This is a genomic window from Paenibacillus assamensis DSM 18201 (assembly GCF_000422445.1).
Lineage (GTDB): Bacteria > Bacillota > Bacilli > Paenibacillales > Paenibacillaceae > Paenibacillus_B > Paenibacillus_B assamensis.
Genome location: NZ_AULU01000010.1, coordinates 173,014 through 230,684, shown reverse-complemented (window position 1 = coordinate 230,684; position 57,671 = coordinate 173,014). Strand labels below are relative to the sequence as shown.

Sequence of the window (57,671 nt, the reverse complement as noted above, 5' to 3'; positions counted from 1 at the left end):
ACCGTATTTTGCTTCGAAAATTGTGCGAGGCACTTTACCTTTACGGAAGCCAGGAACGCTTGCGCGCTTCTGAACTTTCTTAAATGCTTGATCCAAAGCTTCAGTTACGCGCTCTGCGTTAACTTCAACTTCAAGGACACCAACGTTACTCTCTATTTTTTCCCAAGTTGCTTTCATTTTATGCCTTCCCCTCCAAAAAGATCACATAGCTAGATCATAGCTTACACGTTCTTGAAATAACCATTACATTATAGCCGAAGCTATAGCGTTTTTCAAGGCAACACCTTTGCCATTATGTGTGCCCTAAGCCGCGTTGTCAAGCCTCGCCATAATTCGTCAAGATTCTGGTCGGAACGACTTAGCTAATGATCGCAATGCCTGTTCATAAACGATACGTGAATCACTGTTTATATGATAAATTTGTTTCACTACAGACTCTTCCTCTTGAAGCTGAAGAAGCCCTGCCACTATGCGATGAAGCGCTGCAGACCAGGCATTCACCTCAGCTTCTGAACCGCTGCGCAACTGTTCATATTGCGATGTTCCATAGATAGCCTTGATAAACTGATGCCATATTTCTTGAGCAAAGTAGGCAATGGACGGTTCACGAAGTGCAACAACCTCATGCACCCGCTCTGCTGGCGCTAATAAGGCTGAAGGATATGAGGCATAATCAAGAGGCGTATGTTCAATATCTACTACACACTGCTCATTTCCACGGTAAAAGGTAACAGCACCTGTCATTCCTCGTTTGCACAGTGTCTGTAAAATCCCGAATTGAACAATAGGATGCAGTTTCTTCGTTTCCAGCAAATAGATAAGTTCATCATTCAAATTAGCATCTTCTGCTACGGTCAGCTGCTCCAATATAAACCACTTTTTCTCATCAAAAGGAGTTTCCTGCAACCGTTCAAGCATCTTCGCTATATATTGCTCATCCATCTGCTGTTTCTCCAACACTTGTGAACGCATCACATCTTGCTCGGACACATCTTCTTCCGCTTGTTGAATATTATGTATAAAAGGTTGTTCCGCTTCATCTTGCAGGTATGGAAAAGCTTGCAGCAGCCATTCGAGCAGTGCTTGCCATTCAATTCGGCTCTCTTCATTGTCTCCACTGCATTGCAATAGGAACTTTAACAGCGCCACAGCCTCTGCATAACGCTCAGACTCCAGCATGCGTGTCAGTTCCATTTGATAATATTCGTATGTTTTTGGAAACAATACGACATTTGGTTTCGATTGATTATGTTCCGTAATAAGTAGCACCTACCTTCTTGTCAGCTAGTCAGCTGTTCAGGCCACATGGTCCCTTCACTATGTCGGGTTTATTCATTATACCATACACTGGGATACTGCTGACATTACACTGTTTAGCTTCTGTAACAAATTGAAAGAAAAAAAAGATAACTCAAACTATTGCATCCATTCTCATTTTTTGATATTATCAGTGATGTTGTTATTATTTGTCCCAGTAGCTCAGCAGGATAGAGCAACGGCCTTCTAAGCCGTCGGTCGGGGGTTCGAATCCCTCCTGGGACGCCAGTTATTTCATTTTAACGCAGATTGATTTATACATCAAATCCCCAGAAATCCTTATGAATTAAGGGTTCTGGGGATTTTTATATTTGTATATTACCCCGCAGAACACGATTGAAACTGAAATCATTTTACACATTTTTTACACAACCTATTCCGAAATCCAGACAATACACGAAATATACTACATTAGGTAAGCAGCATTTTGTAAAAAACTATATTAGTCTCAACTTCTCCGCTTCTACTTTTGTTACAACCTCTCCAAAATGGGTAAACTCTAGAAAATAAACATTCCTATTCCGCATATGCTACTCTTAGAAAAAGTAAAGAGGTGATTCCTTTTGTCTTCGAAACATTTACTTGCCGCTTTAAGTTACTTCAGCATCTTTTTCGCAGGGGTGCTGCTGCCGCTTGTCGTACTGTTCATTGCCGATAATAGCTATACTCGTAAGCATGCAGGTTATGCCCTAATTTCTCAACTACTTCCTTTTGCCTTTATTGTATTCGTATTCATTTCCTTGTTCGGTGGAGAATTTGTAGTTAGCTTTGGATTGACTCTTTTAGCGGCTATTCTGACTTTCTTTATCTTCGTCTGGAACATCATTATGGGGGTTAAAGTTCTTCGGGAAGCGAATTAGTGTTGTAATAGGAGTAAAAGAGCAACAGGCGCAGCTCCCTATTCGTAACATAGAGCTAATCGCCTGTTGCCCAAACCATTCGATTCACTTGTTAGTCTACCCTTTTTTACTACTATCCCGTTTGCTGCCATCCCATGGATTTTTTTGTGCAGGATGCTTTACATTTTTCATAATGACATCATGGGCATGATTTTGTTGATGCGCATATTTATTTCCTTTATTGTCCTTAAATGATTCTGTCATAGTTTAAGACGCCTCCTGTTACGTGTTATGGGTACAATCATGACTGCTCGTTAAGAGAATCCAATTGGGAACGCACTTCAGGACAAGCTAATAAATTATCAAGAAAATGTGCTTTTGCTTTCCAATCACAGCCGAACGTATCATCGCTAAACTCTTCTTCTGCCACAGACTCCAGCGCTTGATGAACGTCAGGCGCCACTTGAGCGGCACCTCCATCTACATGAGCCTGAAGCACCCGAACAATTTCGTAGCCACCATTTGGAATAGCAGTTACATAAGCAAGTAAATTCCCTGTTCGGCCAAAAGGAATGATTTCGACCTCTGCACATAATTTCCCGTCAACTGTTGTCGTTTTTTTAAAATGAGCTTGTTGAATATCAATCACAATTATCCCCCTTCCTCATGCCTTATTTGGGACAATGCTTGCTTCGTAGTTGACGTTCCTAGCTTAGCGATGATGTTGTAAATATCATCAACAACCTGTTGACTGCGAGCATTCAGCTCCACCTCAGGCACATCAATGATCGGATTAAACCCACGGTATAATGCCTCTGTCTCAGCCTCCTCCAACTTGGAGAATTGACCTAGAATCGCTGCTGCTTCATCCTCTGTTGCATGAATAATCCACTCATCGCCTTGCGTGGAATAAGGGAGCACGGTTCGAGCATGAACCGAAACATAATACGTATGACGACTCACATCACCCCTCCTTTTTTGTTAGCTTCCCCCGGTGGACATACATCTTATCCGGCTTCCTGCATACCCATGATATTATCTTGATTTATAGACAGCTCGGTCATCGGTCTTCTCGGTAGTATCGGAGCAGAGAGGATGAACAACTTATGTGTGGAATAACAGGATGGATCGATTGGAACCGCGACCTCGCCTTGAGCCATAATACAGCCATCGTTGAGCAAATGACGGAAACGTTGACAGCAAGGGGACCTGATGCCAAAGGAACTTGGATTGCAGGTTCATGTGCACTCGGCCATCGCAGACTAGCTGTCATCGATCCAACAAATGGCGCTCAACCAATGGTCATCCATCACGAAAGCGGCACTTATGCAATTGCGTATAACGGTGAACTTTACAATGCAGGTGAATTAAAGGAGGATCTGCTTCAGAAGGGCCACAAGTTTCGCACCCAATGTGATACAGAAGTACTTTTGATTGCATACATCGAATGGAAGCAAAGCTGTGTAGATCGATTGAACGGCATTTTCGCTTTTGCTGTGTGGGAAGAAGCCGAACAGAGACTGTTCATGGCTCGTGATCGGCTTGGAGTTAAACCACTCTTCTATGCGGAAGGGGAAGGCTGGTTTGCTTTTGGTTCCGAACCTAAATCTTTACTGAAACACCCGAACATATCACCAACAATTGGTTCAGAAGGGGTTGCTGAAATTTTTATCGTTGGTCCTGCCCGAACCCCCGGACATGGCATATACAAACAGCTGCGAGAAGTACGACCTGGCAAAACACTAACCTATGATCGCAACGGAAGCCGTTTATCCACCTATTGGCAGCTTGAAAGCTATGAACACGAGCATAATGAAGAAGAAACCGCCCAACATGTCAGAGAACTATTACTGGATACAGTTGAACGCCAACTTGTATCTGATGTTCCCGTCTGTACGTTGCTGTCTGGCGGGCTTGATTCCAGTGCTTTAACCGCACTGACTGCCTTGCATTACAAGCGGAATGGTTTAGGTCAGGTAAACACCTTTTCCGTCGATTACGTGGACAACGATAAACATTTCAAAGCACATAGCTTCCAACCAAATGCGGATGAACCTTGGATCAAACGAATGGTGGAAGAGCTGCAAACGAAACATCATTTTATTAAATTTGATACTCCTGAATTAGTTGAGTCTTTGACAACAGCTGTTCATGTTCGAGATTTACCTGGCATGACGGACATTGACGGATCGTTGTATTTATTTTGCCGTGAAATTAAAAAACACGCTACGGTCGCTTTATCTGGAGAAGCCGCTGATGAAGTGTTCGGCGGGTATCCTTGGTTCCATAGAGAAGAAGCATTATCCGCCTCCACCTTCCCATGGGCATTATCCGTTCCCCTTAGAGCCAGCCTATTGAAGCCGGAAATTGCTGATGCGATAAAAGGAGAACAGTACGCGTCTGACCGTTATGCGCAAGCTGTTGCTGAAGTCCCCCTACTCAAAGGAGAAGATGAAGCCGCTAGTCGAATGAGAAAAATGTCTTATTTGAATATCACGCGATTTATGCCCACCTTACTTGATCGCAAAGACCGAATGAGCATGGGCGTTGGGCTTGAAGTACGCGTGCCTTATACGGATCATCGCTTAGTGCAATATGCATTCAATGTGCCATGGTCCATTAAAACGCATGGCCACCGGGAAAAGGGACTGCTTCGCAAAGCACTAGAAGGGCTGCTTCCGCACGATGTGTTATATCGCAAAAAAAGTCCTTATCCAAAAACCCACAATCCAAGTTATCTCAATGCTGTACGCTCGCAAGTATTGGAACGATTGGACGATCCCAATTCTCCACTTCATACATTTATTCAAGCTGATCGCATTCGCACAATCGCTGCCTCCGAAGAAGCTAGCTCCCATCTACCTTGGTTCGGTCAGCTCATGTCTGGGCCTCAGTTGTTCGCTTACCTGCTGCAAGTTGATTATTGGATGAGAACATATCAGGTGCAAGTTCGATTCTAGACAACAGCAAGAGCCGCTTTTCTTTTCGCAGGAGCTCTGCGGGAAAAGCGGCTCTTTTACTTTTATATATACAGCAATGTATCAAACACGGGCTAACTGGCTAGCTGCAATCGCTTGACCAAGATCATGAATAATATCTTTTATCGATTCTGTACCAACCGATAAACGAATAAGTCCAGGCGTTACACCTGCTGACAATTGCTCATCTGCTGACAGCTGCAAATGCGTTGTGCTCGCAGGATGAATAATGAGTGATTTCGAATCTCCGACATTGGCTAAGTGAGAGAGCAGCTTGACGTTCTCAATCACTTTGCGGCCTGCTTCCACGCCACCTTTAATTTCGAATGTTACAATGGCCCCTTGGCCATTCGGCAAATATTTTTGTGCTAGCGCATAGGAAGGATGACTCGGCAGCCCGCTGTAGCTTACCGATTGCACGGCTTCATGCTGCTCCAGGTATTGAGCTACCTTTAAGGCATTTTCACTATGACGCTCCACACGCAAATGAAGAGTTTCCAAACCTTGCAGCAGCAGGAAAGCATTGAATGGCGATAAACTTGCGCCAAGATCACGCTGCAATTGAACACGGGCCTTAATAATGTAAGCAAGCGATCCTACAGCTTCTGTATACACGAGGCCATTATAGCTTGGATCAGGCTCTGTCAAACCAGGGAATTTGTCAGTTGCAGCCCAATCAAAGCGACCGCTATCTACAATGATGCCACCAATCGAAGTGCCATGTCCGCCAATGAATTTGGTAGCTGAATGAACGACAATGTCAGCGCCATGTTCGATTGGGCGCAATAAATAAGGACTAGGGAATGTATTATCTACGATGAGAGGAATATGATTGCTGTGAGCGACTTCGGCTACTGCTTCAATATCAAGCACATCGCCTTTAGGGTTGCCTATAGATTCGGCAAAAAGCGCTTTTGTCTTGGGAGTAATGGCATTGCGGAAATTTTCGGGATTACTTGCATCTACGAAATGAACTTTAATGCCCAGCTTCGCTAATGTATTGGCGAATAGATTATACGTGCCGCCATACAAGGTCGAGGAAGAAACAATTTCGTCTCCTGCCCCTGCGATATTCAAGATGGCAAATGTAATCGCCGCCTGACCAGAAGCAGTTGCTAAGCCACCTACACCGCCTTCCAATGCGGCCACACGCTTCTCAAACACATCCGTTGTCGGATTCATAATGCGTGTATAGATGTTGCCAAATTCCTTCAGGCCGAACAAATTGGCCGCATGGTCGGTGTCTTTAAAAGTGTAAGAGGTCGTCTGGTATAGCGGCACTGCTCTTGATTGTGTTGCAGGGTCCACTTCTTGCCCCGCATGAATAGCTAGCGTCTCCAATTCGTACTGATACTCCTCACTCATCTTAAACCATCCTTCCCCGTCCACAATTTGGAATTATATTGATGTGAAGAAAGGCACCTTTACACATATACGCTGCAAAGGTGCCTTTATGTATACTACCTTATCGGAAGACGGATCAGATGTCTATAGGATTAAGGAATATTTTATACTTTTTCACTCGGAATTATCGGCATTAAAGAAAAGATTAATGCCCGACACCCAAAGACAAGCGCTGCATCAATAAGCGCAACGCCTCGCCTCGATGGCTTATACGTTGTTTTTCCTCTGGAGCCAACTCTGCCATCGTTCGCTCATAGGATGGAACGTAGAAGTGCGGATCATAGCCAAACCCATAGTTCCCTCGCGGCTGTTCAACGATGACACCATCACAGGTTCCAACTGCTTCATAGGACTGTTTCGTGTTTGGATCATACAGCACTAGCGCGCACACAAATTGTGCAGCACTTAGTCCTACCGCCTCTTCTCCATCCGCCAGCACATATTGCTCGCTGTCAGCCTTTAATACTTGCAGATTGTTGATTAAGCGGGCATTGTTTGCCTCATCATTGCCGTGTTCTCCTGCGTAGCGGGCGGAATATACACCTGGCTCGCCTTGTAAACGCTCAACAGCAAGGCCTGAATCGTCTGCCAGCACAGGAATGCGAAGCGCCTCCGCAACGGTCATCGCCTTCTTGAACGCATTTTCAAGAAAAGTTTCACCGTCTTCTTCTACATCAGGAATGAGAGGGTAGTCTGCCAAGCTCTTCACTTGGAGGCCAAGCGCGCTAAAAGCAAGCGTAAACTCACGCACTTTACCGGCATTTCGAGTTGCAACAAGGATTGTATCTCCCACGACAGGCATTCGTTTTATGCCTCCTTGTTGGATGCTGCTGCAGCCGTAATCTTGTCTGCAATCGCTCCAAGTGCGTCTTTCTGATGCCCGATCATATCGAGCACCCCTTTCTCACCCAACGCAAGCAGATCATTTAGCTCTGCACGTGAGAACGGGCTCTCTTCACCTGTTCCTTGAACCTCTACGAATTTGCCGCTTCCCGTCATCACAACGTTCATATCGACTTTTGCTGTAGAGTCCTCTTCATAGTTCAAATCCAATACAGCCTTTTCCTCGACAACACCAACGCTAACCGATGCAAGGAAGTCGGTAATAGGGAACTTCTTCAACGAATGCTGCTCAGCTACTTTATTAAGCGCGATAGCCATCGCTACAAAAGCACCTGTTATTGAAGTCGTACGTGTTCCGCCATCCGCTTGAATGACATCACAGTCCAACGTAACAGTACGCTCACCCAATGCATGCAAATCTACTACCGAACGCAATGCGCGACCGATTAAGCGTTGAATTTCCATCGTACGCCCCGTTAATTTACCACGGTTGGCTTCACGCTGATTTCTCGTTTGCGTAGCACGTGGCAGCATTGCATATTCAGCTGTAACCCAGCCTTTTCCTTGTCCTTTAAGAAAGGGAGGAACTCGCTCATCAACCGTTGCCGTACACAATACTTTTGTGTCGCCAACCTCAATGAATACTGATCCTTCCGCATATTTATTCGTATTCGTACGAATTGTAATCGGGCGGAGCTCATCCGCCTTTCGTCCGTTGCTTCTCATTGTTGTGCCTCCTACATTACTTCAACATGACCACCATTTAGTTAGATCATTCCTATTTTAACAAAGTCACGGATGAAAAGCATCTTTGGCCATGCAAAATATAAGTCTCAGCCCGCTACAGGACAGTCGCACATTAGCCTTTCCATACAGGAGCAGCTTCTACACGTGATACAGGCTCTGAATAGTTTTTGTTATCTGTGCCTGTAATATCCTTAACTCCGTTAACAAGCACTTGAACTTTCCCAATGTCCGGTCGTTCCGTCAACGATAATACAACCGCTTTAATCAATTCAGACGGAACTTTATCCCCCTGTTCAAACATCGTATCTTCCAAGTTAACTGTCACAAGATCGCCCTTATGCTCGATCTTTCCAATCTTCGTATTTTCCGTCAAAACTCGTGACAACTGATTCGCATTAAGCGGACCTGCCACCATCTGCTCAAGAGTGGAGGTCAACGGGTCATTAGATGGTGTAATCAATCTTGTAATAGGCACATAATATGCTTTGCCCTTCTCCGTAAGAGCAGTGAAATATAACGTAACTGGCGTGGAGTACATATCACTTACTCCGTCCGCCCTTTCTAAATTAATGCCGAAGCTCCGTGATAAACGGCCATCAATTGGCGTATCCCCTACTGGCATTGCCGATAAGCGTTCCCCATTCATCCATAGTTGAACATGCTTCACATCAGGCAGTGAAGTTAGCGTCCAAACGATGGATTCGAGTACTTTGCGCTCGTCTTCCGTTTTGTATTGATGGAACTCATCGGAGAACTCTACAATGGCAAGCTGCTGCTCAGGCTTAATCGACAGTTGTGTGACTTTTGTTCCTTTCGGAATCGTCGCCTTAAAATCGGACGGCAGCTTCGCCGCATGACTTCCCCCTTCAATAAGAAGCTCCAACGCCGCCTTGGCAAGCTCATCACTGGTTTTCGCGTTCCATTGATACCCGATAGGGGCTAAATATCCATATCGATCACGTGCATACACGGTCATATTCGGCTTCGCTTGTTCATCTCCGATGCGCAAGCTTGTCCCTTGTACACCGCTCGCATTATTTTCGATTTGCTGAAGCATTTGCATTTCCACATCCAATGGAGGAGCGTCAATAGCACTTTCGCCACCGCATGCGGTCAAGCCAACGGTCACCGTTAGTAAACCAGCCAACATTCCAAGACGTGACAGACGGGAGCGTGAAGATACAGAGGTAGATACATGATTCATTGTTATATATTCCTCCTTGAACGGTAGTGATGCGAACGACACACAACCTAGCCTGTCAACGCACCTGTTTGTCCTATATATACGAACAAGCAGGCAGGAACATGACCAGATTTGCAATTTTTGTTGGAAAGATGCATGCTTAACTTGTAGGATAAATCGCTAATACATGAAAGAACATATAATGAGGTGACTAACATGAGCACAGAAAACCATGAAAAAAAGCCATACAGTTTGAATAGCGAATTGGTAGAATCGGTGACAAGAGACTTACTTAAGAAGCGCGGCATCGAGCTTGAACATATTGCTGAGCTCGTCTTGTTCTTACAGCAAAAGTATTACCCGGAACTTACATTGGAGTATTGCACATACAGTGTGGATCAAGTGCTTCGCAAACGCGAAGTGCAAAATGCCATTTTGACAGGTATCCAGCTAGATATGATGGCTGAGGAAGGCAAGCTCATCCCTGCTCTGCAGGAAATGGTTGAAAATGATGAGGGCCTGTACGGCGTGGATGAAATTTTAGCTTTTTCTATCGTTAATGTGTATGGAAGTATTGGATTTACGAACTTTGGTTATGTAGATAAAATGAAAGCCGGTGTCCTTGAGCGCCTAAACGACAAAAATGATGGACATATTCATACCTTCTTGGATGATATTGTCGGGGCAATTGCTGCTGCCGCAAGCAGTCGTATCGCTCACCGCAAGCAAGCGGAGCGCGAGGAAGATATGGAGCATATGCGTCAACTTGCTGAATTGCAAGCCGCTGCAGCGAAGGCGGAATTAGAGGGCTAGTTTTAGCTTATTTAAATACCATGAACAATTTGAAATATGTACAAAATAAACAAGGTTGTCCGTGGCACTTGAAAGAGCGCCAAATTCGGACAACCTTGTTGTTCGTTCAAATGATTCATCTATTAGCTGATTGTACACACTGCTCGCTTCTTAGAGGCACTCCACATATAGGCGTCTCCCACTTGCCCCTGAGAATGCTCACAATGAACTTGCCCACGGCGTTCAAGCTCTATTAAATGCGACAGCGTCTCTCCCATTGCAAATCGGAATTGGTGCACCGTAAGCCGTCCAATATTTCCAAAGATGCGCGTACATAACTGATAAGCCGTCATCGGTTCACGCATAAGTATAGTATGCCATTCAGCCAGACGCTCTTCATGATGCTGAAGTAAGTAATCAATACGAGAATGATATTTATAAAATGGATTGCGGTGACCGGGCAATACAAGTTCCACCTCTAATGCAGACAGCTTTTTCAACCCTTCTAAATACAGCTGCAACGGCTGCGGATCACTGCCAGGCAAATAACTCACATTAGGTGTAATCTGTGGCAGCACATGATCGCCTGCAAGGAGCAATCCATGCTCTTTATGGTAAAAGCTTATATGGCCAGGCGCATGACCGTGCGTTTCTATAGCTGTCCATGTTCGCCCACCGAACACAAGCTCATCTCCATCATTTATAAATGTCACCTCTGGAAGGGGGCTTACACATGTCTCAAAGCTATCCATATGCTCCCCAAGCATCCCCATGACCTCTTCAGGTGCACCATGCATGCGCATTAATTGCTGTATCTGCTGTGCCATTTGATTGCCTTCACCCCATAGCATAATCGCATGCTGCCAGCCGATGCGTGACAATACGACCGGAACGTCATACTTCTGCTGTAGCAAACCCGCCATACCTAAATGATCGGGATGATAGTGAGTTAATATAATTTGGCGCAGAGAACCAGCATATATAGATAACTTGTCCAACACTTCCTGCCATGCCGCTTCTGCTTGTGGTGTCCGCAAACCAGGATCTACAATCGTCCATTCGTTATGATCCGACTCTCGCATCGCATAGGCATTCACCCAACGAAGCGAGAAAGGCAGCGGGATACGAATCTGATAAATGGGCTCCAACTGCTTATGCTCATCCTGCCAAACGGTAATACTCCAATGTTCACCCTCAGCCCATGCCTGACCTTGCCAACGCTTCGCCTCTGCCATCCTTTCAACTTCCTCTCTATTTCCGTTAAAGTCTAGGGATTTCACTTTCAGATGTATGACATGTATGCCTAAATAAATGATTGAACATGTGAGTTGAAAAATTAACGTTTGTGCCCGATCATAATCAATCTTTTCGATGTCTCCGAATCGTAGGATACCCCGTCATAGCCTCCAAATACGGCATCCAGCTGTAATCCAGCTGCGGAGAACATTTGCTCAAACGACTCTCGACTGTACAGTTTAACCCGCTCATCGTAGTGACGAACCTCACCCGTTTCCAAGTGTGTAAGAATGATGTGTTTCTTGACGCATCCATCTTCGATCTTACGCGTTTCTGTGATTCGATTACCTTCGTCTTCCCGCTCCGACTCTGCAACCAAATGACTTTCTATATATGTAGGGTTCAAAAAGTCAATAAGGAACGGTGCACCAGGCTTAAGTACGCGGCTTACTTCTGCAATAACATGGCTATTCTCTTCGTCTTTCTCGAAGTAGCCAAACGATGTAAATACATTGACGACCGCATCAAACGTATTTTCAAATGGCAGCTTTCTCATATCACCGTAAACGAACTCGACTTGCTCTGCTTGGTCATGAAGACGCGCCTCACGAAGCAGCACCTCTGACAGATCCATTCCTGTCACTTGATAACCCGCTTCTGCAAGTGCAAGCGAGTGACGCCCCATCCCGCAGCATAAATCCAATATATGCGCGCCTTCAGGGAGCTCCAACCAACTAACCATTCGTTGAACTTCCTCTACAGCACCCTGCATATCGCGATGCTTGTATACAAGCAAATAATCTTCACCAAAGCTTTGTTCATACCATGCTTTCATTTTCATCCACCTCTATAAAATACAGCCATAGACATACAAGCGACATAGGAGTCATAGGTGCAGCACACGCAGCACACATCGTTTCGGTTTCGTATGACGCTTCATGCTATTCCACTATTGTACCTGTTAGGGAAGCATTTGTTAACCGTGCTTTCCTCGATTCTTTACCAGCAGAAATCTCTTATCATTTCTTCATCACCTGTCATATCACCTATCATAAAAAGAAAAGACTGCCCAGAACTAGTCGCGGTCAACCTTGCAACTCGTTATGTAACAGTCTCCTATTTTTTCTAATCGCATCTCAAACTATAATCTTTCGGCTTATACAAGGTCCATCCTGAATTTGAATGAATCAACTTCTTAACATCTTCACAATCGCCTAGTCCAAGCGAATCTCGCGACCCTCACGAGCTGACTGATACATCGCCTCTAAAATACGAATCATGTCTACACCTTGTTCTGGTGTAAACTCCGGCTCTGCTCGACCAAGTACAACATCAACAAAATGATTCACATTTTCCTGATGCCCCCAGCCTCCAATTGGAACCTGCGGTTCTGAGTTGACCGATTGTCCACCGATGTCGGTAAACAGCTTAAATGTCTCATTGCGCATAGAGAAGCCGCCCTTAGTACCTCGCATTTCTACAAATACGTCGTCTTCTTCAATATGAGATGCCCAACTAACCTCAACTTGAAGCGTCGCTCCATTGTCAAAGCGAATAAAGCCTGTTGCTAGATCCTCAACATCATACGTATTCCCTTCAACATGTCGGGATTCACCTTCAATCGTTGTTTGAGCGAAATGACTGTACGTCGCTCCTGTTACTGCAATCGGCTTCGGATTGCCCATTAGCCACATCGACAAATCAATCATATGAACGCCAAGATCAATAAGCGGCCCGCCACCAGACAGCTCTTTCGTCGTAAACCAGCCACCTTTGCCTGGGATACCCTTCCGGCGTATCCAGCCGCAGCGGCCTGTGTACAAATGACCTGCACCGCCTTCCGCAATCCACTGCTTCAGGAACTTTGGACGTGAGCGATAACGGTTATTGCGCATGACCATTAGTACTTTTCCGCTTTTCTCTGCTGCCTCTTTCATCCGGATTGCTTCATCAGGACGGATCGCATCCGGCTTTTCACAAAATACATGCAACCCTCTCTCCAATGCCGCAATTGCCAACGGTGCATGTAAATAGTTAGGCGAGCAAATATCGATAATATCAAGCTCTTCTTGATCCAACATCTCTTCCCACTCTGTATATACGCGAACTTGTCCGATCTCATCCGCTACGGCACAAGCGGAAGGTTTGTGCGTATCGCACACCGCGACGATCTCCGTATGCGGATTGGCCAGAAAAGCAGGCATATGAGCACCGCGGAAAATGCCTCCCGTTGAAATTACACCTACACGCAGCCTGCGTTCCATATTTGCTGTCATCTTCCACACGTCCAGTCTCTATGAATAAATTGTATCCTCTCTCCTGCCAGATGGCTTAGTAGAGGTAAATGATTTGATAGGGGTATAACCTGCCCTCTACATAGAAGGCAGGTTATTGGCTTACTACTCTATTATCCGTCCAATGACTCTAGCGGCTGTGCGTGACCATACGCTGGATAACTGCGTGTAGATGGCTTCGCCCACTCAACTGCATTGCGGATAACGCGTTGAATGTGTTCGTTATGATACGTAGGATACGTCTCATGACCTGGACGGAAGTAGAAGATCTTCCCTTGGCCGCGCGTGTACGTACAGCCGCTGCGGAACACTTCACCACCGCTGAACCAGCTAACGAATACGAGTTCATCTGGCTGCGGAATATCAAAATGCTCACCGTACATTTCCTCGGCTTCAAGCTCTATATATTCGCCAATGCCTTCTGCAATCGGATGGCCTGGAGCTACTACCCATAGGCGCTCCTTGTCGTTAGCCTCACGCCACTTTAGATCGCAAGATGTGCCCATAAGCTTCTTAAATATTTTCGAAAAGTGTCCAGAGTGAAGAACAATTAGTCCCATCCCGTGCAAAACACGGTTGTACACACGCTCTACGATCGCATCGTCCACGTCTCCGTGTGCCAAATGGCCCCACCAAAGCAAGACATCAGTGTCATTAAGCACTTCTTCTGTCAATCCATGCTCAGGCATATCCAAAGTTGCGTGACGAACCACGAACGAGGAACCAAGTCCATCGCCGATTGCACCATGAATGCCGTTCGGATAAATGTCTGCTACTTTTGGATTGCGTTTCTCATGCTGATATTCATTCCATATCGTAACTTTAATTGGTTGTGTCATGATGGCTCCGCTCCTATTATCTATGTTATGAAATATAATAGATCCACATTTAGCTCACGCTAATTGGGCAGTTATTTAATTTCGAAATGCGCGAATGTATAAAATGAAATTGGCTAGAGGCTTACACCCACCACATTTCACCTAACGGCTCTTTCATCAAAATAGGCTGCAACGCTTGAACAGCTTTTGTGAAGCCCTCATCGATCGACATCAGGCCATCTTCATGTTCAATGCTAATCACATAATCATAGCCTACTAAACGCAGCGCACTAATCATATCCGCCCACGTCTTCGCATCATGCCCGTAGCCGACTGTACGGAACTGCCATGCACGGTCAAGCATGTTGGAGTAAGACTGCATATCCGTAATACCATGACGATGTACATTTACAGGATCGATAGTCGTATCTTTCGCATGGAAATGATGAATCGCATTTTCACGACCAAGAATGCGTATTGCTTGTACGGGATCGATACCTTGCCACCACATGTGGCTAGGGTCCAAGTTAGCTCCGATTACTTCACCTACTGCTTCACGCAATTTGAGCAATGTAGCTGGCGTATGCACAGAGAAGCCACCGTGAAGCTCCAGACCAATTTTCACATTGCGCTGAGCCGCATATTGGCCAATTTCTTTCCAGTAGGGAATGACCTTCTGTGACCACTGCCAGTCCAAAATTTCTTGGAAATCATTCGGCCATGGCGCCACCGGCCAGTTCGGATACTTCGCACCTTCGTGGTCACCAGGGCAGCCAGAGAAGCCATTTACAACAGGAACACCAAGCTCTGCAGCCAAGTCGATCGTGGCCATGAAATCATCATGGAACGCTTTCGCAATCGGCGCTTGCGGATGAAGCGGATTGCCATGACAACTAAACGCGCTAATCGTCATGCCTCTGGATGCAACCGCCTCGCGAAATGCTTCTAGCTTCGCGCGGTCCGCAAGCAGTTCATGCGGATTCGCATGTTTGTTCCCTGGGTAACCTCCTGTTCCGATTTCGACTGCCTCCACACCTTTAGCAGCAATCGTATCTAATGCCTCTTCCAATGCAAGCTGTCCATACAGCACTGTAAATACACCCAGTTTCATTGCCATTCCTCCTTTGAAATCCCCATTTGATACTTGTTGACCTTTTTCCGTTTACTGTAAGGCTGTGTGCTGCGTGATATGCTACTTTGTCGTTTTGATACGTATCACCCAATGGCTACAATGCTACTCTCATTTTGATTCACATCTAATCTATTCGAAGTATACGGCTTTCCCTGTGCTTGCTGATTCGTATACTGCCTCAAGTATTTCAGAAACAACACAAGCTTGTTTCGGCGTAACGATTGGTTCTTTGTCATTCTCGATTGCATCGATCCATAGACGCATTTCAAGATCAGGAGCGCTCTCTGTCTCGCCATCATAGAACGCAACGCCGCCACTATTCATTTCGATCTTTTGCTCGTACAAGCGGCTGTGCTTCTCACCATTGATCGTCAGACCGTTCCACATATCTGCGCCGCCTTCTGTCCCGCTCAATGTACACATCGCTTCACCAACTTGCGTAACATTAAGCGCCCAGCTCGATTCCAACATGATCGTCGCACCATTTTTCATAACAATCATACCGAAAGCAGAATCTTCTACTTTGAACTTCTCTGGGTCCCATGGTCCCCAGGCATTTGCTGCATCTTTACGGCTGCCAAGCTTATGGAATGACGATCCGAGTACAACCTTTGGCTCATAGTTATCCATCATCCACAACGTTAAGTCCAACGCATGTGTGCCGATATCGATCAACGGTCCCCCACCTTGCTTCTCCTCGTCAAGGAATACGCCCCATGTCGGCACTGCACGACGACGAATGGCATGTGCTTTGGAGAAGTAGATGTCGCCAAGATCCCCAGCTTCACATACTTTCTTCAAATACTGACTGTCTGAACGGAACCGATTGTTATAGCCAACTGTTAACTTCATACCTGTACGCTCAGCTGCCTCAACCATACGACGCGCATCTGCTGCTGTCTTCGCCATTGGCTTCTCACACATAACGTGCTTGCCATTTTCCAAGAAATCGATCGTAATTTCCGCATGAGAATCATTCGGTGTACATACATGAACGATATCGATCGTTTTGTCTGCAAGCAGTTCGTTATAGTCCGTTGTTACAACTGCTTCCGCTGTACCGTACTTTTCTTTCGCCTCCTGTGCGCGCTCTTCCTCAATGTCGCAGAATGCTACCATTTCTACGTTTTTAAGCTTAGCCAAGGACGGCATATGTTTGCCGTTCGCAATACCACCACAACCAATAATCGCAATTCGATACACGTTAGACATAACGATTCCTCCTCCTATTTGGACAGCCAACGCTGTTTGCATGTTTGAAATGATGTCAATTTACAGATGATTCTTTATCCAAGCCAAGTTAGCTGCTGAACTTTCCATGGCGCATCGCTGTGTGTTGTCCTGCTCAACGATAAGCCATTCCACACCAATTTCTTCAGCAGTACGAGCAACCGCGACAAGATCAATTTCGCCTTGTCCGAGTTCTACGGTAAGCGGGCCTTCTGGCGTACGTTTCAAATCTTTATAATGAATAAGCGGTAGTCGTTTCGCATGCTGTACAATTACATCGAGTGGTTCAAAGTCTGCATATTGAATCCAGCATACGTCTAATTCCGCAAGCAATTTTGTAGATGGTACAAGCTCAAAAATCCAATCATGCACCGTCCTGCCTGCCACTGCTGTTGTAAATTCAAATTCATGATTGTGATATACAATCTGGATGCCGTACTTGCCAGCTTGGTCCGCTGCTTGCTCCAATATAGATGCTGTATGTTTCAGTGCATCCATCGTTTCGTACTGCGCCTTATCCAACCATGGGCAGATCAAATACCGATTGCCAATAGCCAAGCTCATTTCAATATGCTCATCTAAATGTTTGTCCAACTGCTCTATACCTACATGACTGCCTGCTACCTGCAAGCCATTGCTGTTAAGTGTTGATGCCAGCTCCTCCGGTTTCAGGTTGCCGTAACCAGCTAATTCAACGCCCTCATACCCCATCTCTGCTACTCGAGCGAGCGTACCTGTGAAGTCGCGTGCTGCTTCATCCCGAACGGTATACAGCTGCAAGCCAATTTGCATGCCAATCCACCTCATCGTCATTGGAACATATTTTTTAAAACCATCATGCAACGATTCAAATTAAAAACTACAATTTAAAACAAGAAATATCGTAAATCAGAAATGATTTCGGTAAAAAGCCATGAACAAGTCAAAAAGTAAAGCGCTTTCTTATTGATGGTTTCATTGTGCCATATCCTCCTCTGACTGAGAATGAAGGATATAGTCTATACATGAACAATTCTGCTGCATATACTAGTAGTAAAGGTGAATGCTGTACACGACTACGAATGAAATGAGGCAGTGAAATGGAACAATCACCGACAATGACAACACGACCCATCGATGTTTTATTTTCTGGACATGCCCGTCATTCCAAAGCACATAATTTGATTATTCCAGAAATGAAACACTACTTAATTCGATTGCAGCTAGAGGGAAGCGGCCACACAACCATAGATGGAACAGACCGACCGATTAAGCCCGGAAGCCTTTTGCTGCTTAAACCAGGAGATTATTACAACTTAAAAATTGGTTATACCGACCCCGAGCGACTTATCCCGCTAACTAAGGTGCACAGTCTTGATTACTATTTAATTATAAATGGACCTATGGTGGAGCAATGGTGGGATGAGCACGTCAACGAACCACTCGTTGAGATTGATTTGGAAGATCGTATATTAGCCATTTGGCGGGAGATTATGATGGAGCATCGACTAGACCCTACGAACATGAACGATATCGTTGAGCATCTAACGTATGTATTGTTTCGCTACATGGAACGGACGTTAGCAGGACCTGAACTTAGCGAAGCGCATGGTTTGCCTCGGACGGTACTCAAAATGAAGCAGTTTATTGAGCAATCTTCAGCCGATCCGTTCACGATTAGAGATGTTGCTGAGCATGTTCAACTTAGCGAATCTCGTGCCTCTCATTTATTTAAGGGCGCAACAGGAAAGTCGATTATGGATTACGCTATAGATTGCCGTTTGAATATGGCATGTGAACGAATACTGCATGGCTATATGTCATTGGAACAAATCGCGGAGATGTGCGGGTTTCAGAGCTATACATATTTTCATCGCACATTTAAAAAACGACTGGGCTTGTCCCCTAGCCAGTATCGTGAACAACGTACACTGGGTAGATGATCGTTAAAGATGAGCAAGAAGTATGAACGTTACAGCTGAACATGAAGCTCAAGCGTTTAAAGATAATAAGTTTAAGAAGAGCGACGACAAGGTTACTTGATTGATATGGACAAAAGTGCAGTTATTTTATTTAAAATTGTGCTGTTAGAAACAAAACAGGACAAATATGCAGTTATTTTCAGCGTAAATCGCTTAAAGGAGCTAAAGCTGAAAAAATAACTGCATTATTGCGGATAATCCCCCTTACAAGCTCATCTATGGAAAAAATAACTGCACTTTTGTCCAAAGCTAGCCTAACCTATTCCACCACATCGATAAGGACTGCCTCAAATGTAACAAACAGCGATTGTTTCCCATTTCCCGGTTACCCTTTACAGTTAATCAGTATACGTTGATGAATTTAGTTTAGCTTACTATAAATTGGCAGCACATATGGCGAAACGACTTGGGCTCCCAATTTGAAATATATAGTGAAATCCGTAGGTTCGTTATGGGTGCAATTACAAGTGCAGCTTTCGATTCGAATTTTATTTTGGTTTCCCCATAAAAGGGACAATCTAACAAGGATGTCCACTAGAAAATACACCCCTGTCTCCGCTTAGTTAACAGAAAAATGGTATTTCCATGAACTTTGTTTGAAGCTATTGCAACCAAGGGGAATGTCTTATATGCTAGGGATATCTCATTAAAATAATTTTCATAACTATGATCTTGTTTACGAAAATGATTTTTACATCAATATTGTAAAGGTTGATAGCTTTGTCTAGTATTCTACATGCTATAGAGCAGCGACATGATCAGTTCCATCAACAAGAAAGCAAGCTGGCTGCGTATATTTTGCAGTTCCCGAGTAATGTAGTCACTATGGGAATAACAGAATTGGCAGAACAGTCTGGCACCTCAGCAGCTACCGTGACGCGCTTTTGCAAGTCGTTCCATTTTCGTGGATTTCCCGACTTTAAGACGAAGCTTGCTGCCGATCTTGCGCAACAGACATCGCCGCTAACTTATCAAGATATTATTGCAGGCAATCCGCTAGCGGACATCGTCAAGGCAATCGAGGCAAACCATATCCGTTCTATCGCAGATACTACTCGCCTACTGGATATACCTTCTTTGACACGGGCAGTAGCTGCTTTGAATGGAGCACGCCAAATTGATTTGTATGGGGTTGCTACTTCCGGTATCGTAGCCCTTGATTTCTATCAGAAGCTGATTCGGATCGGCAAGCGGGCGACCGCATTCCAAGATCCACATATGCAAATTACATCAGCAGCCAATTTGACAGAGGAAGATGTTGTCGTCGCGATTTCCTATTCAGGGGAAACACCTGAGACGATTGAAGCGCTGCAATGCGCAAAGGAGCGCGGAGCAACGACGATATCACTTTCCAAGGTTGGTTCCAGCCGATTAGCAGAGCTGGCTGACATTAACTTATTCGCATCTTCATTAGAAGAAGGAATGCGCAGAGGAGATATGGCTTCGCGAATCGCTCAGCTGCACGTGATTGACACGTTGTTCGCAGCCATGGTCAGCGAAGCATTCGACGATCATATTCCGATGCTAGAACAATCGTATCGCATGGTACGCAAGTACCGTAAAGATAAAGGGAGGTAATTGACATAATGAACATTATGACTTTTAACACAAACGAAGAATTGAACCAAATCGCAGCAGGTATTTTCGCAAGCCTTATCCAAACGAAGCCTACCGCTGTTCTTGGCTTGGCAACAGGCAGCACACCAATCGGTATTTACCAAGAGCTAATTCGCTTGAATGAGAAAGGCTATGTTGACTTTAAAGATGTAACATCTTACAACTTGGATGAATATTGCGGACTTCCGGCTGATCACCCAGAAACATACCGTTCCTTCATGAACGCGCAATTGTTCAACCATGTTAATATCGATAAAGCAAAAACACATGTACCTAACGGCAATGCAGCTGACTTGGATGCAGAAAGCAAATCCTACGATGAGCAGCTTGCTAAAGCTTCCATCGATCTTCAATTGCTCGGTCTTGGCCACAATGGTCATATCGGCTTCAATGAGCCAGACGCTGAGCTTCATGCAGGTACGCATGTCGTTAACTTGAAAGAAGAAACTCGCCAAGCGAATGCTCGTTTCTTCAGCTCCATCGACGAAGTTCCTACACAAGCAATTACTATGGGTGTAGGTTCCATTCTTAAAGCGAAAATGGTCATGCTTGTCGTTCGCGGCGCAGAAAAAGCAGACATCGTTCACCGCGCTTTGACGGGTCCAATTACGACGGAAGTGCCAGCATCCTTGCTGCAAACACATCCTAACGTTGTGGTACTTCTCGACAAAGAGGCGGCGAAACATTTCCATGCATAAGACAACCTTTACGATTAAAAATGCACAAGTTGTGACGTTGAATGGTACGATTTCGAACGGAATTGTACGAGTCGTGAATGGACGTATTGCCTATATCGGCACGCAAGCGCAACTGACAGAAGCAGAACAAGGTTGGCTAACCGATGCGATTGACGCTGACAACGGCTACCTGCTGCCCGGCTTTATTGATGTTCATGTCCACGGTGGTTTTGGCGCCGACTTCATGGATGCAACAGCAGAAGCTTACGATACGATTACAAAGTTCCATATGGAACATGGCACGACTGCGATGCTCGCAACATCGATGACACAGTCTCGTGAAGCGCTTAGCAGTGTAGTAGCTGCCGTTGAGTCTTACATTCATAACGGCTCGTCCTATGCGCAGCTGGCAGGTCTACATTTGGAAGGACCATTCGTCAATCCAAAATATAAAGGTGCTCAAAACGACGCCTATATGATGGACCCTCAGTTGGAGTGGCTGCAAGAGTGGCATGAGAAGCATCCTGGTATTATGAAGCAGCTAACACTTGCGCCTGAGCGCAATGAATCGCTCGAAGCGATTCGCTGGTGCCGTACTCACGGCATTAACGTGGCGGCTGGTCATACAGGTGCAACGTACGATGAGATGACTGTCGCAGCAAATGCAGGCTTGAATCAAGCTGTGCATACGTTCAATGCGATGACGGGCGTTCACCATCGTGATCCTGGCGTTGCAGGTGCAGTGTTAACAGATGACCGCATCACGGCTGAAATTATTGCCGACGGCATTCACGTTCACCCTGCTTGCATCAAGCTGCTTGCTCGCGCCAAAGCACCTGGCAAGCTTGTGCTCATTACTGATGCGATGGCTGCTGCAGGCATGCCTGACGGTCAATATGAGCTTGGCGGCCTTGCTGTAACGATGAAGGACGGCGAATGCCGCCTTACAGAGGGCGGAGCACTTGCTGGCAGCACGCTGACGATGATCGAAGCCGTTCGCTTCGTCATCAACCAAGTAGGCTTGTCGCTTGAAGAAGCTTCCCGCCTAGCGAGCATCAATCCTGCCCAACTGATCGGCATTGATGAAGTAACAGGCAGCATCGAAGTCGGCAAGCAAGCTGACCTTGTGCTGACAGACCGTGACCTGAACGTCAAAGACGTATGGGTGAAAGGAACAGCTAAAGGCTAAATTACATTAAAACCTTCAATACCGCTGGAAACAGACTTAGGGCCTGCCCTGTCTCTCTTAGTGGCATTGAAGGTTTTTTCTATTTGCAAATGAAACATGGTGCTCAATGATTCGCAACAAAAAGTGTTCTACCCCGTATAACATAAGCGTATATTCGTGATGATCATTTGCATATGGTTAGATTCACAACTTGCAAATGCAGCAAGAAGCTTAATCTGTATTATTTTGCCCATTTTTATTTGAAACAGGTGACCTACTATCATTCAATCTTTATATCCACTCGCTCTCACGCTCTGCCTGTAGAGGAATAGCTAATTCCCTTGGTGTCCTCTATGGGCGGAGCCTTTATCCAAGGGAGCGTGATGGCATGAAGCCTCATAACAAAAATCGCAGCAAAGCATATGCTAGACATCAAAGAAAACGCATTATCCGACGCAAGAAGCTAATAGCAGCTCGGCGGGAATGGCAGGTCAAATACGAAGGGCGCTTCGCCAAAGGCAAAGTACATTGCTCTTGCTCGATGTGCAGTGAGAAGACGAAGCAGCACGGCTACCCGAAATCACAGTTGGTGAAAATGATGAGCTGCCGTGAACAACTCATGGAATGTGATTCCTAAATTTTAAATACGTTTTAAGTATAGAGTGATTACCTGGATGACATAGGTAGTCACTTTTCTTATTGTATCCTTAGTTCTGCGCAAAAAATAAAGCGTCCCCGCCAGTACCCGCAAAAGCACTGTGGCGGACGCTCAATTATATCTGATGCAAGCTGCTTGAACTTGCTCATCCCATAACCTTTTATTCCTGCTTACCGTAGGAGACAGTAAAGGCAAGATTACAAAGGTTAAACGATAAGGGCGTGAACTGCTATCAGATTTTTAACTCCCCAAGCTTAATAAGCTGGACAACCGCTTGTGAACGACCTTTTACATTTAGTTTCTGCATCACATTCGAGATGTGGTTTCGAACCGTCTTCTCGCTGATGAATAACTGTTGCGCGATATCGCGGGTCGTTTTGTCTTGTACGAGCAATTCAAAGACTTCACGTTCACGGTTGGTTAAAAGGAATTTGCTCTTGTGATCGCTGCCCTTCAAGTGTCACCCCTCCTTGCCCGAGTTTTGTGTAGATTTAACAAGGTTAAGGGATACAGTCAAAGTTATAGTATGAAGGGCACTTACACTTGGTGCTGAGCACAGTAAAAATGGGCTGTGTCTTGAGCGCCGTTATCAAAGTAGCTTGTACCCTTGATAACGACGCATCGACAACAGCCCAGTCTCACGATAACGCTACTATTTTACGGCATGCCCTGCATTCGTTGGGAAAATCCGTCTCGTCATCTCATTAAACTCCACCGCAAAACCTTGGAACGGATGACCTGCTTTTACATGCTGCGAATATTGAGACATACGATCTACAAAGTTCGGATCTTCTGACACATATACATTTTTGACGTTGGGAGACGCTTTCTTCACTTCATGCACAATCTTCGATTTCAAATCTTTAGACAACGCTTTATTGCCTGTATTCGCTTTATTTACGCCACCATTTCTATGCGCTGAAGCGGTTGTCACCGCGACATAAGCACTGTCGTTGCTTTGTACAACGTAAGCACGGTGAACACCCGGAATCGCAGCTACCTTATCAGCCGCTTTTTGGCTCAAAGTCATGCTTTGACCCGTATATGGCATGTTACGATTCGTATTATATCCGCGGTATCCTTGGTTATAGCCATTGTAGCTATAGCCGCTCATACCATCCGTTCGATTATTGTAATTACGATAATAATTGCCATCCGTATTAAATGGAGTGCCATAGCCATTAGGGTAGCCGTATCCATTCGTGCCATTTGTACCATTTGTGCCGTATGGTGCCATTCCATTCTGGTAATTAGATGTTGTATTCGGGTGTGCACCTTTTGTAGTAGTACCGTTATTGTAACATCCCGTCAAACCTGTCATCATGACCATTGCTGCTGTCATTGTCAGAAGCGCTGCTTTCATACGCATGAACGTGATCCTCCTTATGATGAGTATTGATAAGATGCCGCCATCTATTATCATGCTCATCAGGCACGCTGCAAATGCTTATAAAAAGTTGGCATTGAACAACAACATCGCTTACGACTACATGTCGCTAAAGCATGTCCAAAAATACTATCATGCACCGGCTTCTAAATGACTAAATGACTGTGGAACAAGGACAACTTGCCCACACGGGGAATGACTCACATTCATACAATGCTAACAAGCATTTGAAGGTATTTACGCTACATCGCTGGAGGCGAATAAGATTGAAAATTCTGTTCACGTTCTATGTGCCAAGCGGGGGAATCGATACGCTCAATCGCCAGCGCTGCCAAGTACTTAAACAAGTAGGTATCGAAGGTCATCTTCTATATACAACCCCAGGGAGCGTTATCCATAACCCGACTTCGATTCCTATGTACACGACATCGTTTGACGAGGATATCTCACAACTTATTCGCACTCATCGTTATCACCTTATTATCGTTTCTTCCGATTATTTACTGCTGGAGCGACTTCGTAGGCTTGGATACAGAGGTCCTATTCTTTACGAAGCACAGGGACTCGGCCATATTAGCCTCGCGGAACGAACCGTACAGGAAGCAGTCCCCTACTTAAGACAATATGCTGCTGGTGTTCATCTCCCTAAAACAGCTCACCTTATCCAATTGTTTCGCAAGTACTGTCCATGGCTCCCACAATACTCCTTCCCTAACGTAGTGAACACGGATACGATTCATTATAAATACAACCCACCTGTACCTAATCCTATTATTGCTTGGGTAGGAAGATTAGAAGCGAATAAGAACTGGAAGCACTTTTTAGAAATTGGCTATTGGATGCATTATTATATGCCCAACGTTCGTTTATGGATGTTTTACGATTCGACCATATATACGGAAGAGGATCGGCAAGAATTCGAGCCCTTTATCCAAAAGCTGAACTTGCAAAATATTTTGACGATTCGTGACCGTGTGCCTCACGCTCATATGTCAGATTACTATTCGATGATCGGTGATTCAGGAGGATTCCTACTTTCTACATCCCAAGCCGAGGGATTCGGCTATGCAGTTGCTGAGGCAATGAGCTGCCGCTGCCCTGTTCTCAGTACAGATTCAGATGGTGTACGCGCATTTATTACGCATAATATTACCGGGAAGTTTTATCCTTTCGGGTACATTGAACAGGCTGTCCAAGAAGGGCGCTCGCTCATTTCGGATCAAGCTTTACGAGCCTTTATACGAGAACAAGGAGTTTACCATATTAAAAATCAATTTTCACCAAGCAAATATCAAGCAGATTTTCTAACTATGTTGAATCAGGTGCTTGTCCTCACGCACAACAAACGTAAATAAGCAAACATCCAATCCTACGTTATTTCATCCATAGGATTGGATGTTTTTTTGTTGATACGATACAGCTAGACAGATTGAAATGCTGCAGCATACTGCCATGTTAATTCCAGCCCTTGATGTAAGGAATAGCTGGGCCGCCAAGTAGAAAGCTGTTGGAGCTTATTCGCACTTAAACAGCTATGTCGTATGTCACCGATTCGCTTTTCTCCCCATTGCCGCTCAATGTTTTTACCTGACAATTGTTCATAAATAAGGCTCAGCTCGTTAATCGAAACCGATTTGCCTGTACTAACATTGAACGTATCATACAAGTGATGCTCAGCAACAGATTGGATAGCACCTGACACATCTTTTACATAGATAAAATCCCTTGTTTGCTCCCCGTCTCCATGAATAAGGAGCGGCTTATTGTGCAAAATACGATCAGTGAATAGAGCAATGACTCCACCTTCACCTTTCGGCGTTTGTCGAGGGCCATATACATTGGCAAATCGAAGGATGGAAGTATGAAGTTCGTATTGCTGCGAAAATAAGCGAATGTATTGTTCAGCTGTCCATTTGGATAACCCATAGCAAGAGCTTGGTTGTAGAGAATCGTTTTCGGTAATCGTAGTATGGGATTGATCGCCATATATGGCAGAAGTGGATGCAAAGATGAAGTGAGTGTTTTTCAAAGAAGTGCAAGCCTGCAACAATCGAATCGTACCGCTTGCATTAACAGCTAAATCGTCATAAGGATTTTCCTGAGACTGCTTCACATCGGCTTGAGCCGCTAAATGGACAATTACGTCTGGCTCTATAGAACGTATAAGCGACACAACAGCACGCCGGCGAATGTCACCATCATGTATAAGAGCTGAAGGGTGAAGCCAGTCGCGACTGCCCGTACTAAAGTTGTCTAGCACATGTACTTCGTGGCCATTGGATATCAAATCCTCCACAACGTGAGACCCGATAAAACCAGCCCCTCCGGTAACAATAACACGCATCATGCCACTTTCCTTCCTATGAGGGATACATGAATGGATTTTCTGTTTCCTTTGCTGATATTAACTTGTTATCTCTGTAAATGACAACATCCCCCATTCATGAATGATGTGTCCCCTACGGTTGTACACGCGAAGAATAATATCTAATGGATGACGACCCGAAATCGTCGTGTACAGTTGAACGACAATTTTTCCACCTAGAAGCCGAATATCAGATAACTGCACTTCAGCGTTAGGGAGGCCCGCAGGCATTAATCGGTGAAGATGCTGTGCAAACACGGTATCGTTAGCTGTAAGCCTGACTAGTAAGTTTGACTGCTGGGGACATTGATTGCGGACAAATAACGTAATTTTGTCATAAGGAGCTTTTCCGTTCCGTTCAACATTATCAATTTGTTGCGAGTAATATACGCTCATAGTATCTTCTCCTCGCCATTTCCAGCTTTCATTAGCGATATCGTGATTACGATATGCTAGCACTACCTGATTGGCAACGTACTCCTATTTCATTCTCCGTCCATTTCACAGCTTATCTAGGTGGACTGCCTATACAACTTTGCCGCGCTCCCCATATATTAGAGCATCTAACGATGACAGCAGGGGGGTTGCGAATGAAAATACTACTTGCAACATATTGGGAAATTCCCCATCTCGGCGGTGTATGGCCCCTAATGGAGCGACTAGCACATGATCTTCGGGCTAGAGGCCACGAGGTAGACATTTTCGGCAACAATGTTCATTACTATCATCTCGTTAATCAGCAGCGCCGCTTCATCAAATCCCATTATTCACCGTTGATCGAAACGCATCTGAATCATACGCCCCTCAGTGCCAACGCTGTCGTCTATCACACGGAAGTAGACCGCTTAATTATGGAGCTCACTGCATCAACACTAAACCTAGGTCAGTACGACCTCATTCATACGCACGACGCTATTTCTGCTCGCTCCATTGCTCGGGTGAAGCCCCCTCATGTCCCGCTATTAGTTAATCCACACGGATCATTGCTTGGTGAAATTAAGCTGCTTATTGATTCACATGCTTTGCCGAGCAGCAACTTCGATCTACTCTATACTTACTATTCCTCGTTAGAAAAAAGAGGAATCCTATCCGCCAATCATGCGTTGGCCGCCTCCAGCTGGCTGAAGCGAATATTGGGTCAAGATTACCGAGTTCCAGAAACCCATGTAACTGTATTTCCATATGGAATTGATACAGAGCGATTCTACGCCCAGATGCATGTGCCTAATGAAGCTGTTGTACCTCCTTATAAAAAAGTCATTTCCTACGCAGGCCGCTTCGTCCACCTCAAAGGGATTCAAGTATTGCTTAACGCCTTGTCTGCCTTAAAACAAATTAGGCAGGACTGGGTCTGTTGGCTTATTGGTGAGGGCGATAACAAAAGTGAGTATATACAGCAAGCCGAATCACTCGGATTAGGCTCTGATGTCGTGTTTTGGGGAGCTCGTTCCGACGTCCCCCGCTTCATGGCACTGACTGATATTTATGTACAGCCTAGTTTGCAAGATAATCAACCACTCTCTGTTATTGAGGCGCAGGTTGCTGGGTGTGCCGTTATCGTCTCTTCGGCGAGCGGATTGCCAGAAATGGTTCAGCATGGGGCAACAGGGGTCGTCGTTCCTGCAAACGACAGTGATTCTTTATTTCGTCATTTGCACCATTTACTGCAGTATGATACGCAAAGAATTCAGCTCGGGCAGCATGCTCAGCATGTCGGTGTGCATCAGTGGTCTTTGGCCCGCTACAATCACGATATGTTTCACTTATATCAGCGAATTACTGGGAAGCCAGTATAGCGATACTGCATCTTTCAACTCGGCACTGATACTGATATTGACCGTTTACTTATAAAGCTGTGATTTCTTCTGAAGGGGGTCCCATTATGCGTGTGCCTGGTCAATTGTACAGCAATTTATTTTTGACCGCGTCATCTGTGCCAGAGCTGCTTGTCGAAGATTCTATATGGAACGAAGTGTATCACTGGGTGCCAAAGCATTATTCCATCCCGGATCTGGATGTCATTGCTCCCGTATTGGAACAATACAAAAAACAAACAGGAGAAGGATAAGCAACGCTGCCTTCCTCTTTTAATAACACAAAAAAGAAGTACCGTCCAGAGCAAATTAAGGGGGACGGTACTTCTTTTATATATGGATAAGATTGTCTATCTATTATCTGATAACGACAGCCGTTCCACTAGCCGCCACCATAAGCATGCCATCACGTATCACTTCATAATCAATATCAATGCCGACAATTGCATTTGCACCGCGCGTGCCAGCTTGATGCTTCATTTCAGTAAGCGCGATATCTCGTGCTTCTTTAAGTTTGCTCTCATAGGCACCTGAACGACCACCTACAATATCTCTTACTGAAGCAAAAATATCCCTCACCACATTAGCACCCATAATCGCTTCCCCATTTACAATGCCAACGTACTGGGCAATCTCCTTGCCTTGAATCGACGAAGTCGTTGAAAGAATCATCGGTTACTGCCTCCTAAGATATAATTCGAATTCGCCTTAGTATACATAGTTGAAGCTGCTTTTATCAGTTGGCGAGTGTGAAACCCATCATGGAGGCAGTATCGTTATTACAACTTCACCCGCTGCAAGCGGAGTGCATTTAATACAACAGACACAGAGCTTAGAGCCATTGCTGCACCCGCCAACCACGGCGCCAGCAAGCCAATTGCTGCAATTGGAATGCCCAAGGAATTGTAAGCCAACGCCCAGAACAAGTTCTGACGAATGTTGCGCATCGTCTTGCGGCTCATCGTAATCGCATCTGGAATGCTTCTTAAGTCACCGCGCATAAGCGTTACGTCCGCCGCTTCCATCGCCACATCTGTACCTGTACCGATTGCCATACCGATGTCGGCTGTAGCTAATGCTGGCGCATCATTGATACCGTCACCGACCATAGCCACTTTTTTGCCCTGTGCTTGCAGCTTTTTAATCTCCGCCGCTTTTCCTTCAGGAAGCACCTCGGCTAGCACATGATCGATGCCTGCTTGCTTCGCAATTGCTCTCGCTGTACGCTCATTGTCACCCGTCATCATAATCACTTCTAGACCAAGCTGCTTCAGACGCGCAATCGCTTCTTGCGATGTTTCTTTAATCGTATCTGCTACTGCTACTAGACCGGCAAATTGTCCATCGATAGCAGCCAGCATCGCTGTCTTCCCAGTATCTTCAAGCTGCTGCATCTGTTCAAATGCTTGCTCGCAAGCGATATTGTACTTCGCCATCAGCTTGCGTGTACCCACCAATACTTCACGACCTTCTACTACCGCACGAATACCATAACCCGGGATCGCTTCAAACTGCTCGGAAGCTGGCATTTCAATTCCTTTCGCTGCAATACCTGCTACGATTGCTTCTGCCAAAGGATGCTCCGAGTTCTTTTCAGCAGAACCTACCCAACGTAAGAACGATGCTTCATCTACATTGGCTGTAACAACGTCAGTCAACTCAGGTTGGCCTTTTGTAACGGTACCTGTCTTATCCAGCACAACGGTCTCAATACGGTGCGTAGACTCTAAGTGCTCGCCACCTTTGAACAAAATACCTAATTCAGCAGCGCGTCCCGAACCAGCCATAATAGAGGTTGGTGTTGCCAAACCTAATGCACATGGACAAGCAATAACGAGTATAGCAATTGAAATTTCTAGAGCTGTGCTGAATTCACCCGGCGCAACCCAGAAGAACCATACTAGAAATGCAATCACACTTATTGCGACAACAATCGGAACAAAAATACCTGAAATTTGATCCGCTACACGTTGAATCGGAGCTTTTGAACCTTGCGCTTCTTCTACTACTTTTATAATTTGGGCAAGCGCCGTTTCTTTACCCACCTTTGTTGCACGAATCCGAAGGACACCATTTTTATTAATGGTAGCTCCGATAACTTCGTCGCCGACTTTTTTCTCAACCGGAATACTTTCTCCTGTCAGCATAGACTCATCTATGGATGAAGTACCAGCTACCACAACACCATCAACCGCTACTTTTTCGCCTGGCTTAACGACGACAATATCATCAATAACAACTTCATCCGTTGAAATCGTTATTTCTTGACCATCTCTTATAACAAGAGCTGTCTTCGACTGCAATCCCATTAATTTTTTAATCGCTTGAGAAGAACGACCTTTAGCAACCATTTCAAACAATTTCCCTAAAATAATCAACGTAATCAATACCGCACTTGTTTCATAATAAAGGGCAGGTGCGTGTCCCTGATGAGCGGACGTAGACCATTCGAACGATAAGTACAAACTGTAGAAATAAGCAGCCGACGTACCTAATGCGACGAGCACATCCATATTGGCACTCTTATTGCGCAAAGCCTTATAAGCGCCAACGTAGAACTGCCAACCGATAATAAATTGAACCGGCGTTGCCAACGCAAATTGGAACCAAGGGTTCATAAATATTTCTGGGAGCCAAATAAATGAAGTAAAGGAGAAATGGCTCACCATCGCCCATAGGAGCGGAAAAGAAACGATAGCCGACACAATAAATTTAATCTTTTGCGTCTTAATTTCCTTCTCACGATACCCCTCTTGGGTATCCTCATCGGACTTGCGATGTGCTTTGTATCCGAGCTGCGCGACCTTGCCCTGAATGTTATCAATCGTTACTTCCGCACCGTTAAACTCTACATGAGCTGTCTCCAGCGCAAAATTAACAGACGCATTCGTTACACCGGGAAGCTTATTTAATCCTTTTTCAATTCTCGTGGCACAAGCCGCGCATGTCATACCTGTAATCGTAAGATCAACATTTTCTTTTACCGTCTTGTAGCCAAGTTTCTCAACTGCCTTCTCCAGCTGTTCCATTTGCACTTGATCAGCTTGATAGGTTACAGAGGCACGTTCCAACGCAAAGTTAACATTCGCATTGGTGACGCCTTCCACCTTCTTCAACCCTTTTTCAATGCGGTTCGCACATGCTGCACAGGTCATACCTGATATTTGCAGCGAGGTTTGCTTCAAACCAGCCGATTGCTCCGACATTGTTATCCCTCCAGTTTAAATAATAGGATTATGTTCATTAAAATTGCTATCCACAGCAGCCTTCCATTCTGCTCGAACAACAACTTACGCTTGCTTCGATAATCAAATAATATACCCCCCACCCCTATATTGTCAACCCTGTTATTTCCTCTATTTTTTCCTTCATGCTAATTTTCTTATTCGAGCTGCTGCTTTATGTACAAAACAAGCATAGCCCTTTGACAGACGAAGGAATGGATTTTCCTTGTATGACAAAGGGCCTGCTTCCTTCTTATATCGTTCACAATGCTCACCATTCAACCTCTAGACAGTTGGTTAATCAAATGTCTTAAATGAGGATGATAACATTGATTCGTCCTTTTCACTTCTTGTTGTATCGCACCTTGATGGCGAATGGTTCCCATTGCTTCATGACGACGATAGGCTGTTAACGAAACATTTAGAAAATGAAATTTATACCCTGCCAGCATCGTCCGATACCATAAATCCAGATCATGCGTATAGGGTAAATGTTCATTAAACACACCAACGCGTTCAAACAAACTGCGATGCATCATAACGGTACAACCGTTAATCGGATTGGAATGCAGGAAGCTTTGATAGAAATCGAGCTCATGTTGGAATAAAAGCGCGGCATTCGTAGACGTCACGTTATCAAAAGGATCGATATAGTCAAAATTCGTATAGCTGATAATAGACTGTCGTTCCTGCATAAAGTGTACTTGCTGGCGGATTTTATCTGGATAGAAGCGATCATCTGAACTTAACCAAGCAATATACTGCCCTGAAGCATACTTAATGGCATGGTTTAAGGCTGATGCCGTACCACCGTTTGCTTTGCCCAAATAATGAACGCGCGGTACAAATTGACGTACTCGATCTGCATATTGAGTCGAGCCATCATCAACGACGATAATTTCGATATTTGGATAGGTTTGATTCAACGCACTTACGACGGCTCTATCCACATAAGGATCATTATAAAAAGGCATAATAATCGTTACTAAAGGCTGCATCGCTGTACAGTCACCTCCTCAGTTGGCGAAAATACTTCAAAATGTCCGCTACTGATTCTGTAAACGAGTATTCAGGTTTCCAGCCCCAACTTTCGGGCAAGGGCAATCCTTCCTGCTGATCGTTATTTATTTTTCCGCTGCTATTTGTAGACTTTGACTTAGATGAGAATTCAGCTAGCGGTGTCGTATCTTTCCATTGATACGGAATACGCGCTACAGCCATATTTTGAAATACTTCCGATACTTCCTCTAACGATCTCACTCGTCCACTCTCTACCCGATAGATGCGGCTGCTCGCACCATTTTGCAAAATATGTGCGTATGCTGCCACCGCATCTCTTACGTCTAAATAATCTCTCCAATCCGCTCTCGAACTAAAGGTGAAAGGCTGTTCATGTTCCCCTCGCTCACAGCGTGCAACATAATTACCTAGCAGCGCACATATACCTGTCGAAGGTCCAGGTCCAATCAAATTGGACGGTTCAGCCATCATAATGTGCATCGGATACAGTTGCGACCATGCTAATGCAGCCTGCTCTTGGAACCATTTGCTAATCGCGTATGGATGCAAGTTAGGACTGGAAGCAGCGGGCGCAGATTTCAGCTTGGAAGTAATGACGAGCACCCGTGTATGTGGAAGCTCTCGCACTGACTCCAAAATATGCACGGTCCCAAGCATATTAATGTGCATCGCTTCAGCAGGTGCACTCCAAGATTGCTGCACCGCATTCATACCTGCCAAATGAAGCACATATTGCGGTGCTGCTTGCTGCATAAAGTGACGCAGTGCCTTCGGTTTCAACATATCCACTTCCATTTGATTTATCGCTAACTTAGGATCGAATGACACCCTGCGTCTCACGAAAGCAGTTACTTTCATCCCCAAAGCAGCAAGTGTCTGACACGCATGCAAACCAGTAAACCCAGACGCTCCAGTCACAACAATCGAAGCGTCCTTCATTGGCGCTTCATCCAGTCTGCTAACTCTTCCAACATCGCTGGATACGGTTTGACTCTATAATCAGCATCTTCACGTGTATTAACGAGGGATTTATCACCTTCATATTTCTCATCTGGCACAATATTCACATCCAACTTGCCAAATGCCTGTTGAAATAAAGTAAGCAGCTCGTACTTGCTAATTGGGATCGGATAAGAGAGATGAATAAGTCCATAAATAGGACGCGGCAAATAATAGTCAATCGCTTTCGCTAGCTCTAGCGTCGTTACTCCGTTCCAATACACTCTTTTATAGCCTTTCACTTCCCCTTCTTGCTTCAAAAACCATTGCAGCAGACCAATACCATGGGGGCGGATTTCAGGTCCTACGATGGATGTGCGAATCGTTAAATGAGGGTTATATTGTTTTAATTCGCCCAGTGCTTTCGTTACGGAATACGTGGATGTCCCATCTGGCTTATCATTTTCAACATACTTGCCGCTCTTGCCTGAGAACACGCAATCTGTACTTATGTGTATCACTTTAGCGCCAATATAATCGGCTTTCCGTCGCAGTTGGTGCGGCAGCCATCCGTTTACTTGATAGGCTTCAAGCGGGGCACGCTCTGCCTCTTCATTTAGGATGCCTGCTGCATTAATAATGACCTGGGGACGCACCGTCTCCAGTAGCGTATCAAGATTCGTTCCGTCTGTGACATCGAGCACTAAAGACGCTTCATCCTCGATGTCTCGTGACGTGTAGAATACATGATACCCAGGCTTTTGACGGAAATAACGGACCAATATATGGCCCGCCATCCCATTACCGCCTATAATTAGCAGCTTCATTAAAGGAAGCCCCCTCGTTGCAGCATCAGATGAATTTCTTCCTTGCTTATGACATTTTGCTCGGAGCTGAAGCTATTGAATTCAACGGATGGATATAAGGCATATTTTTCTTTTAACCCTGGAATATCGAGTGTCGGTAAAATAACAAGATATTGTTCATCGTAGACGACCGTTGTTAAGCTTTCATAGTCACTCATCAATATTTCATGAATTTTCTCGCCCGGTCGTATCCCTTTTTCAATAACGGAGACCCCTTCTACATTCGATGCTTCAATAAGCACCTCTGCAAGATCAACAATGCGGCAGGTTGGCATAGTCATGACAAATATTTCACCGCCATGGCTTTCTTCCGAAGCTTTAAATAACAGCGTTATCGCATCTTGAAGCGTTAAGAAAAATCGAGTCATTTTCATATCGGTAATGCCAACTTGACGCTTGCTATGAATCTGATCCTTGAATAGATGCACAACGGAGCCATTCGTACCAAGCACGTTCCCTCCACGCACACACACGAATTGTGTGCTTGAAGGAAGCAAGTTGGCATAAACGATCAGCTTCTCTCCAATCGCTTTCGTCATTCCGTAAAAATTCGAAGGATTGGCCGCCTTATCCGTTGAAATGTAGATTACTTTTTTGACTCGATTCTCGATAGCTGCCTCGATTACATTTTGGGTTCCAACCACATTCGTTTTCAATGCCTCATAAGGCTGTTCTTCACATACGGGAACATGCTTAAGCGCTGCAAGATGATACACATAGTCCACATCTTTACACGCTGTTCGAAGCGCTTGTAGGTCTCGGATATCTCCGATACAGAAGCTAAGGCTGCTATTTTCGAATTCTCGGCTCATCGCAACCTGACTTGATTCGTTACGTGAGAATACGATAATTTCCTTCGGTTGCTGAGGCAGCAATTGACGTATCAGTTCATATCCCCACGATCCCGTACCACCGGTCACAAGGATGCGCTTATTCTTAAACATCCATTTTCCCTCCAAGCAAAAATTTCACCACAGTATGTGAAACATGGGGCTCTAAGTACCCCTTTGGACATTCCCAACTCGTCGGAAGTGAAGTCATAACGCCGATGGCTTCTACAATGTGCTGCGGCTTTAGTCCGCTAACGACGTTACTCCCACAATCGACTGTCTCAGGACGTTCTGTCGTGTTGCGTATCGTCACAGTAGGAACGTGAAAAATACAGCACTCCTCTTGGACCGTACCACTATCTGTAATCGCACAAGCTGCATGCTGCTCCAGCTTCACGAAATCAAAAAATCCAAAGGGCTCATAGCACTCTACCAAAGGGTTCAGCGACAAATGTGGAGTGCTCTCCATCCTAGCTCTCGTACGAGGATGAACACTGCAAATGATTCGCTTGCCGTAGCGTTCAGCCGTCTCATTTAAACTTTGCATAATTTGCTGCAAATGCTCTGTGCAATCCACATTTTCGGCCCGATGGGTGGTCACAATAAAATAATCTCCACGCCGCAAATTCAGCCTCGTCAATATCGTACTTGCTTCAATTTTCGACTTATAATGTACCAACACCTCATAGATCGGGTTGCCAGTCAGTATGATTCGCTGGCTTGGGATGCCTTCCTTAATGAGATGCTTCTTGCTCTGCTCGGTGTACGGCATATTAATGCTCGATACCGTATCAATGATGCGCCTATTTTTCTCTTCAGGAACTCGCAAATCGAAGCAGCGATTGCCTGCCTCCATATGCACAACAGGAATCCCTAATCGTTCTACAACGATCGCACTCAATGCACTGTTCGTATCACCGAGCAAAAGCACGCGATCCGGCTGCTCCTTCAGGCATATTTTTTCAATTTCACGAAACATAATTGAAAGCTGCTCTCCTACACTCTGCTGCTGATCGAACAATTTATAGTCTGGTGAGCGCAGTCCCATTTCCTCAAAAAAGATATCACTTAATGTGTGAGTGAAATTTTGACCAGTGTGAACAATGATATGTTTTTCCGCCAATTGATCGAGCTGCTTCATAATAAGACTAAGTCTAATGATTTCTGGTCTTGTACCCAAAATAGTCATGACACGCATCGCTTCCTCATTCACCTCCTACTCGCAGTTCGCAGCACCTTGCGCACTCTTCTAACGTTCTTCTTTCTTTTTCTTCTCCTTTGCCGCACCGATGATAGTGGTGTTTTGTGCTGTCTGGCTGCTCTAGATACACTAGACGCTTTACGACGATTTCGAATAGATTGGGATTTGCGTGATTCTTTTGGAGAAGACCGAACTCTTCGTGGTTTACGGGATTGTTTGCGCTTGTGAGTATGCTTCCTGAGACGTGAAGACCTTACCACTTCATTAGCATCTTTCGGAAGCTCATGTTGACTGTCAGCTGTACTTGTCTGCACAGGAATGATTCGTCGCTTATGTGCACGAAAGAGATTCCAAAATGCAGTCAACAGACTTCGATAATGCTCGATACCATACACTTGTCTAACTGTTGTGTAGTTATGAATACCAACTGCTGTCCGTTGTTCTGAGCTGCTAATCAATCCATTGACAATGCCGGACAATTCTCGCCAGTTACCTACATCCGCAATAAAGCGCTCATTACCTATAGATTGCTGTATTTCTTCTAACCCTCCTGAGCGATAGACGACAACAGGCTTGCCGAAGATGAGCCCCTCAAGTGCTGTCATGCCAAACCCTTCGGGAAAGAGACTCGGGGTCACGACAACATCAATAGCTGGGTATACATGCTGAATCTTGTTCTCGAAACTTACAAAATAGAATTTGTCCTTTAACGAAGAGCGCTGCACAAGCTGCTGACATCGCTCAAAATAATCTTGATGAGCAGGGCATCCGATAACGATGAACCGAGTTAATGTATTTCTTTCTGCGACTTGCATCGCCATCCACACGAAATGTTCCAGTCCTTTTTGGGCAGTTATCGTTGCTGCAACATACCCAACTAAGCACATTTCTGGAGCGATGCCTAATTCGGAGCGCTTCTTCGCTCTTGACTGAGGCCATAAGTCAGGCTCCAATGCTTTGTCGTCCCATGAAGGAGGAAGTGTAAACAGAACGGGGAGCGAAGAGGCGGGGAAAGCTTGAGGATAACATGTCATAAAGGCTACTGCCGATTGAGATATACCGATAACTGCCTCTGCATACTGATGTACAATTGCTGCTGCATGAATGGTATAAGCATTGTCTGGGATCTTCTCGGTAATTTGCCAAATGACAGGAATGTTCAGCGATTGAGCTGCTACTGCTGGGATGGCATGCACACACGTATTTGTCAGCACATAATCAGGAGCTAGACGCTGAAGCAAGCCGACAACCGCATCCCATTCCGAGTGTGCACGTAACTGCTCCAATTCAATGTGCAGATCAGCATGAGGCTCCATCATGGAGTAGAATAATCGGCAAGGCTGAACGTAGTAGGGGATCCCTGCCTTCATCGCCTCTTGTGACAATATCCCTTCCTGAGGCACGATCAGAATGCATTCGAAGTTGAAGTTGGTACGAAGTTCACGCATAAGAAAGAGAATTAATTTCTCTGCACCTGTAATATACGTTTGATTACATAAATGAGAGAAGCACACGATACGTGATCCCATAGCAGTTACCTGTCAACCGATAGGTCACAGGGTCAGTCCCCCCTCTCTTCACCAATGTACTTCAATATATTAGTACAGGTCACATATCGGCACGACATTTGAACCTTATCCAAGTGTACAATTTACTTGCGTCAGCCTATGAAAACAAAAAAACGGCCCATAAAATCAGCCGTTCCTTACATCCTTTCATTATCAGTTACCACTAATACATCCATATGACGAGCAATTCGCATTAACATTCGCATACGCCCCATATATGATTTGCGCATACGCCGTGCAGGGACACCTACTATCATTTGAGAGGCTTTATGTTCATCAGCTAGTCGAACCGCTTCCTTCGCCCAATGTCGACGCGGCACACTCAGTTGAGCAAGAAATATCCCCCCAAGTCGAACAGTTAACGCTTCGGTTTGCTCACACCATTTCAGAAATGGTTGGCTCGCAGCATGTTTACCATTTAATGATGAGAGCATATTCGATACAGGAAGACAAATAACATGCAGCTCCGCCTTTAATCGATGCGCAATTCGAAACCCATGACGGACAAGTCGTTCCGCACGCTCGTCAGGTTCAACACACACAAAGATAACTTCTTTACGCCTCCACGGCCCCCGCAGCAAGGCACGCCGTTCCCACGATTCCAATCGCTCATCGACATCGTCAGCTACTTCACGCAAGGCAAGCTCGCGTAGCCCAATCAAGTTAGGTATGCGAAAAAAGTTGTTCAGCGCCTGATCAACCTTGTCTTTTGCATAAATCAGCCCGTCCTGCATTCGTTTTTGAATCGTAGATGGGGTAACATCGATCAATTCCATCTCATCTGCAAGACGCAGCACCCCGTCAGGAACCGTTTCCCTGACACGCACCCCTGTTAAGTGCTCTACCGCGTCATTCAAGCTCTCAATATGCTGAACATTTACCGTCGACATGACTGAAATACCCGCTTCCAGTAGTTGAATGACATCCTCATAGCGCTTAGCATGCACACTGCCAGGCACATTCGTATGTGCCAATTCATCAACAAGCACTAGCTCAGGCTTTCTCACTATAATTTCTGATACATTCATTTCTTCTAATACATGAGCTTGATAGTTAATTTTCTGACGCTCGACCATAGGCAGAGCTCCAATTTGAGCAGCCGTTTCCCGTCTACCATGCGTTTCTAGAAGGCCAATTACGACGTCTATCCCCTGCTCCAGCAGTCGATTTCCCTCTTGCAGCATTTTGTACGTCTTACCAACACCAGGGGCTGCACCGATAATAATTTTAAAATGTCCACGCCTTAGACCATCCGTACGTTCCTCAAGCTCACCTGCTGTCCAACGTTTAAACGCTTGTGTCGGCATCCTTTGCTCTGTCTTCACGGGAAATACACGCTCACCTTCGCGTTCTGAACGATCTGCCACAAAGAACAAGTCCGTATGTTCCACCGCCCGCAGCAAACCATTTACAAGTGAACCATGCAGCCATTCCTGCCACCTCGACTGGCGAGAATGGCCTAGTACGATGCGCGTCATGCTGTGTGTCCATGCATATTGAGACAGCAATCCTGCCATACGCCTGCGTGAGGACAAGGGCACTTCCTCCCACGAAGCGCCTATTTTTTGCACCAGTTTCTTCAATGATCGTTGAAACGTTAATTGGAGCTGTGTTAAAGGTACAACTGGATCAACAAACGATAAAATAAACAATTCTCCGTTCAATCGTTTCGCCACCTGCTCACCACGGCGAACATGAATAGAACCGTTCCATCCATACTGGGCAAGGACGAGAATGCGCTCCGTCACACCAGAGGGTCCCTCCAAACCAAGCTCATGCCGATGCTGCTCCAATGAGCCATTCACATCATTCGCTATCGTGCGCAAAGCCAGCTCACGCAAAATGCTGAGCCGGCTTCGTTCAGAAACTCGTTTATTTTGTCTTTTCTTATTTACCGTTGCGAACGATATACGTTCTTGCTGCGAATAAGCATGCCTGCGCTCCATTAACGTTTCTGCGGATACATCCAGCAAGCGAACCTCATCTGCTGCCTGCAGCACCTCTGCTGGCAAAGTCCATTTCGGCTCGACACCAGCGATACGACGAGCTTGTTCACTAACACGCTCGTCTTCATAGGCATTCATCGTCGCAATGACACTAATCCCTTGCTGCAACAAAAATCGCACATCGTCCAACCGGCGTGTTCGTACTGCTTCAGGGCGATTCGGCTGGGCTAGACCATCTACTAGCACGATATCTGGCGCTCGTTCACACAAACGCTCCACGTCCAAATCTTCCAACTGTAACTGACCACGAATCCAGCTTATTGGTGCAACCGCTTCTATTGATGAGACGGCAGCGTCTTGCTCTGGTACAGAAGTTCCCCAGACAACATCCAAGCCTTCTTTCGCTCTTAATATACCTTCATGAATCAATTGAGTCGTCTTCCCAGCGCCACTGGCCACTGCCACAAGAATGCATAGTCGGCCGCGCCGCATCTCCTCAATGAGCTTAAGCAGCACTTCAGGCGAACGCCTGCGATAAGCATCCCCTTCTTTCATGACCAACCTCCCGCCTCGTTAATAACGTGTATCCTTCTATTTCAACAATTGGCCCAATTCGATATTCAACAACAACACATTGACTCTACTTTCACCAAACAATCCGAGATCAGGCCCTTCCGTATGCTTTTCCACTAACTGCGTCAATTGCGACTCAGACAGTCCTGTTGCTTTAACAATACGAGGGATTTGCACAGCTGCTGCTTGAGGCGTGATATGTGGATCAAGACCCGAAGCCGAATTTGTCAATAAGTCTGCTGGAACTTCAGATACCGCCACTTGTGGATTATTTTCTTTCCAATCGCTAAACGATTGTGCTGCACGCTCTGTGAGCGCTTCGTTCGACGGCGCTAAGTTGCCTGATCCGGAACCCGCTCCGTTATATTCAATACTAGATACTCGTCCGTGGAAATATTTCGAATCCGTAAAAGACTGGCCAATTAATGCTGAACCAACAATTTGACCACTATCATCCTTTACTAGACTTCCATTCGCTTGATGCGGAAATAAGGTCTGTGCTGCTGCCGTCATAACGATTGGATACACAAGCCCGCATAAGACCATAAGGCCGATGCTCATTCGGATAATGGTGCCCAGACCACCACCTTGATTATTTCCTTGTGAGTGAGAGGTTGATGATTCACGACTGTTTGATGATGAAGTGTAAGTGTTCATGCATGGTCATCCTTTCGCGTATTTACGCATGATATCCTTTAAAACCTTTTTCATATCTTATTTATCTCTAAAGAGCAGATCCTGTTGCGATCGCTGTTGTAGTCTAGTTATTTGGAATTTAGATATCACAGTTAGAACTAGACTACAGAGGCGGACACTTCGTTTATTCAACAGGATTCTGCTCTCTTTTCTTAGGCAATAATAATGAAACCATTCCCATCCTACGTCTCCTAAGTCTTCTACAAGAAGACACCGACAACTAAATCTATTAGCTTAATGCCGATAAATGGTGCCACGAGACCACCTAGTCCGTAAATCAACATATTACGGCGCAGCAGTTGTTCCGAGCTAAGCGGCTTGTAAGCTACCCCTTTCATCGCTAACGGAATGAGCAGCGGAATAATAACCGCATTGAACACAAGTGCTGACAAAACGGCTGACATTGGTGAATGAAGACCCATTATATTCAGAGCAGACAATTCAGGAATCGCTATCATAAACAAGGCAGGAATGATGGCAAAATATTTAGCCACATCGTTCGCAATACTGAACGTAGTGAGCGCACCTCGTGTCATAAGCAGCTGCTTGCCGATTGCTACGACTTCAATTACTTTTGTCGGGTCTGAATCCAAATCGACCATGTTGGCAGCTTCTTTTGCTGCTGTAGTACCACTGTTCATCGCAATACCAACATCCGCTTGCGCCAATGCTGGCGCATCATTCGTACCGTCTCCTGTCATCGCAACAAGCTTGCCTTCTCCTTGCTCTTTACGAATCAAAGCCAGTTTATCTTCCGGCTTACTCTCTGCAATAAAGTCATCCACCCCAGCTTCGCGAGCAATTGTGGCAGCAGTAAGCGGATTGTCACCCGTACACATAACCGTGCGAATACCCATTTGACGCAGCTGTTCGAACCGTTCGCGCATACCTGGCTTTACCGTATCTTTCAAATAAATAACGCCATAAATATGATTATCTACTGCCACAGCAAGCGGAGTACCGCCTGCCTTCGCAATTTTTTCAGTAACGCCATCAAGATCAGATGGAATGGAACCACCTTTACTTGCAACCCATTGCTTAATCGCATCTACCGCACCTTTACGAACGAGTCGTCCATCAGGTAAATCGATGCCGCTCATACGTGTTTCCGCTTTAAATGGTATAAATTCACCTTGCTCAGATAGCTCACGATCATAGCTAAGACTGTGCTTCGTAAGCCATTCCAATACAGAACGTCCTTCAGGTGTTTCATCAGAATGAGAGCTTACAGCTGCCCAACGCGCTAATGTCTGTACACTATTGCCATTGACCGGAATTAGATCATTCGCAAGACGGTTTCCGTAAGTAATCGTACCTGTTTTATCCAAAATGATCGTATGAATATCTCCACATGCCTCTACTGCTTTACCAGAAGTTGCTATGACGTTGAAGCGCGTAACGCGGTCCATACCAGCGATCCCGATCGCAGATAGCAAACCACCAATCGTCGTCGGAATGAGACAAACGAGAAGCGCGATTAATTCTGCCGTATGGAGCGTAATGTTCAAATATTTGCCGAAGAACGGCAGCGTAACGACTACGATAAGAAAAATAAGCGTTAGACTCACAAGTACCGTATGCAAGGCTAATTCATTTGGCGTCTTTTGACGCTCTGCTCCTTCAACCAAGGCAATCATGCGATCCAAGAAGGACTCACCCGGATCACTTGTAATACGTACTTTCACCCAGTCACTTACCACACGTGTTCCAGCTGTAACGGAGCAAAAGTCACCGCCTGATTCCTTTAGTACAGGAGCGGATTCCCCCGTAATCGCAGACTCATCAATCGATGCCAAGCCTTCAATAACTTCCCCGTCACCAGCAATGGTTTCACCTTCACGAACGATAATAATATCGCCTTTTCGTAAACTTACAGAAGAAACACGAATCGTACCTGTCGAAGTCACTTTTTGCGCCCACAAGTCTTTCTTCGTCTGCTTCAAGGAATCTGCTTGGGCTTTCCCTCTACCTTCCGCCAACGCTTCCGCAAAATTCGCGAACCATACAGTCACAAACAAAATCAAACTAACAACTCCGTTGTACCAGCGAGGAGCTGCGCTCCCAAATGCATCAGGGACAATCGTCAGCAACAAGGTGATGACAAATCCAAGTTCCACAAGGAACATCATTGGATTTTTGACCATAAACTTCGGATGGAACTTGCGCAAAGCATCAATTGAAGCTTGACGAACGATGTCTCCACCGAACATCGACTTCGATTTTTTGATTTCACTTCGAGACCCGCTATCATACGATGACGGAGTTTTCATCGATTGTACCGTACTCATTGTTTATTTCTCCTCTCGTTCGCAAACGATTATTTCCACAACGTCAAATGTTCTGCAATTGGTCCAAGCACAAGAATCGGGAAGAACGTCAGGGCACCAACAATGAGAATCGTACCGACGAAAATCGTACCGAACGTTGCGTTGCTCGTCTTAAATGTACCTGATGTGACCGGCACTGGACGTTTCGCCATAAGCGATCCAGCAACAGCCAGCAACGTAATCATGCTAATATAGCGTCCGAAAAACATAACCAATCCCGTTGATATATTCCAGTATGGTGTCGCATCGCCAAGTCCCTCGAACCCTGATCCGTTGTTTGCAGCCGAAGACGTATATTCATACAGCACCTGTGAAATGCCATGGAAGCCAGCATTCGATATCGTCTCAGGGTAAAATACAAGCGCAATCGCAGTTGGCACCAAAATTAATATCGGTTGAATAATAAGCGTTACTGCAATAAGCTTCATTTCCCGAATTTCCAGCTTACGTCCCAAAAATTCAGGCGTGCGTCCAACCATTAAGCCTGACAAAAATACCGCAATCATCGCATACATCAATACGTTAACAAAGCCTACGCCAACACCGCCGAATACCGTATTAAGCATCATATTTCCTAACGGAACTAATCCACCAAGCGGCGTTAAGGTATCATGCATTGTGTTAACAGCTCCTGTCTCAGAAGCTGTCGTAACGACTGCGTACAAAGCGGACTGTGCTACACCAAAGCGTACTTCCTTACCTTCCATACTAGGGCCAGACATACCAAGCTGATGCAATGCTGGATTGCCTGATTGTTCTGCTGTCACTGCAATACCAAGCATCATCATAAACATGATCGACATCGCAACGAAGAGTACTCTTCCTTCTTTTGCACTTCCAACGATTCGACCGTATGCAAACGGAAGAGAAGTCGTCAACAGCAGCATGAGCACAATTTGAAGCATATTGTTAATGCCATTTGTATTTTCAAACGGGTGCGCTGAGTTCACCCCCATAAACCCACCGCCGTTATTGCCTAATTCCTTAATGGATAAGAAGGAAGCGATTGGACCGCGGGCAATTTGCTGCTCAGCGCCTTGCAGCGTGGTTACCGTTTCTGTCGGTGCAAAAGTTTGTGGTGTCCCCAAAGCAATAAATAGAATCGCAGCAATGATAGCAATAGGCATTAGCACACGTACGATGCTGCGAACCAAATCAACAAAGAAGTTGCCGAGCGGCTTACCCGCAATTCCTCTCATAAAGGCAAATGCGATCGCAAGCGAAGTCGCTGGTGCCGTAAACATCATGAACGTAATGCCCAGCGTTTGAGACAAATAGCTCAAGCCGCTTTCACCGCTGTAATGCTGTAAGTTCGTATTCGTCATAAAGCTGATTGTCGTATTGAACGCCAATGTCGGCTCCATACCCGCTATGCCGCTCGGATTTAACGGCAGACTGCCCTGCAATCGTAATACCGTGTAAACAAGCAGCATCATAAACACATTCGTCAAAATTAGTGCTGTCGCATAACTTTTCCACGTCTGATTCGTTTCTTTAATGCCAAATAGCTTAAACAACAGTTTCTCTATCGGTCCAAATATACCGTTAAGCGGCATCCGTGCCCCTTCACTATGAAATACTCGTGCTAGATAAATACCTGTTGGTCGTGCCAACACTAGCACTAGCAGTAGAGTAAGGCCAATCGATACCCAGCCTAATAACGTCATCTCTCGTTCCACCTCTCTAGATTTAACCCCGCTTCGATCATTCCACTTCGCATCAGGTTCATGTACATTTCAAACTAGAACTTCTCAGGTTTAACTAGTGCGTATGCTAAATATAGAAATAGTGCTGCAATCACAATACCTAGCCCGATCATCATTTCCATCACCTCATCTATCGATTTCTTGCGAGCACCAATGTATGACGACATAGGCTGCAATTCCTAACATCAACAGTAAAATACACATCACCGCATCGAACATGTACCATTCCTCCCTTTGTCTAGTCAGATGCTGTTGCGCTCTCTTGATTTTCGCTCTTGCCGGCAAGCATACTGACTTGTCGGGACGCAAAAAGGCCACGCGGAAGGAGGTCCCTTTCCGCGTGGCCAAATAAACACAGCTATAGAAACCGTGTATCGATCCACGACGAAATAAGGCTGCCTCTACGGACGCTTACGAGGTTAGCTGACGGATTCGGACGCAAGAGTCGCCCTACCAGATGCGAATTCGACACTCCATCTATACAATGGATGCCGAGCAGTCATCCGGACTCACCCCAGACATGCAGATGCATGTCGATTGGTTCCCCCGTTCCCTTATAAAGGGACTCAGCGATGAGCAAAGCCCAAAGCTATCTGATTGTATTTCTATCATCACCTATACCCGAACAATATGAAGCTATGATCATCATAAACTCATTCAAGCAGGCTGATGGCTGTCTTGACTCAATAAATCACTCAACAGAAACGACACTTGGTCTGACTGCGTATAAATGACCATGTCTGCGCCCAACATCCGATAAATCGACTTCGGATAATTCTGTCTCGTAATTACCGTAATCATCTCGTCCGTCCAAGGACGGCACTGCTGCAGCAAGCGGCATGTCAGTGCGAAGCTTTGCTCAAATACATACATACGCCCTACAGGTACAGCTGGCAGCGCCATTGTCTTCCGGTGCGATGTCGTTTGCACGTTGCAAACATGCTTTACACCTAACTTTTCCATACTTGCTGTTAGCCGGGTATTGTTCGATATCGCGGCTACAGGTACATTCGCACCTCGCAGCTGTTTCAAAAAATCAACCCCCATCGCATTGGGAGCAAATACGGTTACCATGCGCCCCTCACTATGCATCTTGTTCATTCCTCCTGAAATCCGTACAGCGGTCATTTTCGGGTGTGAGGCCATTCGAAATGCGCCATTATACATAACGGTATTCAGGCACGCCTCTCCTCGGACGCTTACGAGGTTAGCTGTCGGATTCGGGCTCGAAGAGTTGCCCTACCAGTTCTCGGCACCAATTGCACCAATTCCTGCGATAAGCTGGAATTGCGTACCGATCTCTAGATTCACCCCAACAAACGATTACCTGCGGCCTTTCAAGCTTAGTTAGGCAGCCGTTTGCATTTGGTTCCCCCGCTTCCGCACCTTATGCGGAACTCAGCGATTTCAGACGCTACGGAATGTAGTTGCTGTTGCTGAACTGAATCTTACTCCTCTGCTCAAAGACTGTAAACAAATCACAGCGCTCATTTTAGACAATCCCTAATTATGGCAGTCATATAAACCATTTCAATCTTTTATTTTCATATCATTTCCTCGCTCAAGCTCATTCTTTCTCCATTCTTAATGAAATCGAAAGATAAAAGGAGATAATCCGTAAATAACCCCCATAATAACGCTTTCTTGAACGTTAATCCTCTTAAAACCGAAAATATTTGCCGATAATCAGCTATTCATCAAATTAGACCGCTTATCGAAAATAGACAGGCTTGCTCATTCTTCACCTACAATGCAACTTCATACATAGACAGCAAAAATACCCCCACCTAATCGTTCTAGGACGAGGGCAAAAAACACGCTCCATAAAGTAAAATCTCCTCACTCTGTTTGACGATCAAATATAATACCCAACAACTGCTGGAGACGTTTCACATAACTATGATCTTTCAACGTACGCGCTAAACCGCGCAATGCAATCTCTCTACGTTCCTCATCGTGGGTCAAATAATAGACCGCTTTTTCCAGCAAGTCGGTAGGGGTTTCGTACGTTACAAGTTCAACTCCAGGCACATAAAAACTAGCTAGATCACTTCGAGCATCTGTCAGTTGCAAAGCCCCGCATCCGTTAATTTCAAATGTGCGGGGATTAGGTGAGGTTGCTCTAATTTGCTGAGAGTTTTGGTTTACCGTTGGATCATCAAAATCTCTATGCATATTTATTACAATTTTACTACTATTATAAAATTCTGCTGTTTCTTTCGGCCCCATCCAAAGATCAAGCTTAATCGATGACTTATACTTCTTGTATTGAGGAAGCCGATCCCACCATAACCCTGAAAAATGAGTATTGTATTTCATTAATCGATCCATAATTGGCTCAAAGAAGCGAACTCGATTCCAATAGGCAGAGCCAATAAAGCTAAAGTCATATTGAAATGGGGCCGGAGACGCCCGTGGAGTAAAATGTTCAGGAAAAGCAGCAAAAGGCAAATGATGCACTTGCCTGCATCCTAAAGACTGATAGTACTCGATGGCCGTAGATTCTAATGTAAAAATATAATCATAATGAGGAGCAACCGCTGACATCCGATCCGTATAATAGGGATCATCCGTAATCCATAAAGCGGTACGGATAGCGAGAGCCTTCAGCTCAATAAGCTGCTCGGCTGGAAAATCCATGCCATCTAGAACGAGGACTAGGTCTGCACGATATTCCACAGCACTTACAGCTATTGAATCTTTAGGTCCCGATACTCGAACATCTATAGCCATTGCCTGCATCGTTGATACCACAGCTTCATCAAGCGGTGAATAAGGGAATCCTTTGCCTGATGATACGTAAATAATACGTAATTGGCGTTGGGGAGCGTGTTCAGTAAGTGTATGCACAAGCGCTTGTGCTCTACCACGAAAGTACCCTTCTCCGTATCCTCGTTCGTGTCCTTCTCGCGCTCCTTTATGGCTAGCTGACCGTACCTGATGCAGCAATGATGGTCGGGATTGCTTGACTATGCCTTTTTTCGCTGTTGCACCAGCCATCCTATTCCTCCTTCCCTGTATGCTTTGTCAGTTTAACAATGCTACCGATGGCACCGACACCGAGTAGCCCTTCTCAATGATGTCAAGCATATGATGCACCCGATGCTCAAACGTATGACGCATAAATGTGGTTTGAAGAGAGCGCATCGCGATACGCATCCTCTCTTCTTCATGATGTAAGTAGTATTCAATCTTTTGCATAAGTTCTTCGCCTGTCTGGAACGTTTCAATATCCCAGCCTGGCGTATACATTTGGGCCAAGTCACTCCGAACATCGGTAAGTTGAAATGCACCACAGGCAGCAATTTCATAGGTGCGAGGATTAATCGACTGTGCAGGAAGGTCAAATGTATTTCGATTGTCAGCCCCTTGTTCATGGGGACGATGAATATTTAATATAATTTTGGAAGAATTGTAATAATAAACACTTTCCTCTAGAGGAACCCACCCTGAACGAAGCCGCTTCCCCCAACGAGCATGCGAGACCATTCGATCCCAATAGCCACCTGCAATACAAATATCGTACTTCATAAGCTGATCCGCATAACTATCAAAAAACGCTACCCGATTCCAAAAACCGTTGCCAATAAAGCAAATATCATGGCAATAACGATAGTCTGACCGAATAGGACGGAAGCGTTCTGTTGCTGCCGCGAGAGGAAGGTGATAAACATGTCTACAGCCCAACTGCTTGTAGAAAGGAACACATTGCTGTTCATGGGTGAATACGAAGTCATAATACGGGGCTAATACTGCTGTGTCTTGAGTGAAGTAAGGATCATCGACAAACCATATCGCGGTCTTTATACCTTGTTGCTTCGCCCATATGATATGTTCAGGATGTTCCTGAGGAAATACATGAAGGGCATTTAGAACGACAATGAGATCTGGCTTGAAACGCTGCGCTTCATCTACAAGTCGGGAGGGATGTGCTTCCGCATATGCACTGCTCATTTTACTCAAAGCAATGCTGCATCCGTGGTCAATTGCTTCAAATCCTTGTGGAATATAAAGAATTCGCAACGGTGACAACTTCGGCGGCATCATAGGAATTTGTGACACGACAGCTTCGGCCGTACCAAGGCGATAACCATGCTTATATCCTATGGAGAAGCCGTCCCGTCGTCCTTTTGCACGTTCTATCTGTCTAACTTGCTGCATGGCATCACCTGAAATTCAGACATATAATCATTTTCATGTCTTGCTGCATAAAAGTTGCATTAAGCTTGCTGGCTGTATATGATATGGTGCCCATCCTCGAAGCCCTTTGCAAATCCTTCGTTAAAACCTTGATTAAATGCTTCGTTATAACTTTTATCGTACGCATGATTTACTCGCTTTTTAGATTTGGCTGATAACTTGGAACTCGTGGAGTTCGTTGTCCGTACTCTCTTCTTGGACAGACGTCTTCCTTTTGTTACTTTCTCGGTGGCAGGTTTGGTCTTTTTAGCGCTTTCTTTTGTCGACTGACGCCGAATACGCGCTTTCCGCTGCGTAGACTCCTTCCGCTTCTTCTTCACTCTTTTTTTCTTCATCTATTCCATCCCTCCCTTTGTACAGGACGATACGTTCTCCTTTTTGCACATGTCTAATTGCTCAATATGTGGGGAGAACCGATCTAACAGCGAACTTATTGCAGCTTGACTGCGTTCAATCGCCTCCAACAAATGCAGTTGGGCCGAAACTGCTCGTTCTGATCGATAGTTGCGCCGAAGATCATCGATGACAAAGCGTTGTTCTTTCAACTTCGCTCCATGCTCAGTGTCTTGCCTGGGCGCTTGCGCTTGAAGCTGCTTCATGCCATTTCATCCAAATCAAGCTGACCTTTAAAGCCATCATTATTCGCATGACCTGCACCTTGTTCATCCTGTCCTTCAGGATCAAGAATCGTCTGCATATTACGGTTCAAACTTTGTTGTAATCTTGTTAATCCAGCAATAACCTCTATCACTTGAGCATGGACATCTAGCGCATCCTTCGTCTGTTCATGAGCGTCGTTCGCGTTGTCGCTCGCTATCATGTGATTAAGCAGCCAATTACGTACTTTCTCTGCTTCCAATGTTTTGGCTTCCAGCATAATCGCAATATTCCATTGCATGTCCGCCATAGATTCCAAAATTCGAATGTTGGCATGTTCACGATCCAAATGGGTCCCTCCTGACTGCTAATGAATAACGTAACTGCTTTTTTATTCTTCTTCGGGCTCATGCAGGTCTTTCAACACCAACTTCAATTGATCAGCCATGGCATCTTCTAATTCAGCAATACTCATCATATAATCGATGAGGCAACGAGTAACTTGTCCTGATTGTACCTTTACCTCAGATATATGCTCGACTTGAGGAAGCTCATCCGGAACAGCATGAACGAGTTGTGACATTCTAACGGCCACCTGACGCTTTGCCTGCAATATTTTTGCCATCTGATTATGCGTGTGAGCCATATGGACAATAATTTCATTCACTTTATCTTCAGGCTTCATAGGTCATTCCTCCGTTCAATTCAATGGTCCACTTTGCCCATAATAGAACTGCTGCCTCTATTTCGTTCTAGATTGATATACGATATGCCACTTCCGTGCTAAAGCTCACCGTCATCTGCCTATCAATTGCCCTTGGATATAAAATCATTATCTATCGACCAGCATGCAGACCTGAAAACTCCGCTGCAGCCTGCATGCTCAAGTCGACTTTATTCCCATCACAAATTTCCGTTTACGAGGACTGGTGCAGCCATGATCGGCAGCCCCTCTACCAACTGCGATTTCTCAACCCCTGATCGTGACATCACCCTATCATTCAGCTTCCAACGCTTAAGCACATATTCGCTTATCAACATGCGACATGTATTTCCATCTCGTTGAAACCAATGACCGCTCTCTGTAACAAACACCCCTCCATCAGGTATCGTGTCGTCAAGAGTCATCGTTCCCCGCCACTTCTCAGCCGCTATATCAGCTTCTATATCCGAACCTGTCGGCCAGGACAATAGCTCAATTTGAGACAGCTTAACCGTAGGAAATGGGTATGCCCCTCGAATCGGATACTTAATCCCCTGCTCCACCCAATAAACAGTCCCATTCAATCCTGTAACCGCCACATGGGTCGGGTAAAAGGAAATAGCTCTCCGGGAGGCAACTGTATCCAACTCGCCTTCCTTAAACACGGCTTGAGACTCGGACCATTCCGTTACTCGCTGAACCCACTCGTAAGGATTGCTCCATTTCTGCTCATAGAAGGCTTCATTTTTTTTATAAATTTCTTGCAGCTGCTCGCCAAGCTCCCTCATACTTTGACTGCCTAAATGATGAATGAAACAATCACCAGCAATCGCCAACTTTCGACCTGCCAATCGTGTACGAATGACGAAGTCTTCATCCTCAAAGTTTCCGATCTTATACCCTTCATCTAAGTAGCCGGTCTGTTCAAAAAATGATTTATGAAAAAGCATACAAAAACCGACTATCCGCTCAACGAATTTCCATTTGCTCGCGTCCTGCTCATTGTGCTGCCTTGCGAATTGCTGCATTTCTTGATTCGTACTATAGGAAACCTCAATCTGTTGTTCCCCGCTAATATAGTTGGTTACGGGACCAACCATACCAATCGCAGGATCACTTTCTAAGCAGTGCAGCAAATTACCTAGCCAATTCGTTGTTACGATAATATCATTGTTTAACAAACATATCGTGTTTCCTTTTGCCATTTTCAAACCGGTATTCATAGAGCCTGCAAACCCGTAATTTTTGTCGTGTATATGATAGCGAATCTGCCCTGACAACTTGCGCAAATAGGCAGCTGTTCCGTCCGTTGACGCATCGTCCACTACAATAATTTCATGTGCCTCTGATGTATACTGCTGAATACTAGCGATACATTGTTTGAGCAAGTTCAACTTGTTGTAAGTCGGAATAATAATGCTAGTTCCCTCTATATGATGGTCGAATTGCTCCTTGCCTGAAGCAATGCCCATTTGATAGCCTGCCGCATATCCTTTTTTGTAATGTTCTTTAGCCAGTCTACGTCTCGAATTAGAGCGTTTTAATGGCGTACTACGCAGCTTGCGGTTACGCTGGCCCTGGCCGCTACGCCTATGCTGCTGAGATAGTCGTGACAATACGTCCACCTCCGTTTCATGAACATTCGCTAAAAACTCATCTGTCCTTCTGCTAGCCTATTTGCTAAATGACCGAAGTCCAAAGCAACCTTACCTAGCTCAGAAGCGATACGTTCCGCGATAATAACAGCGGGAATGCCTGCCGACACTAATGCAATATCAAAGGTGATGGAGGCTGCTTCCCTCATAACACGAGGAATATCCTTCATTCCTGATACTGAAGCAATCATGCCGCTAATGATAACTCCCCGCTTCGAAAGTAACTTCCCTAATGGTTGAGCTGCATTGCCGATAAGTAGTACATTTCTGCCTTGCAATAGCTGTTGCAAATATCCAAGCTGAGCGATTAAATAATTCACCGTCGAATAGGTAATTCGCATATGCTGCAAAGATAGACTGTACTCGCGACAAACTGGATACAAAAGACCTTGAAAGTAAGGAAGTCTCGAAATAGGAATGCCTACATAAGTAGCTCTTCTTACCGACTCCGCCAGCGCTTCACGCCCTTTGTAATCAGGCACGGTCATACCAGATGTGGCAACGAACGGGGAGTGATCACGAATTTCTTGAGAGGATATAAGACGATCATGGGCTAATGCCAATAATTCTCCATCTCCAAGTCTAACGACCGATAGCGGTCTCCCCTCCAACAGCGCTTGCTTCATATCAACAAAGATGGCAAAAGGATCAGTAAGAGGCAGAAGAAGATGTTTAACTTGTTCGAATCCCAAAGAAATAATATGGTCTAATGAAATATCCGGTAAAATAAGATGCTCTGGAATAAGCTGTTGCAGCAAAGCTTCTCCTCCATCGTACTTTCCTTTCATATAGGCTTTTCTATATGTTTTTTCTGTCTCTATTTTTGGTTCGACCTGTACGTTAGCAGGTTCAGTTGAGAGATTCTCCTTGTCGGTTAAAGAAGAAGGCGAGGGCTCGTGAACAGTGGATGGAGTATAATCGGGGAGCAATTCGATAGCAGCACCTTCAGGCAAGGGAGACGTATACTGTCGCTTCAAATTAGAGGAACGGCGAGCATGTGGGCTGTGTTTACGGGAGCGCCATCTATTTCGCGCATTCTTGTCACCTTTGCTCCGTTTACTTACACGCTTCATCACACGACGTCTTTTGCGGAATCCTTTCTCTTTGACAGCAGCACGCCGCTGACGCTGTGAAGAAGCTGCAGCAGCGCTCATCGCTTACCTCTCCTTCCAAGTTTAATACGTGCAGCATACAACGATTCATACGTTCCAGCGTCCGTCCACCACCCATTCAAAATATTAAATTGCAGCAAGCCTTTAGACGCATAGGCATTATTCACATCTGTTATTTCTAACTCACCACGAGCAGAAGGTGATATATGGCGAATGTGCTCAAAAACAGCTGTATCGTACATATAAATGCCTGTGACACAATAGCTAGATTTGGGCTTGCGCGGCTTTTCTTCTATTTTAATAATACGCTCAGGTTCTAGTTCATCCAGCACAGGAACCCCATAACGATGCGCATCCTTTACTTTTTTAAGCAGCACCCGTGCCTCACCGTCACCTTGGCTTTCGAATTGCTGTAGATAGGGCTTTAAGCTATCGTGAAATAAATTGTCACCTAACAGCACAACAAAACGTTCATTCGGAGCTAGAAAAGGTTCAACTAAAGATAATGCTTGAGCAATTCCTCCCGCTTCCTCTTGGATTAAAAATGATACATGTACACCTAGAGACTGACCGCTTCCGATGAAGTCCGCGTATAAAGGTACGGATTTGCTGCCAATTACAATAAACAGATCCGTGATCCCCGCTTCCTTCATTCGTTCAATCCCATAGTAAATCATCGGAAACTTGCCTATCGGAATTAGGTGCTTATTCATCATCTTTGTTAAAGGCAGCAAGCGCGAACCTGTACCACCGGCTAGAATGATCCCTTTCACCTTTCTCCCTCCTTAAATGAACTGGTGCGGGTCTATGTTCCACTTTTCTTTGAAGCGATCATAATTCCGTGCAATCAATTGATTCAACTGTTCTTGGCCATGCTCTTTGAAGCTATGACTGCCGTAATGATGAACAAGCGCATCTTCACACACAACCAGTTGAAAGCCGTTCATTTTGGCTCGTAGACAATAATCATCGTCTTCATAGTGACCAGGGCTGAAGCGTTCATCCAAATAACCGACTCGCTCCATAACAGCGCGCTTCATAACGAAACATAACCCCACAACACGCTGTACATGAAGCCATTTGGACGGATCGGGCTTTTGATTCACGCTATAGGCGATATGTTGGAATTGTTCCATTGTATCGTAAGGGTGCTGCACTTGCTGCTTGCCGCTCGCATAATTCGTTACCGGGCCGACAATACCAATCTGCGGTTCTGACATCAGAGCTGCCAACAGCTGATCCAACCAACGGTGAGCGACAATCACGTCATTGTTCAACAAAGCAACAACGTCCCCAGAGCTTAAGCGCATCCCAGCATTACACGCATATGGAAAGCCTGTATTGGACGGCAGAGATATGCAAGTAATCCCTTCCTCTAGACAATACGCTAACGTACGGTCTGTGGAACCGTTATCTACGACAATAATTTCATAGGGTATATGGGTGTATGTCTGGATCGCTTCAATACAGGAACGAAGCAGCTCACAGCGGTTGTAGGTTGGTATAACGATACTTGTTAAAAGAGCTTTTTCTTGCAGGAGAGCCATCATGTATTCCTCCTCCAAGCAATATCTGCGCGGACCGATTGTACGGCATTCAATTCTTCCCGCTTCCAGTTCCACACCGCTTCCAACGCTTCCATATGATCACCGATAATAAGCTGGGCTACTGGATTTCCTACACCGATGTTCGTTGTACGCAAACGATTCTGGGTAATTACGTCGACCGCGCAAGCCGTTTGTACGTGTAAGCCATGCAGCACAGCCAGAGCATGTGCTCTAGGTGGCACATATAATGCTTCATAGCCGATCTTGTCAATTGCTTTTCTGCTTAAGGCGTGAGGAATGGCTGTCAATGAATTCATCGCCAAGTCAGAGCGTCCAAGCTCCTGATTAAGCCACTGCTTGCAGTAACTGATGCCATCCTGCTGTTCAAACTTATCCATGAAAGGTCGTATATCATTTAGTGCCACGTCTACCCCAGAAGCGACACTCCACAAGTAAGCCCCTAGCTGTTCCGCTTCTATTGTAAAGTCACAATCTGTAAATAATACTGCGTCCACTTGCAGCAGCTTAGCCCCAATTGCACGACCTACATCATGGCCAAGCGGTTTATCAAAATGAACTACGATTGCTTCTGGCAATGACTTTCTCGCCAGCTCAAAAGTGCGATCCACAGAACCGTTCACGACGATGACGATCTCATCCAACGGCAACCTAGCAAGCTGCTTCAATGTTGTCTCAATGCTATCCTGTTCGTTATAGGCGCATAGAACCGCACCAAGTCGCATGGTTGTCGGCAGCAGAACAACGTCTCCACCAACACCATTACGAATATCCGCATAGCCCTCAGCATAACTGCGGCCTAGGGCGATTATATCTGCATAACTTGTATGAGCATCTGGGGGAAACGAAACTCCTTCTAATTGCAAAGCCTGACTAAAACGTTGATTCATTTGGCGTGTTAGTTGCAAGGATGACAGCTCTCTATCTTCTTGCCCCCATTGTGTCGCATCTCTATGTCCCGCTTCTCGGAGGAAACGTTTGCTATAAAGCAGTTGGCTTGCTGCAGACCGTGATTGCGAAGAGCCCCCACGATATACTTGCAATTCATCCACTTTGCGTACTGGTTTCATCGTCTTCAGCTTTGATCTAGATTGTCTACTTACAACCGTTCGCTGCACACGCCTTGACGCAAGATGCTCTTTACGGTTCGGACGAGAAGTGTGCCGGGTATGACGTGGTTCAAAGGCTCGCTTATGAGACTTCGACAGAGTTGACTGTGACTTACGCCGCTGCACAGCTCCTCTTCTTCCTCGTTTCCGACTAAATCCGACTCGCCGCCTATAGCGCCGCTCATTTGCTGCTACCTGCATGCTAATCACCTCACTTGCTGCCGCTGCCGATTCAAGTCCGTTAATCCACCCCGATGGTCAGTATTCTCAAGCAACCAACGAACTGCTTGCATATGATCATTGTTCACAACGAGCTTCAATGGATCAGCAGCAGTCGAACGAGCACGGCGCGTATTCAGTTTACCTACAGGAATATACGTACAAGCTTTCACTTTTAATCCCTTTTGCAGAGCGATCGCATGGGCTACAGGTGGTGTAGCAAGATGCTCCACTCCGATTGTGTGCAGAGCACTACGGCTCAGGGCATGTGGTACTGCTGTCATCGACATACCACGCAATTCGGAATGCTGAAGCAGTGCATTCAGTGCATATTTAGCCAATACAACAGGATGTACATCCCTTTTCTGCTGTGGACCAGAATATTGGTTCAGCGCTACATCTGTACCATTCTGTATGGCCTGCACAAATGGTCGTAATTGCTTCGCAGCAAGTACCATATCCCCATCAATAAATAGCAACACCGAACCTCTTGCCACTTCTGCTCCTACCTTACGGCCTACATCGTGTCCAAGCGCTTGCTTGTATCGCAGCACGTTGGCACCCGCACGCTCTGCCAGACGATCCGAGCCATCTGTCGTGCCATTAGAAACAACGATGACCTCCGTGTACGGATGGATCCGTCGGGCTTCTTGAACGACACGATGAATCGTCTTCCTTTCATTTAAAACAGGAATAATAACCGACACAACGGGGGTGCGCTGATGATCTTTGCGTTTATGTGAGGAATTATAAGTGCCCGCTGTTGATAGCAGTGATCGCTTGCTGCTTTTTTTTGCAGCATAACGTACCGAACTCGTACTACTGCGTGAACGACCTGCACGTTTCATTCGACGCTGCTGTGACGCACGTTGTTTTTGTTTGCGTCGCAGCTTCGTTTGGCCATTCCTGCTGCTCCGTTTTCCACGCTTCAATCTAGACATCCTCATCCTCCCTCCTTGCCTTCTCGTGTATCGCTATCCATATTGTATGGTTATATGCGCACGCGGTAACGGCAAGCGTACAGACGGCCTGATTTCCCCAATGTACGCACACAAATAGGCTGGATGTATACATACACCCAGCCTTCGTTCGTTCATTTAACCGATCGCAATCCAAGAGAGCTGTCCTTGAGGCGTCGGGCTTATTCTCGTACGA

58 protein-coding genes, 1 tRNA gene and 2 riboswitches (2 of these 61 only partly in view) are annotated in these 57,671 nt (G+C 45.4%); of the genes, 12 read left to right on the top strand and 47 right to left on the bottom strand.

Going from position 1 to position 57,671, the window contains the following annotated elements; all coding sequences use genetic code 11:
* On the bottom strand, positions 1 to 177 hold the 5' portion of the coding sequence (gene tig / locus H580_RS0107120; protein ID WP_028594159.1) for a trigger factor. It extends 1,104 nt beyond the left edge of the window; the window shows 177 of its 1,281 coding nt (coding positions 1-177); the start codon lies at positions 175 to 177; its stop codon lies beyond the left edge, outside the window.
* Between the two features lie 159 nt (positions 178 to 336).
* Positions 337 to 1,269: a hypothetical protein gene (locus tag H580_RS23640; RefSeq protein WP_245583512.1), complete on the bottom strand. Its 933-nt coding sequence runs from the start codon at positions 1,267 to 1,269 to the stop codon at positions 337 to 339.
* Between the two features lie 199 nt (positions 1,270 to 1,468).
* On the opposite strand from H580_RS23640, the gene H580_RS0107110 reads away from it, so the two are divergent.
* Positions 1,469 to 1,545, top strand: a tRNA-Arg gene (locus H580_RS0107110).
* Positions 1,546 to 1,880: 335 nt separating this feature from the next.
* Positions 1,881 to 2,177 carry a magnetosome magnetite crystal formation protein family gene (locus tag H580_RS0107105; protein ID WP_028594158.1) on the top strand — a complete coding sequence of 99 codons (297 nt, stop codon included), beginning with the start codon at positions 1,881 to 1,883 and terminating at the stop codon, positions 2,175 to 2,177.
* A 96-nt stretch (positions 2,178 to 2,273) separates the two neighbouring features.
* On the opposite strand, the gene H580_RS26375 is transcribed toward H580_RS0107105, so the two are convergent.
* The 3 genes from H580_RS26375 to H580_RS23635 are packed head-to-tail and all read right to left on the bottom strand — an operon-like array spanning position 2,274 to position 3,119.
* Complete coding sequence (locus tag H580_RS26375; protein ID WP_169449354.1) at positions 2,274 to 2,420, bottom strand: hypothetical protein; 147 nt, start codon at positions 2,418 to 2,420, stop codon at positions 2,274 to 2,276.
* A 37-nt stretch (positions 2,421 to 2,457) separates the two neighbouring features.
* Positions 2,458 to 2,805, bottom strand: coding sequence for a hypothetical protein (locus tag H580_RS0107095; RefSeq protein ID WP_028594157.1), 348 nt, complete (start codon positions 2,803 to 2,805; stop codon positions 2,458 to 2,460).
* Positions 2,806 to 2,807: 2 nt separating this feature from the next.
* Positions 2,808 to 3,119 (bottom strand): hypothetical protein, encoded by a 312-nt coding sequence (locus H580_RS23635; protein WP_051217308.1) that lies wholly within the window; start codon positions 3,117 to 3,119, stop codon positions 2,808 to 2,810.
* 143 nt (positions 3,120 to 3,262) lie between these two features.
* Between H580_RS23635 and asnB the strand changes: the two genes are divergently transcribed.
* A complete protein-coding gene (asnB, locus tag H580_RS0107085) occupies positions 3,263 to 5,116 on the top strand; it encodes an asparagine synthase (glutamine-hydrolyzing) (RefSeq protein ID WP_028594156.1) in 1,854 nt (617 codons plus the stop codon).
* Between the two features lie 81 nt (positions 5,117 to 5,197).
* Here the strand turns inward: asnB and H580_RS0107080 are convergent, their stop codons facing one another.
* The 4 genes from H580_RS0107080 to H580_RS0107065 form a co-directional block, all read right to left on the bottom strand.
* Positions 5,198 to 6,499: a homocysteine synthase gene (locus H580_RS0107080; RefSeq protein ID WP_028594155.1), complete on the bottom strand. Its 1,302-nt coding sequence runs from the start codon at positions 6,497 to 6,499 to the stop codon at positions 5,198 to 5,200.
* 184 nt (positions 6,500 to 6,683) lie between these two features.
* On the bottom strand, positions 6,684 to 7,340 hold the full coding sequence (rdgB, locus tag H580_RS0107075) for an RdgB/HAM1 family non-canonical purine NTP pyrophosphatase (RefSeq protein ID WP_028594154.1): 657 nt from the start codon (positions 7,338 to 7,340) through the stop codon (positions 6,684 to 6,686).
* Between the two features lie 5 nt (positions 7,341 to 7,345).
* Positions 7,346 to 8,107, bottom strand: a complete 762-nt coding sequence (rph, locus tag H580_RS0107070) for a ribonuclease PH (protein ID WP_028594153.1) — start codon at positions 8,105 to 8,107, stop codon at positions 7,346 to 7,348.
* Positions 8,108 to 8,240: 133 nt separating this feature from the next.
* The gene (locus tag H580_RS0107065) at positions 8,241 to 9,332 is read right to left on the bottom strand and encodes a GerMN domain-containing protein (RefSeq protein ID WP_084509033.1); all 1,092 of its coding nucleotides are present in this window, start codon (positions 9,330 to 9,332) and stop codon (positions 8,241 to 8,243) included.
* Between the two features lie 195 nt (positions 9,333 to 9,527).
* On the opposite strand from H580_RS0107065, the gene H580_RS23630 reads away from it, so the two are divergent.
* On the top strand, positions 9,528 to 10,124 hold the full coding sequence (locus H580_RS23630) for a phosphatidylglycerophosphatase A family protein (RefSeq protein ID WP_051217307.1): 597 nt from the start codon (positions 9,528 to 9,530) through the stop codon (positions 10,122 to 10,124).
* A gap of 122 nt (positions 10,125 to 10,246) precedes the next feature.
* Here the strand turns inward: H580_RS23630 and H580_RS23625 are convergent, their stop codons facing one another.
* The 7 genes from H580_RS23625 to H580_RS0107025 all read right to left on the bottom strand — a co-directional run bounded on the left by H580_RS23625 (position 10,247) and on the right by H580_RS0107025 (position 17,605).
* On the bottom strand, positions 10,247 to 11,338 hold the full coding sequence (locus H580_RS23625) for an MBL fold metallo-hydrolase (RefSeq protein WP_084509032.1): 1,092 nt from the start codon (positions 11,336 to 11,338) through the stop codon (positions 10,247 to 10,249).
* A 101-nt stretch (positions 11,339 to 11,439) separates the two neighbouring features.
* A complete protein-coding gene (locus H580_RS0107050; RefSeq protein ID WP_028594151.1) occupies positions 11,440 to 12,174 on the bottom strand; it encodes a class I SAM-dependent methyltransferase in 735 nt (244 codons plus the stop codon).
* A 379-nt stretch (positions 12,175 to 12,553) separates the two neighbouring features.
* The gene (locus tag H580_RS0107045; RefSeq protein ID WP_028594150.1) at positions 12,554 to 13,615 is read right to left on the bottom strand and encodes a Gfo/Idh/MocA family protein; all 1,062 of its coding nucleotides are present in this window, start codon (positions 13,613 to 13,615) and stop codon (positions 12,554 to 12,556) included.
* A gap of 131 nt (positions 13,616 to 13,746) precedes the next feature.
* Positions 13,747 to 14,472 carry a ThuA domain-containing protein gene (locus tag H580_RS0107040; RefSeq protein ID WP_028594149.1) on the bottom strand — a complete coding sequence of 242 codons (726 nt, stop codon included), beginning with the start codon at positions 14,470 to 14,472 and terminating at the stop codon, positions 13,747 to 13,749.
* A 121-nt stretch (positions 14,473 to 14,593) separates the two neighbouring features.
* The gene (locus H580_RS0107035) at positions 14,594 to 15,562 is read right to left on the bottom strand and encodes a sugar phosphate isomerase/epimerase family protein (protein ID WP_028594148.1); all 969 of its coding nucleotides are present in this window, start codon (positions 15,560 to 15,562) and stop codon (positions 14,594 to 14,596) included.
* 150 nt (positions 15,563 to 15,712) lie between these two features.
* Positions 15,713 to 16,795 (bottom strand): Gfo/Idh/MocA family protein, encoded by a 1,083-nt coding sequence (locus H580_RS0107030; protein ID WP_028594147.1) that lies wholly within the window; start codon positions 16,793 to 16,795, stop codon positions 15,713 to 15,715.
* 60 nt (positions 16,796 to 16,855) lie between these two features.
* Positions 16,856 to 17,605 carry a sugar phosphate isomerase/epimerase family protein gene (locus tag H580_RS0107025; RefSeq protein WP_084509030.1) on the bottom strand — a complete coding sequence of 250 codons (750 nt, stop codon included), beginning with the start codon at positions 17,603 to 17,605 and terminating at the stop codon, positions 16,856 to 16,858.
* 287 nt (positions 17,606 to 17,892) lie between these two features.
* Between H580_RS0107025 and H580_RS0107020 the strand changes: the two genes are divergently transcribed.
* From H580_RS0107020 to H580_RS0106995, 5 genes are all read left to right on the top strand, one after another.
* Positions 17,893 to 18,735 (top strand): helix-turn-helix transcriptional regulator, encoded by an 843-nt coding sequence (locus tag H580_RS0107020; protein WP_028594145.1) that lies wholly within the window; start codon positions 17,893 to 17,895, stop codon positions 18,733 to 18,735.
* A gap of 759 nt (positions 18,736 to 19,494) precedes the next feature.
* Positions 19,495 to 20,352, top strand: a complete 858-nt coding sequence (locus tag H580_RS0107010) for a MurR/RpiR family transcriptional regulator (RefSeq protein ID WP_028594144.1) — start codon at positions 19,495 to 19,497, stop codon at positions 20,350 to 20,352.
* An 8-nt stretch (positions 20,353 to 20,360) separates the two neighbouring features.
* Positions 20,361 to 21,089, top strand: coding sequence for a glucosamine-6-phosphate deaminase (gene nagB / locus H580_RS0107005; RefSeq protein WP_028594143.1), 729 nt, complete (start codon positions 20,361 to 20,363; stop codon positions 21,087 to 21,089).
* The gene (gene nagA, locus H580_RS0107000) at positions 21,082 to 22,257 is read left to right on the top strand and encodes an N-acetylglucosamine-6-phosphate deacetylase (protein ID WP_028594142.1); all 1,176 of its coding nucleotides are present in this window, start codon (positions 21,082 to 21,084) and stop codon (positions 22,255 to 22,257) included. The genes nagB and nagA overlap by 8 nt, the downstream gene beginning before the upstream one ends.
* A gap of 367 nt (positions 22,258 to 22,624) precedes the next feature.
* On the top strand, positions 22,625 to 22,873 hold the full coding sequence (locus H580_RS0106995; protein ID WP_028594141.1) for a hypothetical protein: 249 nt from the start codon (positions 22,625 to 22,627) through the stop codon (positions 22,871 to 22,873).
* Between the two features lie 253 nt (positions 22,874 to 23,126).
* Here H580_RS0106995 and H580_RS0106990 read toward each other — a convergent pair whose 3' ends face one another.
* Both H580_RS0106990 and H580_RS25405 read right to left on the bottom strand, forming a co-directional pair.
* Positions 23,127 to 23,351, bottom strand: a complete 225-nt coding sequence (locus H580_RS0106990) for a helix-turn-helix domain-containing protein (RefSeq protein WP_028594140.1) — start codon at positions 23,349 to 23,351, stop codon at positions 23,127 to 23,129.
* Between the two features lie 195 nt (positions 23,352 to 23,546).
* Entirely contained in the window at positions 23,547 to 24,263 is a 717-nt protein-coding gene (locus H580_RS25405) for a YhcN/YlaJ family sporulation lipoprotein (RefSeq protein WP_051217306.1), read from the bottom strand.
* 284 nt (positions 24,264 to 24,547) lie between these two features.
* Here H580_RS25405 and H580_RS0106975 point away from each other — a divergent pair, with 284 nt between their 5' ends.
* A complete protein-coding gene (locus H580_RS0106975) occupies positions 24,548 to 25,636 on the top strand; it encodes a glycosyltransferase family 4 protein (RefSeq protein WP_028594139.1) in 1,089 nt (362 codons plus the stop codon).
* A 65-nt stretch (positions 25,637 to 25,701) separates the two neighbouring features.
* Here H580_RS0106975 and H580_RS0106970 read toward each other — a convergent pair whose 3' ends face one another.
* Entirely contained in the window at positions 25,702 to 26,628 is a 927-nt protein-coding gene (locus H580_RS0106970; RefSeq protein ID WP_245583511.1) for an NAD-dependent epimerase/dehydratase family protein, read from the bottom strand.
* A gap of 57 nt (positions 26,629 to 26,685) precedes the next feature.
* Positions 26,686 to 27,042: a hypothetical protein gene (locus H580_RS0106965; protein WP_028594137.1), complete on the bottom strand. Its 357-nt coding sequence runs from the start codon at positions 27,040 to 27,042 to the stop codon at positions 26,686 to 26,688.
* Positions 27,043 to 27,236: 194 nt separating this feature from the next.
* Here H580_RS0106965 and H580_RS0106960 point away from each other — a divergent pair, with 194 nt between their 5' ends.
* A complete protein-coding gene (locus H580_RS0106960) occupies positions 27,237 to 28,442 on the top strand; it encodes a glycosyltransferase family 4 protein (protein ID WP_028594136.1) in 1,206 nt (401 codons plus the stop codon).
* 86 nt (positions 28,443 to 28,528) lie between these two features.
* A complete protein-coding gene (locus tag H580_RS23615; RefSeq protein ID WP_036604785.1) occupies positions 28,529 to 28,714 on the top strand; it encodes a hypothetical protein in 186 nt (61 codons plus the stop codon).
* A 103-nt stretch (positions 28,715 to 28,817) separates the two neighbouring features.
* On the opposite strand, the gene H580_RS0106950 is transcribed toward H580_RS23615, so the two are convergent.
* From H580_RS0106950 to H580_RS0106820, 27 genes are all read right to left on the bottom strand, one after another.
* Complete coding sequence (locus H580_RS0106950; protein ID WP_028594135.1) at positions 28,818 to 29,132, bottom strand: YbjQ family protein; 315 nt, start codon at positions 29,130 to 29,132, stop codon at positions 28,818 to 28,820.
* Positions 29,133 to 29,239: 107 nt separating this feature from the next.
* Positions 29,240 to 31,666 carry a heavy metal translocating P-type ATPase gene (locus tag H580_RS0106945; protein ID WP_028594134.1) on the bottom strand — a complete coding sequence of 809 codons (2,427 nt, stop codon included), beginning with the start codon at positions 31,664 to 31,666 and terminating at the stop codon, positions 29,240 to 29,242.
* A 296-nt stretch (positions 31,667 to 31,962) separates the two neighbouring features.
* Positions 31,963 to 32,682: a glycosyltransferase gene (locus H580_RS0106940; protein WP_028594133.1), complete on the bottom strand. Its 720-nt coding sequence runs from the start codon at positions 32,680 to 32,682 to the stop codon at positions 31,963 to 31,965.
* Positions 32,683 to 32,692: 10 nt separating this feature from the next.
* Positions 32,693 to 33,643 carry an NAD-dependent epimerase/dehydratase family protein gene (locus tag H580_RS0106935; protein ID WP_028594132.1) on the bottom strand — a complete coding sequence of 317 codons (951 nt, stop codon included), beginning with the start codon at positions 33,641 to 33,643 and terminating at the stop codon, positions 32,693 to 32,695.
* Entirely contained in the window at positions 33,640 to 34,470 is an 831-nt protein-coding gene (locus H580_RS0106930; protein ID WP_028594131.1) for a dTDP-4-dehydrorhamnose reductase family protein, read from the bottom strand. The genes H580_RS0106935 and H580_RS0106930 overlap by 4 nt, the downstream gene beginning before the upstream one ends.
* Positions 34,470 to 35,453 (bottom strand): polysaccharide biosynthesis protein, encoded by a 984-nt coding sequence (locus H580_RS0106925; RefSeq protein WP_028594130.1) that lies wholly within the window; start codon positions 35,451 to 35,453, stop codon positions 34,470 to 34,472. Before H580_RS0106925 ends, H580_RS0106930 begins: the two co-directional genes overlap by 1 nt.
* Positions 35,446 to 36,537 (bottom strand): non-hydrolyzing UDP-N-acetylglucosamine 2-epimerase, encoded by a 1,092-nt coding sequence (gene wecB, locus H580_RS0106920; protein ID WP_028594129.1) that lies wholly within the window; start codon positions 36,535 to 36,537, stop codon positions 35,446 to 35,448. Before wecB ends, H580_RS0106925 begins: the two co-directional genes overlap by 8 nt.
* Before the next feature lie 11 nt (positions 36,538 to 36,548).
* Positions 36,549 to 38,069, bottom strand: a complete 1,521-nt coding sequence (locus H580_RS23610) for a glycosyltransferase family 4 protein (protein WP_051217305.1) — start codon at positions 38,067 to 38,069, stop codon at positions 36,549 to 36,551.
* A gap of 176 nt (positions 38,070 to 38,245) precedes the next feature.
* Positions 38,246 to 40,609 (bottom strand): histidine kinase, encoded by a 2,364-nt coding sequence (locus H580_RS0106910; protein WP_028594128.1) that lies wholly within the window; start codon positions 40,607 to 40,609, stop codon positions 38,246 to 38,248.
* A gap of 36 nt (positions 40,610 to 40,645) precedes the next feature.
* Positions 40,646 to 41,284 (bottom strand): potassium-transporting ATPase subunit KdpC, encoded by a 639-nt coding sequence (kdpC, locus tag H580_RS0106905; RefSeq protein ID WP_028594127.1) that lies wholly within the window; start codon positions 41,282 to 41,284, stop codon positions 40,646 to 40,648.
* A 239-nt stretch (positions 41,285 to 41,523) separates the two neighbouring features.
* Positions 41,524 to 43,611, bottom strand: coding sequence for a potassium-transporting ATPase subunit KdpB (gene kdpB / locus H580_RS0106900; protein ID WP_028594126.1), 2,088 nt, complete (start codon positions 43,609 to 43,611; stop codon positions 41,524 to 41,526).
* Positions 43,612 to 43,640: 29 nt separating this feature from the next.
* Entirely contained in the window at positions 43,641 to 45,317 is a 1,677-nt protein-coding gene (gene kdpA / locus H580_RS0106895; protein WP_028594125.1) for a potassium-transporting ATPase subunit KdpA, read from the bottom strand.
* A 74-nt stretch (positions 45,318 to 45,391) separates the two neighbouring features.
* Positions 45,392 to 45,523 (bottom strand): K(+)-transporting ATPase subunit F, encoded by a 132-nt coding sequence (kdpF, locus tag H580_RS25770; protein WP_084509022.1) that lies wholly within the window; start codon positions 45,521 to 45,523, stop codon positions 45,392 to 45,394.
* 227 nt (positions 45,524 to 45,750) lie between these two features.
* A riboswitch (cyclic di-AMP (ydaO/yuaA leader) is annotated at positions 45,751 to 45,938 on the bottom strand.
* 75 nt (positions 45,939 to 46,013) lie between these two features.
* On the bottom strand, positions 46,014 to 46,457 hold the full coding sequence (locus H580_RS23605; RefSeq protein ID WP_245583510.1) for an HAD family hydrolase: 444 nt from the start codon (positions 46,455 to 46,457) through the stop codon (positions 46,014 to 46,016).
* Between the two features lie 79 nt (positions 46,458 to 46,536).
* A riboswitch (cyclic di-AMP (ydaO/yuaA leader) is annotated at positions 46,537 to 46,770 on the bottom strand.
* Positions 46,771 to 47,195: 425 nt separating this feature from the next.
* Positions 47,196 to 48,356, bottom strand: a complete 1,161-nt coding sequence (locus tag H580_RS0106880) for a CgeB family protein (RefSeq protein WP_051217304.1) — start codon at positions 48,354 to 48,356, stop codon at positions 47,196 to 47,198.
* A gap of 27 nt (positions 48,357 to 48,383) precedes the next feature.
* The gene (locus H580_RS23600) at positions 48,384 to 49,517 is read right to left on the bottom strand and encodes a CgeB family protein (protein WP_051217303.1); all 1,134 of its coding nucleotides are present in this window, start codon (positions 49,515 to 49,517) and stop codon (positions 48,384 to 48,386) included.
* Positions 49,518 to 49,576: 59 nt separating this feature from the next.
* Positions 49,577 to 49,891: a hypothetical protein gene (locus tag H580_RS23595; RefSeq protein WP_036604782.1), complete on the bottom strand. Its 315-nt coding sequence runs from the start codon at positions 49,889 to 49,891 to the stop codon at positions 49,577 to 49,579.
* Positions 49,892 to 50,155, bottom strand: coding sequence for a hypothetical protein (locus H580_RS0106865; RefSeq protein ID WP_028594123.1), 264 nt, complete (start codon positions 50,153 to 50,155; stop codon positions 49,892 to 49,894).
* Positions 50,152 to 50,502, bottom strand: a complete 351-nt coding sequence (locus H580_RS0106860; RefSeq protein WP_028594122.1) for an alpha-helical endospore appendage domain-containing protein — start codon at positions 50,500 to 50,502, stop codon at positions 50,152 to 50,154. Before H580_RS0106860 ends, H580_RS0106865 begins: the two co-directional genes overlap by 4 nt.
* Positions 50,503 to 50,544: 42 nt before the next feature.
* Positions 50,545 to 50,838: a hypothetical protein gene (locus tag H580_RS0106855; protein ID WP_028594121.1), complete on the bottom strand. Its 294-nt coding sequence runs from the start codon at positions 50,836 to 50,838 to the stop codon at positions 50,545 to 50,547.
* A gap of 218 nt (positions 50,839 to 51,056) precedes the next feature.
* A complete protein-coding gene (locus H580_RS0106850; RefSeq protein ID WP_051217302.1) occupies positions 51,057 to 52,481 on the bottom strand; it encodes a glycosyltransferase family 2 protein in 1,425 nt (474 codons plus the stop codon).
* Positions 52,482 to 52,501: 20 nt separating this feature from the next.
* Positions 52,502 to 53,665: a GT-D fold domain-containing protein gene (locus tag H580_RS0106845; protein ID WP_051217301.1), complete on the bottom strand. Its 1,164-nt coding sequence runs from the start codon at positions 53,663 to 53,665 to the stop codon at positions 52,502 to 52,504.
* Positions 53,662 to 54,396, bottom strand: a complete 735-nt coding sequence (locus tag H580_RS0106840) for a sugar phosphate nucleotidyltransferase (RefSeq protein WP_028594118.1) — start codon at positions 54,394 to 54,396, stop codon at positions 53,662 to 53,664. The genes H580_RS0106845 and H580_RS0106840 overlap by 4 nt, the downstream gene beginning before the upstream one ends.
* 12 nt (positions 54,397 to 54,408) lie before the next feature.
* Positions 54,409 to 55,173, bottom strand: a complete 765-nt coding sequence (locus H580_RS0106835) for a glycosyltransferase family 2 protein (protein ID WP_245583509.1) — start codon at positions 55,171 to 55,173, stop codon at positions 54,409 to 54,411.
* A complete protein-coding gene (locus tag H580_RS0106830; protein ID WP_051217300.1) occupies positions 55,170 to 56,498 on the bottom strand; it encodes a glycosyltransferase family 2 protein in 1,329 nt (442 codons plus the stop codon). Before H580_RS0106830 ends, H580_RS0106835 begins: the two co-directional genes overlap by 4 nt.
* 5 nt (positions 56,499 to 56,503) lie before the next feature.
* Complete coding sequence (locus H580_RS23590) at positions 56,504 to 57,457, bottom strand: glycosyltransferase family 2 protein (protein ID WP_028594115.1); 954 nt, start codon at positions 57,455 to 57,457, stop codon at positions 56,504 to 56,506.
* Positions 57,458 to 57,613: 156 nt separating this feature from the next.
* Positions 57,614 to 57,671 carry the 3' end of a WIAG-tail domain gene (locus H580_RS0106820; protein WP_028594114.1) on the bottom strand. It continues 9,626 nt past the right edge of the window, so 58 of the gene's 9,684 nt are visible here — the last part of the coding sequence; its start codon lies beyond the right edge, outside the window; its stop codon occupies positions 57,614 to 57,616.

What these genes read in the sequence shown, in the direction of transcription:
- H580_RS0106960 (WP_028594136.1), top strand. Translation starts at nt 27,237, where the DNA reads ATGAAAATACTACTTGCAACATATTGGGAAATTCCCCATCTCGGCGGT.
- asnB (WP_028594156.1), top strand. Translation starts at nt 3,263, where the DNA reads ATGTGTGGAATAACAGGATGGATCGATTGGAACCGCGACCTCGCCTTG.
- H580_RS0106935 (WP_028594132.1), bottom strand. Translation starts at nt 33,643, where the DNA reads ATGAAGGACGCTTCGATTGTTGTGACTGGAGCGTCTGGGTTTACTGGT.
- H580_RS23630 (WP_051217307.1), top strand. Translation starts at nt 9,528, where the DNA reads ATGAGCACAGAAAACCATGAAAAAAAGCCATACAGTTTGAATAGCGAA.
- H580_RS23610 (WP_051217305.1), bottom strand. Translation starts at nt 38,069, where the DNA reads ATGGGATCACGTATCGTGTGCTTCTCTCATTTATGTAATCAAACGTAT.
- H580_RS0106965 (WP_028594137.1), bottom strand. Translation starts at nt 27,042, where the DNA reads ATGAGCGTATATTACTCGCAACAAATTGATAATGTTGAACGGAACGGA.
- H580_RS0107030 (WP_028594147.1), bottom strand. Translation starts at nt 16,795, where the DNA reads ATGTCTAACGTGTATCGAATTGCGATTATTGGTTGTGGTGGTATTGCG.
- H580_RS0107040 (WP_028594149.1), bottom strand. Translation starts at nt 14,472, where the DNA reads ATGACACAACCAATTAAAGTTACGATATGGAATGAATATCAGCATGAG.
- H580_RS0107045 (WP_028594150.1), bottom strand. Translation starts at nt 13,615, where the DNA reads ATGACAGCAAATATGGAACGCAGGCTGCGTGTAGGTGTAATTTCAACG.
- H580_RS0107020 (WP_028594145.1), top strand. Translation starts at nt 17,893, where the DNA reads ATGGAACAATCACCGACAATGACAACACGACCCATCGATGTTTTATTT.
- H580_RS0106945 (WP_028594134.1), bottom strand. Translation starts at nt 31,666, where the DNA reads ATGTCGGAGCAATCGGCTGGTTTGAAGCAAACCTCGCTGCAAATATCA.
- H580_RS25405 (WP_051217306.1), bottom strand. Translation starts at nt 24,263, where the DNA reads ATGCGTATGAAAGCAGCGCTTCTGACAATGACAGCAGCAATGGTCATG.
- nagA (WP_028594142.1), top strand. Translation starts at nt 21,082, where the DNA reads ATGCATAAGACAACCTTTACGATTAAAAATGCACAAGTTGTGACGTTG.
- H580_RS0106835 (WP_245583509.1), bottom strand. Translation starts at nt 55,173, where the DNA reads ATGATGGCTCTCCTGCAAGAAAAAGCTCTTTTAACAAGTATCGTTATA.
- H580_RS23595 (WP_036604782.1), bottom strand. Translation starts at nt 49,891, where the DNA reads ATGAAGAAAAAAAGAGTGAAGAAGAAGCGGAAGGAGTCTACGCAGCGG.
- H580_RS0106865 (WP_028594123.1), bottom strand. Translation starts at nt 50,155, where the DNA reads ATGAAGCAGCTTCAAGCGCAAGCGCCCAGGCAAGACACTGAGCATGGA.
- H580_RS0106830 (WP_051217300.1), bottom strand. Translation starts at nt 56,498, where the DNA reads ATGCAGGTAGCAGCAAATGAGCGGCGCTATAGGCGGCGAGTCGGATTT.
- H580_RS0106880 (WP_051217304.1), bottom strand. Translation starts at nt 48,356, where the DNA reads ATGGCTGGTGCAACAGCGAAAAAAGGCATAGTCAAGCAATCCCGACCA.
- H580_RS23590 (WP_028594115.1), bottom strand. Translation starts at nt 57,457, where the DNA reads ATGTCTAGATTGAAGCGTGGAAAACGGAGCAGCAGGAATGGCCAAACG.
- H580_RS0106995 (WP_028594141.1), top strand. Translation starts at nt 22,625, where the DNA reads ATGAAGCCTCATAACAAAAATCGCAGCAAAGCATATGCTAGACATCAA.
- H580_RS23600 (WP_051217303.1), bottom strand. Translation starts at nt 49,517, where the DNA reads ATGCAGCAAGTTAGACAGATAGAACGTGCAAAAGGACGACGGGACGGC.
- H580_RS0107035 (WP_028594148.1), bottom strand. Translation starts at nt 15,562, where the DNA reads ATGAAACTGGGTGTATTTACAGTGCTGTATGGACAGCTTGCATTGGAA.
- kdpA (WP_028594125.1), bottom strand. Translation starts at nt 45,317, where the DNA reads ATGACGTTATTAGGCTGGGTATCGATTGGCCTTACTCTACTGCTAGTG.
- kdpF (WP_084509022.1), bottom strand. Translation starts at nt 45,523, where the DNA reads ATGTCGTCATACATTGGTGCTCGCAAGAAATCGATAGATGAGGTGATG.
- kdpB (WP_028594126.1), bottom strand. Translation starts at nt 43,611, where the DNA reads ATGAGTACGGTACAATCGATGAAAACTCCGTCATCGTATGATAGCGGG.
- H580_RS0106910 (WP_028594128.1), bottom strand. Translation starts at nt 40,609, where the DNA reads ATGAAAGAAGGGGATGCTTATCGCAGGCGTTCGCCTGAAGTGCTGCTT.
- wecB (WP_028594129.1), bottom strand. Translation starts at nt 36,537, where the DNA reads ATGCGTGTCATGACTATTTTGGGTACAAGACCAGAAATCATTAGACTT.
- H580_RS0107065 (WP_084509033.1), bottom strand. Translation starts at nt 9,332, where the DNA reads ATGAATCATGTATCTACCTCTGTATCTTCACGCTCCCGTCTGTCACGT.
- H580_RS23615 (WP_036604785.1), top strand. Translation starts at nt 28,529, where the DNA reads ATGCGTGTGCCTGGTCAATTGTACAGCAATTTATTTTTGACCGCGTCA.
- H580_RS0106940 (WP_028594133.1), bottom strand. Translation starts at nt 32,682, where the DNA reads ATGCAGCCTTTAGTAACGATTATTATGCCTTTTTATAATGATCCTTAT.
- rph (WP_028594153.1), bottom strand. Translation starts at nt 8,107, where the DNA reads ATGAGAAGCAACGGACGAAAGGCGGATGAGCTCCGCCCGATTACAATT.
- H580_RS0106930 (WP_028594131.1), bottom strand. Translation starts at nt 34,470, where the DNA reads ATGAAGCTGCTAATTATAGGCGGTAATGGGATGGCGGGCCATATATTG.
- H580_RS26375 (WP_169449354.1), bottom strand. Translation starts at nt 2,420, where the DNA reads ATGACAGAATCATTTAAGGACAATAAAGGAAATAAATATGCGCATCAA.
- H580_RS0106970 (WP_245583511.1), bottom strand. Translation starts at nt 26,628, where the DNA reads ATGATGCGTGTTATTGTTACCGGAGGGGCTGGTTTTATCGGGTCTCAC.
- rdgB (WP_028594154.1), bottom strand. Translation starts at nt 7,340, where the DNA reads ATGCCTGTCGTGGGAGATACAATCCTTGTTGCAACTCGAAATGCCGGT.
- kdpC (WP_028594127.1), bottom strand. Translation starts at nt 41,284, where the DNA reads ATGAACACTTACACTTCATCATCAAACAGTCGTGAATCATCAACCTCT.
- H580_RS23625 (WP_084509032.1), bottom strand. Translation starts at nt 11,338, where the DNA reads ATGGCAGAGGCGAAGCGTTGGCAAGGTCAGGCATGGGCTGAGGGTGAA.
- H580_RS0107050 (WP_028594151.1), bottom strand. Translation starts at nt 12,174, where the DNA reads ATGAAAGCATGGTATGAACAAAGCTTTGGTGAAGATTATTTGCTTGTA.
- H580_RS0106950 (WP_028594135.1), bottom strand. Translation starts at nt 29,132, where the DNA reads ATGATTCTTTCAACGACTTCGTCGATTCAAGGCAAGGAGATTGCCCAG.
- H580_RS0106925 (WP_028594130.1), bottom strand. Translation starts at nt 35,453, where the DNA reads ATGTTTAAGAATAAGCGCATCCTTGTGACCGGTGGTACGGGATCGTGG.
- H580_RS0107025 (WP_084509030.1), bottom strand. Translation starts at nt 17,605, where the DNA reads ATGCAAATTGGCTTGCAGCTGTATACCGTTCGGGATGAAGCAGCACGC.
- nagB (WP_028594143.1), top strand. Translation starts at nt 20,361, where the DNA reads ATGAACATTATGACTTTTAACACAAACGAAGAATTGAACCAAATCGCA.
- H580_RS0107080 (WP_028594155.1), bottom strand. Translation starts at nt 6,499, where the DNA reads ATGAGTGAGGAGTATCAGTACGAATTGGAGACGCTAGCTATTCATGCG.
- H580_RS0106855 (WP_028594121.1), bottom strand. Translation starts at nt 50,838, where the DNA reads ATGAAGCCTGAAGATAAAGTGAATGAAATTATTGTCCATATGGCTCAC.
- H580_RS23605 (WP_245583510.1), bottom strand. Translation starts at nt 46,457, where the DNA reads ATGAACAAGATGCATAGTGAGGGGCGCATGGTAACCGTATTTGCTCCC.
- H580_RS0106845 (WP_051217301.1), bottom strand. Translation starts at nt 53,665, where the DNA reads ATGAGCGCTGCTGCAGCTTCTTCACAGCGTCAGCGGCGTGCTGCTGTC.